This window comes from Actinoallomurus sp. NPDC050550 (assembly GCF_040655075.1).
In the GTDB taxonomy this organism is placed as follows: Bacteria; Actinomycetota; Actinomycetes; order Streptosporangiales; family Streptosporangiaceae; genus Actinoallomurus.
In genome coordinates this window covers 1-57,260 of the sequence record NZ_JBFAJC010000046.1, presented here as the reverse complement: position 1 = coordinate 57,260, position 57,260 = coordinate 1, and the positions used below count along the sequence as shown (strand labels likewise).

Annotated in this window: 48 protein-coding genes and 2 pseudogenes (1 of these 50 running past the window's edge); 22 read left to right on the top strand and 28 right to left on the bottom strand. The window is 69.2% G+C overall.

The window, feature by feature from the left end:
* A protein-coding gene (locus AB0I04_RS41485; protein ID WP_360897811.1) for an alpha/beta hydrolase crosses the window boundary here: on the bottom strand, nt 1–459 show its 5' portion. Its footprint begins 348 nt before the window's first position; the window shows 459 of its 807 coding nt (coding positions 1–459); its start codon is at nt 457–459; the stop codon falls past the left edge of the window.
* A 105-nt stretch (nt 460–564) separates the two neighbouring features.
* Between AB0I04_RS41485 and AB0I04_RS41480 the strand changes: the two genes are divergently transcribed.
* Nucleotides 565–987 carry a MarR family winged helix-turn-helix transcriptional regulator gene (locus tag AB0I04_RS41480; RefSeq protein ID WP_360897809.1) on the top strand — a complete coding sequence of 141 codons (423 nt, stop codon included), beginning with the start codon at nt 565–567 and terminating at the stop codon, nt 985–987.
* A 102-nt stretch (nt 988–1,089) separates the two neighbouring features.
* Here the strand turns inward: AB0I04_RS41480 and AB0I04_RS41475 are convergent, their stop codons facing one another.
* Nucleotides 1,090–1,536, bottom strand: coding sequence for a hypothetical protein (locus tag AB0I04_RS41475; RefSeq protein WP_360897807.1), 447 nt, complete (start codon nt 1,534–1,536; stop codon nt 1,090–1,092).
* 11 nt (nt 1,537–1,547) lie between these two features.
* Entirely contained in the window at nt 1,548–1,868 is a 321-nt protein-coding gene (locus tag AB0I04_RS41470) for a hypothetical protein (protein ID WP_360897805.1), read from the bottom strand.
* Nucleotides 1,869–1,927: 59 nt separating this feature from the next.
* On the opposite strand from AB0I04_RS41470, the gene AB0I04_RS41465 reads away from it, so the two are divergent.
* Together AB0I04_RS41465 and AB0I04_RS41460 are read left to right on the top strand one after the other, a co-directional pair.
* On the top strand, nt 1,928–3,325 hold the full coding sequence (locus AB0I04_RS41465) for a hypothetical protein (protein WP_360897803.1): 1,398 nt from the start codon (nt 1,928–1,930) through the stop codon (nt 3,323–3,325).
* A gap of 252 nt (nt 3,326–3,577) precedes the next feature.
* Nucleotides 3,578–4,147, top strand: a complete 570-nt coding sequence (locus tag AB0I04_RS41460; protein ID WP_360897801.1) for a TetR/AcrR family transcriptional regulator — start codon at nt 3,578–3,580, stop codon at nt 4,145–4,147.
* A gap of 31 nt (nt 4,148–4,178) precedes the next feature.
* Here the strand turns inward: AB0I04_RS41460 and AB0I04_RS41455 are convergent, their stop codons facing one another.
* Entirely contained in the window at nt 4,179–4,475 is a 297-nt protein-coding gene (locus AB0I04_RS41455) for a hypothetical protein (RefSeq protein ID WP_360897799.1), read from the bottom strand.
* Nucleotides 4,476–4,746: 271 nt separating this feature from the next.
* Here AB0I04_RS41455 and AB0I04_RS41450 point away from each other — a divergent pair, with 271 nt between their 5' ends.
* Nucleotides 4,747–5,022, top strand: a complete 276-nt coding sequence (locus AB0I04_RS41450) for a hypothetical protein (RefSeq protein ID WP_360897797.1) — start codon at nt 4,747–4,749, stop codon at nt 5,020–5,022.
* A gap of 158 nt (nt 5,023–5,180) precedes the next feature.
* Here the strand turns inward: AB0I04_RS41450 and AB0I04_RS41445 are convergent, their stop codons facing one another.
* Nucleotides 5,181–6,350 carry an epoxide hydrolase gene (locus AB0I04_RS41445; RefSeq protein WP_360897795.1) on the bottom strand — a complete coding sequence of 390 codons (1,170 nt, stop codon included), beginning with the start codon at nt 6,348–6,350 and terminating at the stop codon, nt 5,181–5,183.
* 102 nt (nt 6,351–6,452) lie between these two features.
* Between AB0I04_RS41445 and AB0I04_RS41440 the strand changes: the two genes are divergently transcribed.
* A complete protein-coding gene (locus AB0I04_RS41440) occupies nt 6,453–7,028 on the top strand; it encodes a CGNR zinc finger domain-containing protein (protein WP_360897793.1) in 576 nt (191 codons plus the stop codon).
* A gap of 133 nt (nt 7,029–7,161) precedes the next feature.
* Here AB0I04_RS41440 and AB0I04_RS41435 read toward each other — a convergent pair whose 3' ends face one another.
* Complete coding sequence (locus AB0I04_RS41435; RefSeq protein ID WP_360897791.1) at nt 7,162–7,818, bottom strand: helix-turn-helix domain-containing protein; 657 nt, start codon at nt 7,816–7,818, stop codon at nt 7,162–7,164.
* 97 nt (nt 7,819–7,915) lie between these two features.
* Here AB0I04_RS41435 and AB0I04_RS41430 point away from each other — a divergent pair, with 97 nt between their 5' ends.
* On the top strand, nt 7,916–8,884 hold the full coding sequence (locus tag AB0I04_RS41430; protein WP_360897789.1) for an NAD(P)-dependent alcohol dehydrogenase: 969 nt from the start codon (nt 7,916–7,918) through the stop codon (nt 8,882–8,884).
* A gap of 387 nt (nt 8,885–9,271) precedes the next feature.
* On the opposite strand, the gene AB0I04_RS41425 is transcribed toward AB0I04_RS41430, so the two are convergent.
* A complete protein-coding gene (locus AB0I04_RS41425; RefSeq protein WP_360897787.1) occupies nt 9,272–9,571 on the bottom strand; it encodes a protein kinase in 300 nt (99 codons plus the stop codon).
* A gap of 165 nt (nt 9,572–9,736) precedes the next feature.
* Here AB0I04_RS41425 and AB0I04_RS41420 point away from each other — a divergent pair, with 165 nt between their 5' ends.
* Both AB0I04_RS41420 and AB0I04_RS41415 read left to right on the top strand, forming a co-directional pair.
* On the top strand, nt 9,737–10,174 hold the full coding sequence (locus AB0I04_RS41420; protein WP_360897865.1) for a helix-turn-helix domain-containing protein: 438 nt from the start codon (nt 9,737–9,739) through the stop codon (nt 10,172–10,174).
* Nucleotides 10,059–10,742, top strand: a complete 684-nt coding sequence (locus AB0I04_RS41415) for an IS630 family transposase (protein ID WP_360897863.1) — start codon at nt 10,059–10,061, stop codon at nt 10,740–10,742. Before AB0I04_RS41420 ends, AB0I04_RS41415 begins: the two co-directional genes overlap by 116 nt.
* 96 nt (nt 10,743–10,838) lie before the next feature.
* On the opposite strand, the gene AB0I04_RS41410 is transcribed toward AB0I04_RS41415, so the two are convergent.
* The 6 genes from AB0I04_RS41410 to AB0I04_RS41385 all read right to left on the bottom strand — a co-directional run bounded on the left by AB0I04_RS41410 (nt 10,839) and on the right by AB0I04_RS41385 (nt 16,867).
* Nucleotides 10,839–11,969 carry a PLP-dependent aminotransferase family protein gene (locus tag AB0I04_RS41410; protein WP_360897785.1) on the bottom strand — a complete coding sequence of 377 codons (1,131 nt, stop codon included), beginning with the start codon at nt 11,967–11,969 and terminating at the stop codon, nt 10,839–10,841.
* A 148-nt stretch (nt 11,970–12,117) separates the two neighbouring features.
* Nucleotides 12,118–13,959 carry a LuxR C-terminal-related transcriptional regulator gene (locus AB0I04_RS41405; protein ID WP_360897783.1) on the bottom strand — a complete coding sequence of 614 codons (1,842 nt, stop codon included), beginning with the start codon at nt 13,957–13,959 and terminating at the stop codon, nt 12,118–12,120.
* Between the two features lie 198 nt (nt 13,960–14,157).
* Nucleotides 14,158–14,676, bottom strand: a complete 519-nt coding sequence (locus tag AB0I04_RS41400) for an ATP-binding protein (RefSeq protein ID WP_360897781.1) — start codon at nt 14,674–14,676, stop codon at nt 14,158–14,160.
* Nucleotides 14,677–14,956: 280 nt separating this feature from the next.
* Nucleotides 14,957–15,568, bottom strand: a complete 612-nt coding sequence (locus tag AB0I04_RS41395) for a HAMP domain-containing sensor histidine kinase (RefSeq protein WP_360897779.1) — start codon at nt 15,566–15,568, stop codon at nt 14,957–14,959.
* 156 nt (nt 15,569–15,724) lie between these two features.
* Entirely contained in the window at nt 15,725–16,054 is a 330-nt protein-coding gene (locus tag AB0I04_RS41390; protein ID WP_360897777.1) for a methyltransferase dimerization domain-containing protein, read from the bottom strand.
* A 93-nt stretch (nt 16,055–16,147) separates the two neighbouring features.
* On the bottom strand, nt 16,148–16,867 hold the full coding sequence (locus tag AB0I04_RS41385) for a GNAT family N-acetyltransferase (protein ID WP_360897775.1): 720 nt from the start codon (nt 16,865–16,867) through the stop codon (nt 16,148–16,150).
* A gap of 596 nt (nt 16,868–17,463) precedes the next feature.
* Between AB0I04_RS41385 and AB0I04_RS41380 the strand changes: the two genes are divergently transcribed.
* From AB0I04_RS41380 to AB0I04_RS41370, 3 genes are all read left to right on the top strand, one after another.
* Nucleotides 17,464–19,356 carry a sialidase family protein gene (locus AB0I04_RS41380; protein ID WP_360897773.1) on the top strand — a complete coding sequence of 631 codons (1,893 nt, stop codon included), beginning with the start codon at nt 17,464–17,466 and terminating at the stop codon, nt 19,354–19,356.
* A 510-nt stretch (nt 19,357–19,866) separates the two neighbouring features.
* Nucleotides 19,867–20,619: a BBE domain-containing protein gene (locus AB0I04_RS41375; protein ID WP_360897771.1), complete on the top strand. Its 753-nt coding sequence runs from the start codon at nt 19,867–19,869 to the stop codon at nt 20,617–20,619.
* A gap of 310 nt (nt 20,620–20,929) precedes the next feature.
* On the top strand, nt 20,930–21,238 hold the full coding sequence (locus tag AB0I04_RS41370; protein ID WP_360897769.1) for a hypothetical protein: 309 nt from the start codon (nt 20,930–20,932) through the stop codon (nt 21,236–21,238).
* A 359-nt stretch (nt 21,239–21,597) separates the two neighbouring features.
* Here AB0I04_RS41370 and AB0I04_RS41365 read toward each other — a convergent pair whose 3' ends face one another.
* On the bottom strand, nt 21,598–22,611 hold the full coding sequence (locus tag AB0I04_RS41365) for an arabinan endo-1,5-alpha-L-arabinosidase (RefSeq protein ID WP_360897767.1): 1,014 nt from the start codon (nt 22,609–22,611) through the stop codon (nt 21,598–21,600).
* Nucleotides 22,612–22,900: 289 nt separating this feature from the next.
* Here AB0I04_RS41365 and AB0I04_RS41360 point away from each other — a divergent pair, with 289 nt between their 5' ends.
* Both AB0I04_RS41360 and AB0I04_RS41355 read left to right on the top strand, forming a co-directional pair.
* Nucleotides 22,901–23,722: an SAM-dependent methyltransferase gene (locus AB0I04_RS41360; protein WP_360897765.1), complete on the top strand. Its 822-nt coding sequence runs from the start codon at nt 22,901–22,903 to the stop codon at nt 23,720–23,722.
* A gap of 157 nt (nt 23,723–23,879) precedes the next feature.
* On the top strand, nt 23,880–24,998 hold the full coding sequence (locus tag AB0I04_RS41355; RefSeq protein ID WP_360897763.1) for a PrpF domain-containing protein: 1,119 nt from the start codon (nt 23,880–23,882) through the stop codon (nt 24,996–24,998).
* A 13-nt stretch (nt 24,999–25,011) separates the two neighbouring features.
* Here AB0I04_RS41355 and AB0I04_RS41350 read toward each other — a convergent pair whose 3' ends face one another.
* Both AB0I04_RS41350 and AB0I04_RS41345 read right to left on the bottom strand, forming a co-directional pair.
* On the bottom strand, nt 25,012–25,443 hold the full coding sequence (locus tag AB0I04_RS41350; RefSeq protein WP_360897761.1) for a cupin domain-containing protein: 432 nt from the start codon (nt 25,441–25,443) through the stop codon (nt 25,012–25,014).
* Between the two features lie 26 nt (nt 25,444–25,469).
* The gene (locus tag AB0I04_RS41345; protein ID WP_360897759.1) at nt 25,470–26,225 is read right to left on the bottom strand and encodes an SDR family oxidoreductase; all 756 of its coding nucleotides are present in this window, start codon (nt 26,223–26,225) and stop codon (nt 25,470–25,472) included.
* A gap of 383 nt (nt 26,226–26,608) precedes the next feature.
* On the opposite strand from AB0I04_RS41345, the gene AB0I04_RS41340 reads away from it, so the two are divergent.
* The 3 genes from AB0I04_RS41340 to AB0I04_RS41330 all read left to right on the top strand — a co-directional run bounded on the left by AB0I04_RS41340 (nt 26,609) and on the right by AB0I04_RS41330 (nt 34,412).
* Nucleotides 26,609–30,748: a beta-galactosidase gene (locus tag AB0I04_RS41340; RefSeq protein WP_360897757.1), complete on the top strand. Its 4,140-nt coding sequence runs from the start codon at nt 26,609–26,611 to the stop codon at nt 30,746–30,748.
* 167 nt (nt 30,749–30,915) lie between these two features.
* On the top strand, nt 30,916–32,565 hold the full coding sequence (locus tag AB0I04_RS41335) for a hypothetical protein (protein ID WP_360897755.1): 1,650 nt from the start codon (nt 30,916–30,918) through the stop codon (nt 32,563–32,565).
* The gene (locus tag AB0I04_RS41330) at nt 32,562–34,412 is read left to right on the top strand and encodes an ATP-binding protein (protein WP_360897753.1); all 1,851 of its coding nucleotides are present in this window, start codon (nt 32,562–32,564) and stop codon (nt 34,410–34,412) included. Before AB0I04_RS41335 ends, AB0I04_RS41330 begins: the two co-directional genes overlap by 4 nt.
* 1 nt (nt 34,413) lies before the next feature.
* On the opposite strand, the gene AB0I04_RS41325 is transcribed toward AB0I04_RS41330, so the two are convergent.
* Together AB0I04_RS41325 and AB0I04_RS41320 are read right to left on the bottom strand one after the other, a co-directional pair.
* Nucleotides 34,414–37,125, bottom strand: a complete 2,712-nt coding sequence (locus tag AB0I04_RS41325) for a hypothetical protein (protein WP_360897751.1) — start codon at nt 37,123–37,125, stop codon at nt 34,414–34,416.
* A 51-nt stretch (nt 37,126–37,176) separates the two neighbouring features.
* On the bottom strand, nt 37,177–37,968 hold the full coding sequence (locus tag AB0I04_RS41320) for a helix-turn-helix domain-containing protein (RefSeq protein WP_360897861.1): 792 nt from the start codon (nt 37,966–37,968) through the stop codon (nt 37,177–37,179).
* A 217-nt stretch (nt 37,969–38,185) separates the two neighbouring features.
* Between AB0I04_RS41320 and AB0I04_RS41315 the strand changes: the two genes are divergently transcribed.
* Entirely contained in the window at nt 38,186–40,180 is a 1,995-nt protein-coding gene (locus AB0I04_RS41315) for a putative Ig domain-containing protein (protein ID WP_360897749.1), read from the top strand.
* Between the two features lie 78 nt (nt 40,181–40,258).
* Here the strand turns inward: AB0I04_RS41315 and AB0I04_RS41310 are convergent, their stop codons facing one another.
* The 5 genes and pseudogenes from AB0I04_RS41310 to AB0I04_RS41290 form a co-directional block, all read right to left on the bottom strand.
* Complete coding sequence (locus tag AB0I04_RS41310; protein ID WP_360897747.1) at nt 40,259–41,050, bottom strand: polysaccharide deacetylase family protein; 792 nt, start codon at nt 41,048–41,050, stop codon at nt 40,259–40,261.
* 166 nt (nt 41,051–41,216) lie between these two features.
* Nucleotides 41,217–42,086 (bottom strand): annotated as a pseudogene (locus tag AB0I04_RS41305) (LLM class F420-dependent oxidoreductase).
* 75 nt (nt 42,087–42,161) lie between these two features.
* A complete protein-coding gene (locus AB0I04_RS41300) occupies nt 42,162–44,006 on the bottom strand; it encodes a glycoside hydrolase family 76 protein (protein WP_360897745.1) in 1,845 nt (614 codons plus the stop codon).
* Between the two features lie 106 nt (nt 44,007–44,112).
* A complete protein-coding gene (locus tag AB0I04_RS41295) occupies nt 44,113–46,044 on the bottom strand; it encodes an arabinofuranosidase catalytic domain-containing protein (protein ID WP_360897743.1) in 1,932 nt (643 codons plus the stop codon).
* 167 nt (nt 46,045–46,211) lie between these two features.
* Entirely contained in the window at nt 46,212–47,063 is an 852-nt protein-coding gene (locus AB0I04_RS41290) for a helix-turn-helix transcriptional regulator (protein WP_360897741.1), read from the bottom strand.
* A 100-nt stretch (nt 47,064–47,163) separates the two neighbouring features.
* Between AB0I04_RS41290 and AB0I04_RS41285 the strand changes: the two genes are divergently transcribed.
* Together AB0I04_RS41285 and AB0I04_RS41280 are read left to right on the top strand one after the other, a co-directional pair.
* Complete coding sequence (locus AB0I04_RS41285; protein ID WP_360897739.1) at nt 47,164–47,928, top strand: SDR family NAD(P)-dependent oxidoreductase; 765 nt, start codon at nt 47,164–47,166, stop codon at nt 47,926–47,928.
* Between the two features lie 126 nt (nt 47,929–48,054).
* The gene (locus tag AB0I04_RS41280) at nt 48,055–49,254 is read left to right on the top strand and encodes a hypothetical protein (RefSeq protein WP_360897737.1); all 1,200 of its coding nucleotides are present in this window, start codon (nt 48,055–48,057) and stop codon (nt 49,252–49,254) included.
* Between the two features lie 53 nt (nt 49,255–49,307).
* On the opposite strand, the gene AB0I04_RS41275 is transcribed toward AB0I04_RS41280, so the two are convergent.
* Entirely contained in the window at nt 49,308–51,551 is a 2,244-nt protein-coding gene (locus AB0I04_RS41275; RefSeq protein WP_360897735.1) for a protein kinase, read from the bottom strand.
* A gap of 274 nt (nt 51,552–51,825) precedes the next feature.
* On the opposite strand from AB0I04_RS41275, the gene AB0I04_RS41270 reads away from it, so the two are divergent.
* Nucleotides 51,826–52,233, top strand: coding sequence for an MmcQ/YjbR family DNA-binding protein (locus tag AB0I04_RS41270; RefSeq protein ID WP_360897733.1), 408 nt, complete (start codon nt 51,826–51,828; stop codon nt 52,231–52,233).
* Nucleotides 52,234–52,265: 32 nt separating this feature from the next.
* Here AB0I04_RS41270 and AB0I04_RS41265 read toward each other — a convergent pair whose 3' ends face one another.
* The 4 genes and pseudogenes from AB0I04_RS41265 to AB0I04_RS41250 all read right to left on the bottom strand — a co-directional run bounded on the left by AB0I04_RS41265 (nt 52,266) and on the right by AB0I04_RS41250 (nt 55,942).
* Nucleotides 52,266–53,120: a hypothetical protein gene (locus tag AB0I04_RS41265; RefSeq protein WP_360897731.1), complete on the bottom strand. Its 855-nt coding sequence runs from the start codon at nt 53,118–53,120 to the stop codon at nt 52,266–52,268.
* A 126-nt stretch (nt 53,121–53,246) separates the two neighbouring features.
* A pseudogene (locus AB0I04_RS41260) lies at nt 53,247–53,657 on the bottom strand (SRPBCC family protein); the annotation flags it as partial.
* Nucleotides 53,658–53,835: 178 nt separating this feature from the next.
* The gene (locus AB0I04_RS41255; protein WP_360897729.1) at nt 53,836–54,522 is read right to left on the bottom strand and encodes a DUF899 family protein; all 687 of its coding nucleotides are present in this window, start codon (nt 54,520–54,522) and stop codon (nt 53,836–53,838) included.
* Nucleotides 54,523–54,889: 367 nt separating this feature from the next.
* Nucleotides 54,890–55,942 (bottom strand): sigma-70 family RNA polymerase sigma factor, encoded by a 1,053-nt coding sequence (locus AB0I04_RS41250; RefSeq protein WP_360897727.1) that lies wholly within the window; start codon nt 55,940–55,942, stop codon nt 54,890–54,892.
* A 75-nt stretch (nt 55,943–56,017) separates the two neighbouring features.
* Here AB0I04_RS41250 and AB0I04_RS41245 point away from each other — a divergent pair, with 75 nt between their 5' ends.
* The gene (locus AB0I04_RS41245; protein WP_360897725.1) at nt 56,018–56,377 is read left to right on the top strand and encodes a VOC family protein; all 360 of its coding nucleotides are present in this window, start codon (nt 56,018–56,020) and stop codon (nt 56,375–56,377) included.
* An 85-nt stretch (nt 56,378–56,462) separates the two neighbouring features.
* Nucleotides 56,463–57,128, top strand: a complete 666-nt coding sequence (locus AB0I04_RS41240) for a maleylpyruvate isomerase family mycothiol-dependent enzyme (RefSeq protein WP_360897723.1) — start codon at nt 56,463–56,465, stop codon at nt 57,126–57,128.
* The last annotated feature ends 132 nt before the right edge of the window (nt 57,129–57,260 follow it).

Below are 57,260 nucleotides of genomic sequence, written 5' to 3'. Positions count from 1 at the left end.
GCCGCTGACGTCGGTCATCGGATGATCCTCGACCTCGATGCCGATCCCATCGATGATCACCGCGCCGCTGACTCGCGGGCTCTCCTGCAGGGCGATCTCGGCGGCGAGCCAGCCGCCGAAGGAGTTGCCGACAACGGTCACGTCGGTGAGGTCGAGCTGCTCCAGCATCGCGACGTAGGCCCGGGCCAGGTCGGTGACGCCGGTCAGCCCCGCGACCTTGGGCGTGCCGCCGAAGCCTGGGTGGGTGGGCAGCAGCACCCGGGAGTGGGTGCGCTCGGAGAGCAGGTCGGCGAATCCGGTCATCGTGCGCACGCCGCCACCGCCATGCAGCAGCAGGAACGGCCGGGTGCGGTCACGGTCCTGGACCGTCACCTCGACCGGGCCGACGGAGTCGACCGGGAGCGTACGGATGTCGGTGCGGATGGGCCGGAGGGTGCCGGCCGCGGTGAGAGTGCTCATGGTTCCTTCTCTCTGTGTGGTGTCCCAACGGGTCAACCTGTATCCCGAACCTTATATAAGGTTCTTGATATAAGCAACCTGAATCGATCGGCTATGATCTCTCGCATGAGCTACCGCCCGGCTGACGTCGCCTTGGCCGTCAAACGCCTGCAGTACCGTCACCACCGTGCGCTGAACCGCGCCCTGGCGCCTCTGGGCCTCTCGCTCGTGCAGTGGGACACGCTGCGTCACCTGCACCGGCAGCCGGACGCATCGCTGCACGACCTGGCGGTGCTGACCTTCCAGACCGACCAGTCCTTCGGTTCACTGGCCGCCCGGATGGCCGACCGCAGCCTGATCGAACGGGTGCCCGGGCCGGGTCGAGCCGTCAAGCACCGGCTCACCGAGAAGGGCGAGCGGCTGCGCGCCGCCGGCCAGGATGCCGTGGACGCGGTCTTCGAGTCCTCGTTCCCGAATCTGTCGGCTGCCCAACTCGACCAGATCGGAGAGTTGCTGGACGCTGCCCTCGGCCCCGACCCGACGGCCTAGGGCCTGTCTCGAAGTCCCCGTCCGTAGCGAGCGGTGTCCAGGTGGTGTGGTCTCCGATGACCTCATCGGCCAGCTCATCCACAACGTCGGGGCCTGGCACGGCTAGCTCGGGCCGTTCGCTTCGGCGACGACGGCGATGGCGAAGCCGAAGTGCGCGACCATCGCCGCGATGCGGATCCAGTCGGTGCGCAACAGCCGTTCGATGCCGCCCCGGTCGGCGGTCTGCCGGATACGCAGTTGGATGGGCATCTGGATGACGGCAGCCGACGCCCACGAGATGATCAATGCGGCCAGACCGGCCCACAGCGCCCACGACGGAATGCCGTCCGGCGTGTCGACGAGCAGAACGATCACCAGGGCGGTCAGCACGAACTTCGGGAGCACGTAGACCACTCCGCTGCCGTGGCCCTGAGCGGTTTGGACGGCCCTGAACTCCTCAGAGCCGACCGCCCTCCAGCCCGAAAAGACGGCGAAATGCTCCATGAGGCAACCGGCCAGGCAGTACGCCGAAAGCATGCCGTACACCAGCAGCCACGTCTCAGTCGACAACGAAGGCCTCCTCAGAACACAGCGACGGTCCGGCCGGCGTACGCCGGACTCTCGACCTCGGTGACCATTGCCGCGGCGACATCAGCACGAGCGACCTTCGGCGGCATGAACCGCCAGGACCGGTCAAGGACGTCCAACGGGACGACCTCGGCCCGGCCCGTCGCCGGCTTGTCGGTGAGCATGACCGGATGAAACAACGTGCTTCGCGAGCCCGCGACCACCTCATCCGCCGCCTCCTTGTCGGCAAAACCGTCACCGAGCACGCGACGCAGAATGACGTCGTACAACAGCCCCGCCCGGCGGCGGGACTCCCCCGCGCCGAACGGCCTCATCGTGGCCTGTCGCCCCGCCGCAGCAGCGGCAGAGCCTCATCGCGGGCCGCATGCTCGCCATGCCCGACGGCAGTCGGTGGCTGTTCGGCGCCTGGGGCCGCTGGTACCGCTGGAGCCCTGCCGACCGTCAGTGGTGCCTCGTCCCGCCGCCGCAGCTGCGCATCACCCGCATGTCCGCGAGCCCGCTGCGCCAGGGCACGCCGATCCCAGCGATGCCTCCGAACGTCGTGCCCACGGGCCTCGACCTCGCGTACGACCCGCCGTCCCCGCTGGCATTCGTCGACGCGGGCATCCGGCCGAAGGTCACCGCCCGCGTACGCGCGGCCGTCGAGTCTGCCGCCGCCCTGCCGACACCGGACTACCCGCACTGGTGGGAGCTCTTCTCCCCGTCGACGCCGAGTACCGTGCCCGTCACCTGGGGCGTCATGCTCTGGTGCGCCACCGCCCCGGTCTTCGACTCGCGCCTCGACGGGCAACTCCTCAGCCTCTGGTCCGCGCACCGCGCACACCCGCTGCCGGATATCGACGGCCCGCGCTGGCTGACCCCGCCGCCGCTGGAGTCGCTGATCGCCCTGTACGCCGGACGGCTCCGCGCGGGCCGCGTCGACGCGGCCGTGGTCATCCTCCGCACGATGTCGGCGATCGCGAGCGCCATCCGTGAGGACGCACGCTTCCAGCCGCGCGCCGACGCGCTGCTCTCGATGCTCGACTCTCCCCTGCGGAACCCCACGGTCGACTACGGCGTGCTCGGGTACGGCGACCAGGCCGTCGTGCAGCAGTGGCTGACCCGCAGCCCACCGGCGCTGTCCCCGTCCCTGCGCGTGGAGGCGTCGGCGGGCGAACACTTCCGCAACGCGTACTACGACCTTGCCACGGCCGTGACCCCGGTCGCGGGCAATCCGTCCTCACGGGGTTACATCGAGCCCCGGCTGATCGCCGCCGCGCTTCTGGCCGCCGATCTGGCGGTTGTACGCCAGGACGTGTCGAGTCAGGTCATCGGCTGGCTGGACCCGCAGGTGAGCGAGGCCATGCGGGCGATGCTGACCCAGCGCGACCATCCGCTGCGCGCACTGTGGCCGGAGGGCGACCGCCTGCCCCGCTCGCTCCGCGAACGCATGGACTCGGTGGAACCGTCCGTACGCGGCACGCTGCTGGCGACGATGTACGGCGCGGACCTGGCATGGTGCCGGCTCGGCGGCGGCATCCCAGCGAGGCCGCGTGGCTTCCCGTCGTCGGTGGCGATCCTGTCCGAGATCATCGGCCCTGGCCGTGCGACGTCCGCGGCGTCGTCGGAGCCGCTGTCGCACTCACTGGGCATCGCGCCGCTCGCCCCGCTCGCCCACCAGCACCCGCCCGACCCGAACCATCCGGGCGGCACCCCGGGCCGGCCGATGGCCCACCAGCCCCCGACCGGCCCACCGGGCCAGGCCCCATCCCGGACCCCGGCCCGACCGTAGCCACCGACTTTGAAATCGCCCCGGGTCCCGGAGGGTGCCACGGGCAGCGTCGCGTCTCCTGGCCTGCTCGTTCATCTGCGCGAGCCGGCCAGGGTTCTGGCCTCGTCGGGTTCGGCCCAGTGGCGCGAGTCGGCCGATCTGTTCACGTTCTCGGCGCATGGGCCGGGAGGTGGGCTTGGCGTCCGGTGCGCCTGATCGCCGACACGGCACCTGTCCAGGCCAGTGAGCCAAGGCGTCTCATACGATCTGACGGTGAGTTACTCGACGGATCCACGGGCGGCGCGCAGCCGGGAGGCGATGCTCACCGCCGCCCGGGAACTACTGGTGGGCGAAGGCCCCGACGCGGTCACTCATCAGCGAGTCGCTCAGCAGGCAGGCGTGGGGCGAGCCACCGTCTACCGGCACTGGCCACGGCCCGAACAACTGCTGCTCGATGTCATGAGCGGAGCCGACCTACCGCTTTTCAAAAATCCCGAGACACCGGTCCGCCCATGGCTGCACCGGCAACTGCGGCAGATGGCCGACGAACTCGCCGTACCAGCTGTCGCCGCCGTCGCGCTCACACTGCATCAATCCGCGATCTGGGACCCGCAGATCGCACACCAGCGCGATGAGTCCATCAAAACGATCACCGAACGGATCCACACCGCCGTCCGGTCAGCCGCCGCCAACGGAGAGATCGAGACCGACCTGGCCCCGGCCGATCTATCCGCGATGCTCATAGGACCGATCGTCTACCGCACGACCATGCAGATGGGTGTCGTCTCCGACGACTTCATCGACCGCCTCATCGACAGCGTGGGGACCTGGCACCGCAAGTGATGCGGGCCCGGCCGGAGCCGACGAGGCCTACCTAGTAGTCGATGCCGGTGATGATGCCTGCTAGTTCGGCAGGCCGGGATGCGTAGGGACTGTGTCCGCTCGCGATCTGGACCCAACGGAACCGATTCTCGGGCGTGAAATCGTCCGCGTCCTTCACCATGATTTCCTGTACGGCCGGTGCGATGGCATTGTCCTTCATGGTCGAGACATAGGTCCGCGGGATGGACCCCCAGCGTTGCGGCGTCACAGAAACAGGCTCTGCCAGGAAACCCAATGGTTGGTCAGGGCAGAGCATGTCGAGGAATGCGGCTGACTCCTCGGGCAACATCTCGCTGTAGAATTTTTTGTGCAGTAGCGCGCGGTACTGTGGGTCCGTCGACCCGAGCAGGTTGCCCGGGCGGCCGACGTATCGCCGGCCGCTGTGTATGCGGTGGCCGGTGGCAAGCAGGGCCTCATGCGGGACTTGGTGCAGATGTGGGCCGACTCACCGATCCTCAAAGGCAAGCCTGGACCAGCTCGAAACGCTGGAGGATCCGCAGCGGATACTCGCCCTGGTCGCACAGTCAAGCCGCGAGATCCGCGAGCAGTACGGCGATGTGATGAAGATCCTTCTGGTGACGGCTCCGCACGATTCCGCCGTGGCAGAACGCCTTGCGTCATCAACCGCACGCTACCGGGGAACCCTGGCTAAGGTCGCCGATCGCCTGCACGAGCTGGGTGCCATCAAGTCGAGTGCCGCCGACGCCGCCGACGTGCTGTGGTTCTACTTCGGTTACACCGGATACTTCACGCTGACGCAGGACAACGGCTGGAGCCTCGACAAGGCGCAAGCATGGTTGCTGGACAACTGTTCCCGCGCGCTCTCGGTGGACTAACCTCGCGCTTCCATCTGGGGCGGGCAGTGTCTGATCATTGACCTGAGAAAAGTAGCGGCCGACCATCAGCGCGGCAAGCAGCTTGCGCAGCGCCGGAGGCGGGCCCAGCGGCGTGTGGCCGCGGCGCACTGCCCGTGACGGCCGGGGCGTGGGGTTCACTAATTGGCGGCCAGCACTGCCGCGAGGCCTTCTTGCAGATCCTTGACGAAATACTCGGGAACCTCCAGCGACGGGAAATGTCCCCCGGCTTCGGGCGACCTCCATCGGACGATCTGTCGGTACCGTTCCTGTGCCCAGGCTCGCGGACACTTCTCGACGTCGCGGGGATACATAGTGAGTGCTGACGGGACGTCGACCCGAAGTCCGGGGTCGAGCGAGTTGTGGCTTTCGTAGTAGATGCGGGCAGACGATGCGCCGGTCCGCGTCAGCCAGTACAGGGTGACGTCGTCAAGAACTCTGTCTCTGGAAATCGTCTCGAACGGGCTATCTTCGGTATCTGTCCACTCGGCGAACTTGTCAAGGATCCAGGCGAGAAGCCCGACCGGTGAGTCGACGAGCGAGTAGCCGATGGTCTGCGGTCGGGTCGCCTGCTGCTTCGCGTACGCCGCGCGGTGGAGCCAGAAATCGCGGGTTTCCTCGGTCCACTTGCGCTCGGCCGCCGTCAGCCCGTCCGTTGTCAACCCGGGAGGTCCCTCCGCGAACGTTGTGTGGATGCCGAGAACGTGCGCCGGGAACCTCCCGCCGAGAACCGTGGTGATATTACCTCCCCAGTCGCCGCCGTGGGCTACGAACTTGCTGTAGCCGAGCCTTCCCATCAGTTCCACCCATGCGGCCGCGATCTTTTCGGTTCCCCACCCGGTGGTGGCCGGCTTGTCGCTGTAACCAAAGCCTGGCAACGACGGGACCACGACGTGGAACGCCGGCGCGTCTGCATCTTTCGGATCTGCCAGCTCGTCTACTACATCGATGAACCGGGCAATGCTGTCTGGCCAACCGTGCGTCAAGATCAGAGGAGTGGCATCTGCGCGCGCGGATCGGCGGTGCAGGAAGTGGATTCCCAGATCATCAATGGTCGTGCGGAACTGGCCGATCCGGTTAAGGCGTTCTTCGAACGACCGCCAGTTGTGCCCGGTGCGCCAGTAGTTCACGACATCGACGAGGTCGGCGAGAGGAACGCCCTGTTCCCATCGGCGAGGGTCGGGCGCGGCGCGATAGACCGTCTCGGCTTCCGGTAGCCGCGCCGCGGCCAGTCGCGCGCGCAGATCGTCGAGCTCAGCGTCGGTTGCGTGGGCTTCAAATGCTTGCACGTCGCCGGTTGGACGGGGCATGAGACCTCCTGGCCATCGCGGAACCGGCTACGACTGCCTCGAACCGGCTAAGACGGTTCTAGCATGCCCTCATGTCAGCGTGCAACCTGCTAAGGTGGTTCCATGCGTGCTGGGTTCCCTGACTTCCGTCTCGGTAAGGTGCTGGCGACCAGCTTCACGGGGACTCTGACGGAGCGTCGCGGCAACGCTGTGGAACGCATTCCCACGCCGCACCGACTCGTCGACTGGCTGGCAGTGAACGGCCTCGCTGTGGAGTCCTGCACCACCGCCCAGCTCGAACGCGCTTGGGAACTGAGGGAATCAATTCACGCCGCCGCGACAGCGGCCGCCATCCAAGACGCTCTCCCTGCGTCTGCCGTCCAAGTCATCAATGACTGCAGCACTCAGGGTCGGGCCGCGGCCGTCCTGACGCCCGAGAGCAATCGGCGATGGCAACTCAGCTCGGCTTCCTGCGTAGAAGATGCCCTAAGCGTGATCGCCGCCGACGCGATCAGCATCATCGCAGGCGAACGAGACGGAAAATTGGCCTTGTGCGCATCGCCGACCTGCCAAGCCGCCTTCTTCGACACCAGCCAAAGTCGCACCCGCAAATGGTGTGACATGAACACGTGCGGGAATCGTCAGAAGAAAGCGCGCTTCAATGCCAACCAGCACAAAAACCCCAGATCAGCAACGTAATCGTCGCAGGGCGTGGTCAAGACTCACGAACAAGTGCGGTCAGTTCCCACGAAAGAAACCACACATCGGACACCACGGTGTCGGAGACGTCGCTGACCTGACCCGTGCACCTGAGCGCCGTCGACCGGGCGCGCTAGATGTGGTGCAGGGTCAGCGGCGGGGCGGGTGGCAGCGGGTCCGCTGAAGCGGCGCGCTCGGTCCGCCACGCCGTGAGCATCGCTGCCACCAGGCGTCGAGAAGCCGCCGTGGCCGCCGTGGCGGGCTGGTCGGCCAGTTCGGCGGCTACTCCGCCGTTGGCCATGAACAACAGCATCAGGTCGGCCATGGTGAAGTCCGCGCGCAGCCGGCCGGCCGCCTGCGCGCGCCGGATCAGCTCGCGCAGCCCTCGTTCAGCATTGCCGCGGGCCCGCTCGAAGTCCACGGCCTCGGGGAACGCGGTCAGAAACGCCCCGGTGAAGCCGCGATCGGCCATCTGCATGCGGCACACCGTCTCCACGGCCACACAGAACCCGCGCCACGGGTCCGGTTCGCCCAGCGCCGTGTCCACCACGGACACGCATCCGGTCAGCTGGTCGGTGAACACCTCGGTGATCAGTACCGTCCTGGTCGGGAAGCGCCGGTAGAGGGTGGCAACGCCGACTCCTGCCCGCCGAGCGATCGCGGCCATCGGTACGTCCAGCCCGCGGGCGGCGAAGACCTCCCGGGCAGCAGCCAGGATGCGCGTGCGATTGTGCCGCGCATCCGCGCGCAGCTTCGCTGCGGGCGGCATCTGAGAGGGATCGGCGGACATCCTTCTCACCTTAGCGTCAAGTGGACGATGCCATCCGGTTATCGCCTTACCGTGATCAGCAGCGGAATTCGACGGTTTCAGCACGGGAGGACGCGAGATGCGCGTAGCACTGTACGACCAGTACGGCGGTCCGGGCGTACTGTACGAGGGGACCTTGCCGAAACCCGTTCCCCGGGCCGGCGAAGTACTGGTCCGCGTGCACGCCGCCAGTGTGAACGGTGGCGAACTGACCGCCCGGGCCGGAAAGGTGCGCTTGGTGACCGCGCTGATGGACCGGGGTTTCCCGAAGCGGACCGGAACCGACTTCGCCGGCGACGTCGCCGCTCTGGGAGCCGGCGTGTCACGATTCCGGATCGGCGACGTGGTGTGGGGAGTGTTGGCCAGGGCCTTCGGCAGCATGGCCGAATTCGTGGTCGTGCCTGCTGATCAGCTGGCGCGCACCCCCGTCGGGCTGGATCTGGTGCGGGCGGCCGCGCTGCCCGCCGTGGGCACGACCGCGATCACCGCACTGCGCGACAAGGCGCGGATCAGGGAAGGGGAACGGCTGCTGGTGCGCGGTGGGGCGGGCGGGGTCGGCAGTGTCGCGGTGCAACTGGGCCGTGCCTACGGCGCCCACGTCACGGCGCTGGCCGGGGCCCGGCACCTGGACTTCGTGCGCGACCTCGGTGCGGACGAAGCACGGGACTATTCCACCACCGCGCCAAGAGACCTCGGCCGGTTCGACGTCGTCCTGGACACCGTGGGCACCGGGATGGCCGACTATCGGCGGCTGCTGACGCCGACGGGCCGGATGGTCTCGATCGCCTTCGACAGTTCCCGCGTCCTGCGCTCGCTGGGCTACCTGGTGGCCTCCACGGCGTTCGGTCCGCGCCGGGTGCGCTTTTTCAGTGGCAATCCCCGCCACGACCTGCTCGCCGAACTGGCCCGGCTGACCGAGTCCGGGGCCATCCGCCCCGTGGTGGCCCGGACCTACCCGCTGGCCGAGATCGCCCATGCCCACCGGGCGCTCCAGGCGGGCGGCATCGGGGGCAAGCTCGTCATCACCGTCGCCGGATCCGCGAATTGATCGGAAAATTCGGAACGTGAGGGGCTGCCTCCGACTCGTAACCCCAGGCTGTCGCCCCGGCGCACCGCGCCTGCCCCGACCTCGCGTGGCACCTGCCCGTCGGCCGCGGCGTGTCCGGCCAGCGCACAGAGCCGCTCGTACTCCGCCCGCCCCAGCCGCAACGCGCGGGCGAGGGCGGTCACCACGCCGACAGACGGGTGACGGCCCCCTGCTCCAACCGCCTGTTAGTCCGCGGACACCCCGGCCAACTCGGCGAGTTCCTCCCGGCGCAGCCCGCGAGCCCGCCGCCGTCCACCTACCGGCAGGCCGACCGCAGCGGGCTCGGTGTGTTCCCGCAGCTGACGCAGCGCCGCTCCGAAATCGTGCTGCCTCAGGACGGCACTGTTTCTACGTGTCGGGCTTGACGTCCCGGTGCAGCACGCCCACCGCGTGCGCGGCGACCAGCGCCTCCGCGACCGGCAGCGCGACCTTCGCCACCTGCTGGGGCGCCAGTAGGCCCTCGTCCATCAGGTCGGCCAGATTCCGGCCATTGATCAGCTCCATGACGATCAACCGCCGCCCGGAATCGGTGACCACGTCGAGGATGTTGACCACGGCCGGGTGCGAGATCTGTGCGGCGGCCCTTGCCTCCCGCTCCAGCCTCGCCACCATGACCTCGCGGCTCTCGCCTCCTAGTGCCGCGTCCAAGATCGTTGTTCGTGTAATTGATCTTTAGCCGGGTACGGGCCAGGCTGCCTTCGAGCACGATCTCGGAGGTGGTTGATGGGGCGTCCCCCGGAAGTGTTCGTCCGGCCGGTCACGATGTCTGAGGGCCAGCGGCTGCAGCGGATCGGGCGTACATCGAAGGATCCGGTGAAGCTGCGGCGGGCGATCGTGGTGCTGATGTCGGCGCAGGGACAGGGCGTCCCGGACATCGCTCACCTGCTGGATTGCTCACCCGAGTACGTCCGCGGCGTGATCCATGACTTCAACGACATGGGGTTCGATGCGTTGAACCCAAAATGGAGCGGGGGCAGACCGAAGACGATCAGTGAGGCGGTCCGCCGCCACATCCGCCTGATCGCCCGGTGCTGCCCCCGCGACCTGGGCCTGCCCTTCAGCACGTGGAGCCTGAGCAAACTCGCCGAGCACCTGGTGGCCACCCAAAGTGGTCGCCTCGATCAGCCGCGAATCGATCCGGCAGATCCCGCGGGCCGGCGGGATCACCTGGCAGGCCACCAAGACCTGGGAGGCCTCAAACGACCCGGACTTCATCACCAAGATGCGCCGTGTCCTGGAGCTTTACGATGATCCGCCGGACGATGGGCGGGTGGTGTGCGCCGATGAGTTCGGGCCGCTGAACCTGCAGCCACGGCCCGGCCACGGCTGGCGGCCGACCGGTCATCCGGCGCGGCTGCGCGCCACCTACAACCGCTACGGCGGGGTGCGGCACATGCTCGCCGCCCTCGACCTGGCCACCGGGAAGATGATCTACCGGATCCGGGAGCGGAAACGCTCCGGTGAGTTCTTGTCCTTCCTCAAAGTGCTGCGCACCCGCTGGCCCGGCGAGAAGCTCTATCTGATCCTGGACAACTTCTCGCCCCACAAGCACCCCGACGTGGCCTCCTGGGCGGCCGGCCACGACATCGAGCTGGTGTTCCTGCCGACGTATTCCTCGTGGTTGAACTGGATCGAAGCCGAGTTCGCCGCCCTGCGCTACTTCGCCCTGTCCGGCACCGACCACCACAGCCACACCGAGCAAGGAGAAGCGATCGCCGCCTACGTCCGCTGGCGCAACGCCCGAGCCGAACCCAAACGCGACTTCGCCCCCGAATCAACCATCCGCACCTGGACCGGTTACATGATCAACGTTGCATGACACGGCACTAGTTCGTCGGCGCTCAGCGAGAAGGTGGCCGTTTTCTCTGCCATGTGCATCCTTTCGTTGTGGGGCGAGACGAAGGACATCTGGGTCTCAGAGGAGTTCTCGCAGCCGTTTCAGACCCGGCTCGATTCGGTCGGCCCGAACGGCCCCATATCCGAACACCAGTCCGTGCACCGAGTCGCGTGGCTCGGTGAAGTCGCCGAGGGAGTACAGCCAGACGCCGGCCCGCCGGGCGGCGCGCACGAACGGCCACATGCCGTCCGGTCCGGACGCGCTGACGTGCAGGCCCGCGACGGAGGGCAGCGGGGTGAGCACGCCGGTGAAGTCACGGTGCAGGATCCGGTTCACCGTGTTCCACCGGTTCAGGTACTCCCGCCGCGCGCTCCGTACGTGCTCGGCGAATCCGCCTTCCGCCATGAAACGTGCCAGCGTCGCCTGCTCGATGGTCGGCGCGTACAGGTCGGTGAGGTACTTCGCCTTCTCCAGCGCCCTCCGCAACCGCGGCGGCGCGACCAGGTAGCCGGGTCGCAAGGCGGGCAGCAGCACCTTCGAGAAGGAGCCGACGTGGATGACGTGCTCGGAGTCCAGGCCGTACAGGGATACGAGCGGGTCGTCGGTGAACCGGAACTCGCTGTCGTAGTCGTCCTCGAGGATCGCCGCGCCGTGCCGTCCGGCCCAGGCGACCAGCTCGCTCCTGCGCCGCGGCGACATGGGCACGCCCAGCGGGAACTGGTGGGCGGGTGTCACGTAGACGAGACGGCAGTCGGGTGGGATCTCGTCCACCACGATGCCCTCGGCGTCCACGCGTACCCCGACCGGTCTCGCGCCCAGCGCGGTGAACAGCCGGCGCGGCGGCGGATACCCCGGCACCTCCATCGCGACCCGGTCCCCGGGCCGGAGCAGGACCCGCGCCGCGATGTCCAGCGCCTGCTGTGACCCGGCGGTGACCAGCACCGCGTCGGCCGGCACCCGGATCCCCCGCGACGGTCCGAGTCGGCGGGCGATCTCGGCCCGCAACGCCGGGTGCCCTCGCGGGTCGTCGTAGGTGAGCGAGTGCGGCGGCAACGCCTGGAGCTGCTCGGTGAGCAGGTCACGCCAGGTGCCGAAGGGAAACAGTTCGACGTCCGGCACACCCGCTCGGAAGTCGTACTCGGGCTTCGCCGTCAGGCGCAGCGGAGGACTCGGTATTCGCGACCAGACATCGAGGGCGTCGAGTGACATCACCACCGACCCGCTAATGCCGTCGTCAGCGTGCTGAGACCACTGTTAGACACGGTCCGATTTTCACTTTTTGCCACTAATGATTGGATCGGCAAAAACAACGACGCCGTATCCGCAAAGATCGCCTAGTCGGCGGCCGTGACCGGCGTCAGTAGGTCATGTCGGTGTCGTGCGGGTCGGCGGGCAGGCGCGCTCGCAGGGCGCGTAGTTGGCTGCGGGAGGTGAGGTTGAGTTTCTTGAAGATGTTGCGCACGTGGGCGTCGATGGTGCGCGGGCTGAGGAAGAGCCGACCGGCCGCCTCCTTGGAGGTGGCGCCGTCGGCGATCAGACGGGCGATCTTCAGTTCCTGCGCGGTCAGGCGATCGAAGGGCGTGGCGGTGGCTTCGGGCGGGCGCTCGCCGCAGGCGGACAGTTCGCGGGCGGCACGTGCGGCGAATCCGGTGGCGCCGATGGTGGTCAGCTCCTGATGGGCGATGCGGAGTTGCAGGCGGGCGTCACCGCGCCTGGATTCGCGGCGCAGCCATTCCCCGTAGACCAGGCGGGCGCGGGCTAGTTGCACCGCGGCCCGGCTGCGTCCGAGCCGATCGATCGCCTCCTTGTACAGGTCTTCTGCCGGTGAGCCCACGCTGAGCAGGGCACGGGAGCGGGCCTCGATGCCCAGCGCCCACTCGGTGCCGGACGTGCAGGTGCGCTCGGTGAGCCGCTCCAGTGCTCGTTCGGCGAGCGTGACGTCTCCCGTACGAGTGGCGGCCTCGATCAGTTCTGGGAGGACGAACGCGGTGAGGCCCGGCTCGTCGTGTTCATCCGCCGCGCGGGCGGTCTGGGCCGCGACCTGGTAGCGGCCGGTGGCGTTGTGCAGCACCGCGGTCGCGTAGTCGACCGCCGAGAGCACCCAGCCCTGACCGCGCTCGCGTGCCAGGATCGCGATCGTCTCCGACAGCGCGGCCGTCCGTTCCCGATCGCCGCGCCAGGCCGCGAGCGCCATGTCGGCCCAGGACGGGCCGTGGGTGCCATTCGCCTCCGCGAGCTCATGCGCCACCGCGATCAGCGACGCCGCGTCGCCGAACTCACCGGTGTGGATGCGGTACAGCGCCAGGCAGCGCAAGGCGACCGGCAACTCGATGAGCGTCCCGGACTCACGTACCGACCGTACGTAGCGCTCGGCGAGCGTACTCCAGGCCTGCTCGTCCCACAGGTCGGGCGCGGCCCCGCAGGCAGGCCGAAGCCAGCGGCCGTCGGAGAGCTGCGCGGAATCGGCCGGGACCAGGGCGTCGATCGCCTTTCTCAACAGTGGGGCCGCGACGGTGTAACCGTCGATCAGCTGGGCGGTCAGCGCGTCGAGGAGCAACTGGATCGGGTGCCCAGGCGCTGTGGGATCCGCCGTGGCGAACTCGGCGCGTGCCTTACGCGCGTCCTGGGCGAGCCGGTCGCGTTCGCCGAGGCGACCGGCTCCGATCGCGGCCGAAAGCGCTTGCAGGTAGGTCATCTCGGCCCAGAACCCGTCGTGCGGCTCCAGCCCCCTGGCCGCATCGAGCAACCGATCCGCGGCCCCGCCGTGGCCGCCCATCTCGAGCTGAACGCGAAGCAGTCCGGCGAGCGCGTGGCGCCGCGCGTCCAGCGGCCCGGCCTGGGCGGTGGTCAGGAGCCTGAACGCGGCCTCGGTGGCGCCCGCTTGATGCTTGAACCGAGCCGCCGCCAGGGCGCGGCCCGCCCGCCGGCCCGGATCGGGGCTCAAGGCCGCGGCGCGTTCGAGGAACCCGGCCGCCGCAGCCGCGCCGCCGCGCGCGTGGGCGCGGTCCGCCGACCGTTCCAGCTCCCCGGCGATGGACTCATCCGGGAGCAGGACCGACTGCGAACGGTGCCAGGCACGGCGGTCCGCGTCCCGACGCGGTTCGGTCACCTGCGCGAGCGCCTGATGTACGGCGCGGCGCTCTTCCGGCGCCGCCGCACGATAGACCACGGACCGTACCAGCGGGTGGGGGAACCGCACGTCGACACGGCACCCGCAACGCCTCCGGCAGACCGAAGCCACCGGCGAGTTCCGGCATCCCGATGCCGCGCACCAGTTCGATCAATGCCAGCGGATTGCCGCGCGACTCCGCCAGGATTTGATCACGGATCCGCTCATCCAGCGGCGCGTGGATCCGCGAAGAAAGCAACGCCAGCGCGTCCTCGGTTCCAAGACCGGTCACCGTCTGCACCGGCAACCCGCAAAGCGCCCGGACGCCACCGGCCCGCGAAGCGCGAACAGCAACGCCACCGGGCTGTCGCCGACGCGGCGGGCGACGAACGCCAGCACCTGCGCCGAGGCATCATCGATCCAGTCCGTGTCGTCGACCACACAGACGATCGGCCGTTCACGCGCCGCACCGGTCAGCAGGCCCAGCACCGCCAGGCCGACCCGGAATCGATCGGGCGCCGCACCCTCGCGGACCGCGAAAGCCACCTCCAGCGCCGCGCGCTGCGGGCCCGGCAGGCTGTCCAACCCGTCCAGCAGCGGAACACACAACTCATGCAACGCCGTGAACGGAAGCTCGGTCTCGAACTCGCGGCCCGCCGCATCCAGGCGACGCGCCTGCGGTATCGCTTCGAGCGCCTGCTCCAACAGCGCGGTCTTCCCGATAGCGGCCTCACCGCAGACGACCATCGCCCCGCCCTGCCCGGCGCCCACTGCCCGCAAAAGATCCTCGACGGCCGAGAGCTCCACCTCCCGCGGCCGGAAGCGCTGCCACCGAGACCGGCTCCGAGCGCTTGCCCTCATGGGAGAGGTCCTGGCCGCGGACGGGCAGGCGCCAAGATCGGATTGTGAAGCTTGTCGGCCTTGAGCGCGGGAACGACGGTTATCACCTAATTACCGTGAAGTGGGGGCAACTGTTTCAGCACAACACGACCGCGGCGAGAGATCATCAGCCGAATAGGTTGTGGTCCAGGACGCGTCGCTTGGCCTGCCCGTTCATCTGCGCCGGCCGGGGTTTCGGCCCCGGGGCTCAGGGTTGCGTGCGGGGCAGCAGGATCCGGAACGTGGCCCCCTCACCGGGCGCGGTATCGACCTCCACGCGGCCGCCATGCGCCGTCACCAGGGAGTCGACGATGGCCAGGCCCAGGCCCGCCCCGCCTCCCTCGGCCCGGGTGCGGGCGCCGTCGGCGCGGTAGAAGCGCTCGAAGACCTGGTCGGCCTGGGCTCTGGTCATCCCGGGCCCGTCGTCGTGGAGTTCGAGGACGGCGGGCCCGTTCTCGGTGCCGACGCCGATGCGGACCGGGGTGCCCGGCGGGGTGTGGGCGACGGCGTTGCCGACGAGGTTGGTGGTGACCTGCCGGAGTCTGGCCTCGTCACCGAGGACGGGAGCGTCGCCGGGCGGTCCGCCGCTGGGGCCGGTGAGGGTGACGGGGCGATGCGGGTCGAGGGCGCGCAGGTCGTGGAGGGCGTCGGCGGCCAGCGTGCGCAGATCCATGGGGGTGAGGTACAGGGGGAGGTCCGTGGTGGCGCCGTGCTCGTCGAGGTGGGCGAGGAGCAGCAGGTCCTCCACCAGATCGACCAGCCTGGCGGCCTCGCGTTCGATCCTGCCCATCGAGGCGTCGACGTCCTCCCGTTCGGGCATGCCGCCCATCCGGTAGAGCTCGGTGAACCCCTTGCCAGCAGCCGTCCGCGGAGCGAGAGCCGCCGGAGCCTGCGCCCGATGCCCGCGCCCCTCACGGCCGTGGCCTGCGCAGTACGTAGCCGGTACCCCGCACCGTCTGGATCAGCTTCGGCTCGGCTAGGTCCACCTTGCGAGCGCGGCGTACCGTAGCGAGCCGGGGCGGTCGTCGGCCAGGGTCGCGCCCAGCTCCGTGATCTCGACCTGGTCACCGTCGGTGCGGAACACGCCGAGCGTGGCGAGGAAACGAATGATCCGCCCCAGCGCATCGGCGTTGGCGTTCGTCTCGGCGGCGAGCTGATCGATCGTCTGCGGGCCGTTGCCCAGGATGGTGGCGAGGTCGAGCTTGGCCGCCACGTAAAGGGCCTGCGAGACCTGGAATCCCGCCATCAATTGCAGCATCTGAATCGGCGCGGGAATCTGCGGCGGCGTGTTATCGGTGGTGTTCATGAGATGGTCTCCGGTCGCTGGCGCGGTAAGAACGAAGCCGCCCGAGGACAGCACGATCGCGGTGGGCGATCATCAGGCGAAAGAGTTTCGGTGTCACAGTTCTTTGTGGTAGATGATGAAATCGCAGGGAGTCGCCAGCTGCGGCGCCAGATCGGGATACTGCTCTTCGAAGGCCCCCTTCCGGACGACCTTGTAGCCCGCCCGGCTGTTCCAGCCGGCCATGACCTTCTTGGAAGCCTGATCCCAGTCGCGGGGGACGAGGAGCTCGATCTGCAACGTGGCGATTCCCTGGCTGCGCAGCAGGTCGGCGACGAACCGCCGGAGTTCCCGGGCGATTCCCAGGTTGCGGTACTCGGGATCGACGGCGAGCATGCCCGTCTCGCCGGTCCGGGAGTCGAGGTGCCGCACGCGGATGGCGCCGACCACGGCACCGTCGACCCGTGCGACGACGATCTGCCCCGCCTGGGCGAGTTCGGTGATCTCCTCGGTGCTGGTGCGCGTCGCGCCGGGAAGCCACTGCCCCTTCTCGGCGGCGGCGTACACCCGATTGATCAGGTCAGCGAGGTGCCGCATGGTGTCGGCGTCCTCACTCACTTCTTCAGGGAGCACCTGGATATCGAGAGACGGCGAGGAGGCCGCCGATACTCCCTTCTCCTTGACGGGCGCCGCGGGCCCCTCGCCGACCTCGAGGCCTGGCTCACGACGGGTCGGACAGTCGTTCGCGCACTGCCACTTCGCCTCGAACCAATTCCACCAGCAGCGTTTCGCGTGCCGCCGGTCCTCGAGTCGCCAGGGACGGGGTGTAAGACTCACGGTCAGTTGAATCCTCTCGTTTCGGCTTGAGGTGAAGCAGCCGCCGGTGCAGGGGGCACGCCGGGAGGAGCGTCGAACTGGGCTCCGGGCCGCTCGTAAGGCGTCTTGTGCAGGCCGGGGACCCATAAAGTATTGGATCGTCTGCCACAGGTCCCCGGTAGCCATGAAAAGGTTCTCCTGCGAAGTCATCGCTGTCGAAACGGGCCATACACCACAGATGGTCCAGCGTGCCCGGCCGGTCGCCCAGGTGGGCATCATCGATGACGTCCGCCGCAGAGTGGGGTGTCCAACCGCGGGTCCGTGGGCAGGATCGTGCAGCCGCGCGGCGGCATGCGGTGTCCAGCCATGACGGTTTGTCCCCCGGTAACGTCAAAGTGGCGTGAAGCCGTACTAGGACAGCACGACCACAGCCGGCGATCATCAGCCGAAAAGGTTGCGATCCGGTTTCCGGAGGATCGCGGGGCGAGTCGTGTTCCCTTTGACCGCTGCTGGCCATTTGGGAACTTTGGGATTGTCCGTCCCTCCTTGCAGATCTACGTTCCGGCCGGGCGCGGGTCTCGCGCCCTTCAGGCGACGGAGCCTGATCGGAGGTAGGGATGCGGAAACGTGGTGCCCTGAGCCTGGTCGCCGTCGGCGGCCTGCTCATCGGCGGGCTGACCTTGCTCACGCCGGGCGCGAATGCCGAGCCGTTCGGCTACGCCAAGCTCAGCGCGGTGCAGAAACGACATGTCTCGGGAGCGTTGGCCGAGGCCCTCGGCCCCCAGCGGTTGAGTAAGAACGCGGTCACCGCCCCGAAGGCGACGGCCGAGTCCGGCTGTTACGGGAACCGCGGCGGCAACGTCAAGGTGAACCAGAACTGCTCGAACGTCTCCGACCCCGAACTGGCCGGACGAGGACAGGCGCAGAACGAGACGTGGGTCGCGGTCAACCCGAACAACCCGAAACAGCTCATCTCGACGTACAACGACTATCGGCGCGGAGATGGGACCTGCGGCGTCTCGTACTCACGCGACGGCGGCCGAGTGTGGACGGACGCGACCACGCCGAACGGGTTCGTCCGTGGCACGGCCTTCGGCGGCAAACCGCGCGAGTACTTCCAGTCCAGCGGAGACACCTCGGTGGCCTGGGACACGCGCGGGAACGCCTACCTGTCGTGCCAGGAGTTCAAGCGCGGCAACGCCGTCTCACCGGACGCGGACCAGTCCAGCGGCTTCTACGTCTACCGTTCGACCGGATCCGGTGGGGCGTCGTTCAACTTCGCCGGCCGCCCGGTGGCCGAGCACGATGACACCGCCGGCGCGGGGAACTTCCTGCTCGACAAGCAGCTCATCACCGTCGACGACCACGTCCGCAGCCCGTACCGGGATCGCGTCTACGTCACCTGGACGACCTATCCCGAGGACGGCACCGCCTACATCTATGAGGCCTACTCCAGCGACTACGGCGAGCACTTCAGCGCGCCCGTCCTGGTCAGTTCCGACTCGGCGCTGTGCCCGCAGGGTTACGGCATCCCCACACCGCACGGGCGCTGCAATGACAACCAGTTCTCCCAGCCGGTGACCGCCGCGGACGGGAGCCTGTACGTCGCGTGGGCGAACTACAACACCACGAACCCAGGCAAGGACAATCGCTTCCAGGTCCTGCTCGCCCGCTCGGTCGATGGCGGCAAGACCTTCTCCGCCCCCGTCAAGGCCACCGACTACTACGACCTGCCCGACTGCGACACCTACCAGGGCGACGGCAAGGACCCCGGCCGTGACTGCGTACCGGAAAAGGGAGCCGGGACCAACTCGGTGTTCCGCGCCACCAACTATCCCAACGTCACGGTCGACCCGGCCGACCCCAAGCGCGTGGTCGTCACCACCGGCTCGTACATCAACCGCGATTCCAACGAGGCAGGCGGCTGCACACCCGCCGGACTCACCCCTGCCGCAGAGGGGCTGGGCAGCCTGTACGACGGCGTCAAGACCGGCGGATGCAACAACGGCATCGTGATCTCCAGCTCCACCAACGGTGGCGCCTCGTTCACCGGCACCGCCACCGACGTACGGAAAATGCCCGTCATCGGCGACAACACGGCACAAGGCCGCAGCGACCAGTACTGGCAGGGCACCGTCTTCAGCCCCCGCGGCACGCTCGTGACCGCCTACTACGACCGGCAGTACGGCTCGGACGAGTCCACCGGCTTCTCCGACATCACCGTGACCACGTCCACGGATCTGACCCACTTCGCCAGCAGGCGGGTGACGTCCTCCAGCATGCCGCCGCCGAGCCAGTTCAACGGCCAGTTCTACGGCGACTACATCATGGTCGACGCCACCGCCACGACCGCCTACCCGGTCTGGTCCGACACCCGCAACGCCGCCCTGTTCCTGTGCCCCGGCACCGGCACCACCGGCACCCCGCCACAGCTGTGCAACGCCTCGGCGGCCAACGCCTCCATCGCCAACGACGAAGACATCTACGCCGCCGCAGTCCCGATCCACTGACCACGCAGCCGGGCGGGGCCACGCGTCCCGCCCGGGGCTGTGGTCACCACACGTCCTGAACGGGGCCTCTTACCAAATCGCGGGAGAGAAGCGAGCCAGCCGCCGGATCCTTGGGCAGCGGCTCCATCCCCGGCGGAACCTGTCCCAGCGTCGGGGCGGGTGGACACGTCTGCGGCGGCGGATACGGCGCGCTGTGCCGTATGTACGGCCTGACCGTCGACCACCTGTACGCGGTCGAGGTGGTAGTGGTGGACCGGTCGGGCAAGGCCAGAAGCGTGGTCGCCACCCGGGAACCGTCAGATCCCAACCGGGACCTGTGGTGGGCGCACACCGGAGGCGGGGGCGGCGACTTCGGGATCGTCACCCGCTACTGGTTCCGCTCCCCCGACGCCCAGGGCACCGACCCCGGCCGGCTTCTGCCCCGGCCGCCTTCCACCGTCCTGAGCTACTCCCTGGACTGGCCATGGGCGGAGCTCGACCAGGACTCGTTCGTCAGACTGATGCGCAACTATGGGGAATGGGGCGAGCGCAACTCGGCGCCCGGCTCCCCCCGCGGCCGCCCTCTACGGCGAGTTCGCCCTCTCCGGCAAGGCCAGCGAGACCATCGGCATCTCCGGTCAAGTAGCCGCCGACAGCGGTGCGGAGCGGCTACTCGACGGCCTGGTGAGCACGCTCGGCCGCGGCGTAGGCGCACGGCCGGTGCGGCAGTCGTCCACCCTGCCCTGGCTCGCCTCGGCGACGCAGGCGATCAACGACCCCACACCCTTCGACCGCCGCCTCAAGCTGAAGTCGGGGTATCGACGCCGCCGCTTCACCGACCAGCAGATCGCCACCGCCTACCGCTACCTCACCGGGGCCGAGCACAACGATCCGTCCGGTCACTTGTTCATCAACACGTACGGCGGGCGCGTCAACGCCGTCTCCCCCGGCACGACCGCGATGCCGCACCGCGACTCGATCTTCCTGATCGGCTTCCTCGCCGGCTGGCAGGACGCGGCCGAGGACTCCCGGCACCTGACGTGGATCCGAGAGCTCTACCACGACTTCTACGCCGCCGACGGCGGTGTTCCGGCCGGCGAGGACGACGACGGCGCGTTCATCAACTATGCGGACGCGGACCTGGCCGATCCTCGGTACAACACGTCGGCCCCTCCATGGCACGCCCTCTATTACAAGGGCGATTACGTACGGCTCCAGCAGGTCAAGCGCCGCTGGGATCCACGCGACGTGTTCCGCCACGCGCTATCGATCCGCCCCACCTGAACACCACGGCAGAGCGCATTTGGCAGGTCGTGGGTCGATCATGAGCCGATTGCCGGACGGCGCACGGGTGATTCCCCAGATCAGGCCATACGTCCGATCGAAGCGAGATCAATTAATCAATTGCTCCCCACCCCGGCCGACTCGGGAAGACGCCGACCGTTGCAGATCGCACGACATCGAGCGAGAGGCCCCAGAGCAACGACCACGGCCGCGACACCTTCGGGCTGTATCGCTTGGCACACTTCCGAGCAGAGAAGGTCCCGACCGCATGGTGCTTGTTTTGTCAGTGGTGCGGGGAATCATCAGTGGTATGTGCAAGGACGACCGGTCCGCATTGAGATGCCCGAGCTGTCACGCGTCGCTCGTGCTCGCCGCCGCCGACGGCGGTCCCCCGCCGGTGCTGGTTCCCCGGGAGCCGCCGCATCCGCCACCGGTGCAGGAGGTGCTGGCCCAGTACGCGGGCCGGGTCGTCGATCCGGCGACCGCCCGCAGCGGTGCCGCCCAGGTTCGCGCCGGCTTGGCCGCGGCCCGCAGCGCGGCGGCCGAGCGTCGCGCTCGACAGGCCGAGGCCCGGCGTGCCGCGCCCGGCGTCCGAGGCGTTCCGCACCGGGCGGCGTGACGATGCCGCCGTGAGGGGCCGGCGTCGCGTGGACGTACGTCCGCGGCCTTGCCCGCCTTGATCGTCCTGCGGGGCAAGCCTCATCGGGCGTCCCCGCGGGACGGCGAGTCTCGATCCAGGTAGTCGATGAGGGGTTTCTCCCGGTTTCAGGTAGCCGCACCCTCGGCACGCTGGATGGTGACGGGAGCCAAGCCTGCCCTCCTCCCCCGGCCCCCCTTTGATCGGGGCCCGGCGTTCCCCCTGCACGCCGGGCCCCGATGGGCGCGGGCGTCCGCGTTCCCAGCCCGGTGCACCCGTCGGCCGGCCGCCTGCGCATCGTCCACGTGGAACCTCCTCAGTACGGGCGTGCCGGGACCGGGTCAGTAGGCGTACGGCCAGCCCGCCGAGTCGAAGCCGAGGTAGTTGATGCCGAGCTTTGAAGCGCCGCCCGCGTTGGCGTCGTAGTAGTGGTAGACGAGCAGGTCGTGGTCGGTGTCGTGGTAGACCATCTGGCCGCCCGGGCCGATATAGCTCCCGTGCGAGGCGAGCACCGCGGTCCCGCCACCGCTCATCAGCGACGTCCCGTTCCGGTCGTAGTACGGGCCGGTGATGCCGGTCGAGCGGCCGACCGCGATCCAGTACGTGCTGTTCACGCCGCGGCAGCACAGGCCGCGCGAGGTGAACAGGTAGTAGTAGCCGCCGTGGTAGAAGACGTTGGAACCTTCGATGCCGCCCGAGGCGCTGGCCAGGCTGTACCGCGTGGTGTTCCAGGACGCCTGCTTGCCGGTGCTCGGGTCGATCTGAATGAGCTTGATCCCGGTCCACCAGGAGCCGAACGCCAGCCACCAGTTGCCGGAGGCGTCCACCGTGAGGTCGGGGTCGATGGCGTTGTAGTCGCTGCTACTGGAGGACGAATAGACCTTGCCGTAGTCGGTGTACGTGCCCGGGGCACCCGAAGTGCTCCCGGCCAGGCCGATCGCGGAGGTGTTCGAGCCGAAGGTGGAGGCGGCGTAGTACAGCAGATACTTACCGCCGTGGTAGGAGACGTCGGGCGCCCACAGCGCGGCCGGGTCGCCGCCGGTGTAGGCGGCGGCCCAGGAGGCACCGCTGGGCAGTGCCGTCCCGGCGTTGGAGAAGGCGGTCCGGTCGGTCGAGGTGGTCACCGGTAGCCCGGCGCCGGTGGAGAACACGTAGTACCGGCCGGCCGAGGTCCTGGTCAGCGACGGATCGTGCACTCCGGTCACGCCGGTGACCGTACCCGGGTCGGGGTAGGCGAGCGCGGTTCCGGTCATGGTGGTGAAGGCGGCGACGGCGGCCGCCACGGCCAGTCCGGCACGCCGGAGGCGCGTGGTTCGCACCGCGGCGGGCCGGCGGGGGAAGCGGCCTCTGTGCATCGTCGCCCTCCGCGAAGCCACTCGTTCGATATCTCGAACAATGATCGAGACACTGCATCCGCGAAGCTAAGTCGACTCATGAGTCCGGTCAACGGCGCTTTCATCGACTTTCATGCTCGACGTGGTTTCGACGCCGCTCGACACGATCGGTTATCTAAATCGGAAAAAGATGTCATATCCGTACGAAGTGGCACGGCATGGCGATGTGAGTACAGGAGGGCACTCGCCCGACCCAGTAGGGTGTGCGGTCAGGGGACGTATCGGACCGATGCTGATAGAAGAGGCTGCAATGGGAGAAGAGGATTTCACCCACGGCCGGAAGCTGTCGGCCAACATCAACGTCAGCGTCCCGCACCCGTCGCGGGTCTGGAACTACCTGCTGGGCGGCAAGGACAACTTCGCCGTCGACCGCGAGGTGGCCGACCAGATTCGCGTGCTTCTCCCCAGTATCATCGCGTTGGCGCAGGCCGACGAGGCGTTCCGCGGCAGGGCCGTCCAGTACCTCGTCGGCGAGGCCGGCATGCGTCAGTTCCTCGACATCGGCAGCGGCCTGCCCGCTTCCAACAACACGCACCGGATCGCGCAGGCGGTCGCCCCGGAGTCACGCATCGTCTACGGGGACAACGATCACATGGTGCTGACCCACGCCCGCGCCCTGATGACCGGTGGCGCCCCCGGAGTCACCGACTACATCTACGCCGACCTCCACGAACCAGACGAGATCCTGCGTTCCATCGACGGCACGCTCGACCTCAGCCGGCCTGTCGCGCTCATGCTGATGGGCAGATCCCTGATCTTCCTGGACGACGACGCGGCGTTCACCGCGGTCAAGCGGCTGCTGGACGCGGTTCCCGCCGGCAGCCATCTGGTGCTCACCCACTCCACCAACGAGGGCAGCGGCGAGGCGATGAACAACGCCGTACGCCATTGGAACGAGATCGGTGCGAGTGAGGTCACGATGCGCTCCCCACAGCGGCTCGCCGAGTTCTTCGACGGTCTGGACCTCGTGCCGCCGGGCGTCGTGGCGTGCAGCCGCTGGCGTCCCCTTCTCGGCGAGGTTCCTCCGTCGAGCGACCGTGACCAGTTCTGTGGAGTCGGGCGCAAGCCCTGACGAGCCAGAACCCTCGCTCGAAGCCGCCGGCGTGCCGGCCACGGGCGGGCTTTAACGTCGGTTTGACGCCCCTGCAGATTTCCGGGACCTCACAGCAGGTAACCCATTGTGGAACGCACCCCCCAACGGAGGCCGCCGGTTCCACGAGGAGTCAGCTGTGTTGCGTCTGCAGGGGGAGATGGTCCGCGGAGGAACCAGCAAGTGCTGGATCTTCGAACACCAGGATGTCGTGGCGACCGGTGTGGACATCGACACGCTGCTGCTCGCCGCCTTCAACGCCGCCGACCCCCGGCAGATCGACGGCGTCGGCGGTGCCTCCTCCACCACGTCCAAGGCCGCGGTCGTACGGGCGTCCGCCGAGCCCGGCGTCGACGTCGAGTACGCCTTCGCCCAGGTCGGCGTCGGCGACGAGCGCGTGGAGTGGGCCGGCAACTGCGGTAACTGCGCCACCGCCGTGGCGCTCTACGCCCTCCACCGGGGCCTCGTATCGATCACCTCGGACACCACCACCGTCCGCATGATCAACACCAACACCGGGGCCCGGCTCACCGGGACGATCCCCACTCCGGGCCTCGTGCCTCCTGACGAGGGCACGGCGGTGGTTCCCGGTGCGTCCGCGCTCGGTGTTCCGGTGCTGCTCGGGTTCCAGGATCCGGCGGGCTCGGCCACCGGCCATGCCCTGCCCACCGGCCGCCCCCTGGACACCCTGCCCGGACGGGACGGTCCCGTCGAGGCATCGCTCATCGACTCGGGCGCTCCCGTCGCGCTCTTCGACGCCAAGGCGTTCGGTCTCGACGGCAACGAATCCGTCGCCGAATTCGCCGCCGTGGTACCCACGCTCACCGCGCTGCGCCGTGAGGCCGCCCTCGCGATGGGGCTGGCCGGGCCGGACGACCCGGTCAGCCACGCCGTGCCGAAGGTCGGCATCGTCGGTCGCCCGGCCGCGTTCCGCACCACGTGCGGCATGCCGGTCGACCAGGACGAGTACGACCTGGCCGTTCGCATGGTCTCCATGCACGCGCCGCACCCGGCGATCGGCCTCACCTCCGCCATCGCCCTGGCCACCGCGGCCGTGGTCCCCGGCACCCTCGCCCACCGCGTCGCCCGCCCGACCGCCGACGGCACGCTGCGTCTGGGGACTCCCGCAGGCGTGATCACCGCCCGAGCCGTCCCCGCACCGGATGGCGCGTCCCCCACGGTGCTGTTGCATCGCGCCGCTCGGCGCATCGTACGGGCCGAACTCCTCGTTCCCGTTCCGGACGGACGTTCCGAATGAGCCGCAACGGCGCCTACGGGCGTCCTGCCGGCCGAGGGGCGCGGCGGTCCGCGCGCTGGGCGAGTTCGTCCTCGTCGACCAGGGCGAGCATCGGCTTCCCCGGCTCACACAGCATCGTGACGGTGAAGCGGAGCCGGACGTCGTCGCGGTTGTTGCCGTCCTGGTAGTGGATGACGTCGCCGCCCGGTTCCCAGAACGCCTCGCCCGCGCGTACGACCCGCTCCGGCTCGCCTTCGAGCTCGAACCGCATCTCGCCCTCCACCACGTACCCGAAAGCCGGGCCGGCGTGGCGGTGCGGCGGTGCGCCGGGATCGCCGGGCGGGTACTCGATGACCAGGGTCATCGCGTGCGCTCCGTCGGGGATGAACGGCGGCTCTGCCTCCTGCAGCGTGGTGAACGCCGTCTGCCACACGGTCGACCTGGTCTGCTGTGTTCTGTCCGACATGAGAGGTACCCCCTGCGGGATGGTCGTTACTTGGTGGCGGGGATGCGGCCGGGCCAGTCGCTGTAGTGGATCTCGCCGAGGATCGCGTCGTCGCCCGGCACCAGGGATCGCTCGCTCAGTTCGGTGCCGAAGTACCGCGCGTGGGGGTCGGTGACGACCTCGCGCGGGTCGTTCCAGGCTGCCAGGGCGTTCCGGAAGAACTCGTCCATCCGGGACCGATCGGGCCCGCCGGTCTCCACCCGGCCGTTGAGCGGTGCTCCTGCCGCGACGTTGGCGACCACGCGGGCCACGTCGTCGCTCGCCATGGGCTGGAAGGACACCGGGGCTATCCGGACGCTCTCGCCGTCGGTGGCGCCGTCGGCGATGCCGCGGACGAACTCGAAGAACTGCGTGGCGTGCACGATCGAGAACGGGATCGACGAGTCCTCGATCAGCTTTTCCTGCACGAGCTTCGCCCGCATGTAGCCGCTGTCGGGCAGTCGTTCGGTCCCCACGACCGACAGCGCGACGTGGTGCCCGACACCCGCGGCGGCCTCGGCGGCCATCAGGTTGCCGGTGGAGGTCTGGAAGAACGCCAGCACCGGGGCGTCCTCGAAGGAGGGCGAGTTCGACACGTCGACCACCACGGACGCGCCGGTCAGGACCTCGGCCAGGCCTTCGCCGGTGAGGGTGTTGACGCCGGTGCTCGGCGCCGCCGCCACCGCCTCATGACCCTGCTCGCGCAGATTCGCCGCGACCTTGGACCCGATCAGGCCGGTACCGCCGATGACAACGATCTTCATGACATGCCTTCCTGTCCGCCGGGGCATCGCTTGGCACCCGGTCCGCCAGCTAAGACCGGACAGCCCCGCCACCTGTGACAGCCCCCGCGAAAATCCTTCCCTGTGAAATCGAGCAGATCCCAGTCACCTCGAAACGAACATTTTTCAACATCGAAGGGTGTCGATTTCGCGCCTGCCTCAAGGCGGCGGTGCTCGCCAGGTCAGGACGGACCACATCGATGGCGCCACCACCTTGGTGCAGGGGTGTCCGTTCGTCCCCATGGACGCCAAAAGCGGCACGAACCGGCCCTTGACGGCTCTTTTCGCAGGCCTCACACTGCACACACGAAACAGCGCGTTTACACAGCTTTAAACGCGTCCCGCCGGTAAGCGAGGCCCCGAACATGCTCCCTGGCATCCTGCGACTCCTGGCCCGCTCGCGCGCGGCCGTGGCCGCGATCCTGACCCTGACGTTGCTCGGATCAGGCGTCGTCACCGTTTCGGTGGCGAACGCCGCGCCCGTCCCGGCGGCGGCCCCCGCCTCCGCCGCCGGGACGGCGCACTCGGTGACGTACGACGGCTACTCGTTCAAGATCGACGGCAAGCGTACGTACCTGTGGTCGGGCGAGTTCCACTACTTCCGGCTGCCCAACCAGGACCTGTGGCGAGACGTGCTGCAGAAGATGAAGGCTGCCGGCTTCAACGCGGTCTCCCTCTACTTCGACTGGGGCTACCACTCCCCTGCGCCCGGCGTCTACGACTTCACCGGCGTACGCGACGTGGACAAGCTGCTCGACATCGCCGACCAGGTGGGCCTGTACGTGATCGCGCGCCCCGGCCCGTACATCAACGCCGAGGTCGACGGCGGCGGCTTCCCCGGCTGGCTCTCCACCAAGGCCGGCAACACCCGCACCGGCGACCCGAAGTATCTGAAGTACAGCGACGAGTGGCAGACGCGGATCGACCGCATCCTGGCCCGCCACCAGTTCACCGACGGCACCGGACCGGTGATCGAGTACCAAGTGGAGAACGAGTACTACAACGGCAGCGCGGCCGGCCGGGCGTACATGAAGCACCTGGAGAACCAGGCGACGGCCGACGGCATCAAGGTCCCGCTGGTCGGCAACAACAACGGCACGTTCAACGCCGGTGACGCCGCTCTCGACGTGGACGCCGCCGATTCGTACCCGCAGGGCTTCAACTGCTCCAACCCCACCAAGTGGCGCGGCGTGCCGGACATCAGCTACGACCATGTCGCGGGCAAGCCGCTGGCGACCGCGGAGTTCCAGGGCGGCGCCTTCGACCCGTGGGGCGGCCCCGGCTACGACAAGTGCGCCCAGCTGATCAACGACCAGTTCGCCGACGTGTTCTACAAGCAGAACATCGCGGTCGGCGCGACCTCGCAGAGCTTCTACATGACCTACGGCGGCACCAACTGGGGCTGGCTGGGAATGCCGCAGAACTACACCTCCTACGACTACGGCGCCGCGATCCGCGAGACCCGCCAGCTCGATCCCAAGTACGACCAGGACAAGCTGATCGGCTACTTCACCCAGGCCGTCGCGCCCCTCACCAAGACCGACGCGATCGCCGCGACCACCGACAACGCCAAGGTCACCGACACCGCCCGGATGAACACCGACACCGGGACCCAGTTCCACGTCCTGCGGCACACCGACTCCACCGCCACCACCACCGACTCCGCCCACGTGACGCTCGACTTCGGCGCCCACCCCGGATACACCTACGACGACCCCGACGCGGCCGTCCACTACACCGGCACGTGGTCGCACGTCGGCGCCGAGCAGAACTACACCGGCGGCGACTACAAGCACACCGAGTCCTTCTCCAGCACCCAGGGCGACAGCGCCTCGGTCGACTTCACCGGCACCGGCGTGAGGTGGATCAGCAACCTCGACGGCAACCACGGCATCGCCGACGTCTACCTCGACGGCACGAAGGTCAAGACCGTCGACCTGTACGGGGCCGCCAAGCAGAACCAGTCCGTCGCCTACCAGGCCACCGGCCTCACCAACGGACCGCACACGCTCAAGATCGTCGTGACCGGCGACAAGAACGCGGCGGCGTCCGGCACGTTCGTGACGATCGACGCGATCGACGTGCTCACCGGCTCCTCGTCGACGGCGCCGGTGTACACGATCCCGCAGCAGGCGGGCACCGCCCTCACCCTCGCCGGCCGGGAGTCCACGATCATCGTCGCGGGGTACGACCTGGGCGGTAACCAGCTGCGGTACTCCACCTCTCAGGTCATGACCAACGCCACCATCGGCGGCCGGGACATCGCCGTGCTCTACGGCGGCCACGGCTCGAACGGCGAAACCGTCCTGCACTACGCGGCCAAGCCCACCGTGACGGCCACCGGCGGCACCGTCGACTCCACCTGGGACCCGGCAACCGGCGACCTGCGGCTGAACTACCAGCACACCGGCCTGACCCGGGTGCGCATCACCGGCGGCGCCCACCCGCTGCTCCTGCTGCTCGCGGACACCGCCACCGCCAAGACCTTCTGGCGGCGGGACACCGCGGCCGGCCCGGTGCTGGTCCGCGGCACCCACCTGCTACGCGGCGCGGCCACCGACGCCTCCAGGCTCGACCTGACCGGCGACACCGGCACCGACGGCGCCGTCGAGATCTTCTCCACCGCGGGCTCCCTGACCTGGAACGGCCGGCCGGTCACGACCCGGCGAGGCGACGGCGGCAGCCTCACCGGCACCCTGCCCACCGCCGCCCCCATCACCCTGCCCGCGCTGACCGACTGGCGGCACGCCAAGGAGTCGCCCGAGTCCCAGCCCGGGTTCGACGACTCCACCTGGCAGACCGCCGACAAGACCACCACCAACAGCACCACCTCCCCGGGCTCGCTCCCGGTGCTGTTCGCCGACGACTACGGCTTCCACACCGGAAGCACCTGGTACCGCGGCCGGTTCGCCGGCACCGGTAAGGAGACCGGTATCACCCTGAGCAGCCAGAGCGGCGGCGGAGCCGCGGCCTCCTCGGCGTGGCTCAACGGCACCTTCCTCGGCAGCTCGACCACCGACGGTCAGAAGACCTACACCTTCCCGGCCGGAACAGTGCACACCGGAGGCGACAACGTCCTGTCCGTCCTCACCGTGAACATGGGCCACGAGGAGGACTACAACGAGTCCAACGGCAACAAGGCCGCCCGCGGCCTGACCGGCGCCACCCTCACCGGCGACCCGCTGAACACCGTCACCTGGCGGCTGCAGGGTGTACGCGGCGGCGAAACCCCCGTCGACACCGTGCGCGGCCCGCTGGCCACCGGCGGCCTGTACGGCGAGCGGGCCGGCTGGATGCTGCCCGGCTACCCCACCGACACGTGGTCCCCCGTGCGGCTTCCCGCCACCGACACGACCCCCGGCGTCTCCTGGTACACCACCGACGTCGGCCTGAACCTGCCCAAGGGACAGGACACCTCGCTCGGCCTGGCCTTCACCGACAACCCGTCCCGCAAGTACCGCGCCGAGATCTACGTCAACGGCTGGAACATGGGCACCTACGTCAACTACCTCGGGCCCCAGCACAGCTTCCCAATCCCGAACGGCGTACTGAACCCGCACGGGAGCAACCGCATCGCCATCGCCGTGTGGAACCTCGACGGCTCCACCGGCGGCCTCGGCACGGTCGCCCTGACCAACTACGGCAGCTACGCCTCCTCGCTGGCCGTTGCGCAGAACGACAGCCCCCGGTACAGCGGGGCGCGCTACGCCATGCCCGCCGCGCCCGGCGCGCAGGTCGCCCTGCGGGTGCCCGGATCGGCCGGCGCCGGGCAGCACTTCACCGCGACCGCGACGGTCTCCGTACCGGGCGACCAGCCCACGGCCTTCGGTGTGACGGCCAAGCTCGCCGCACCGGACGGCTGGACGATCAGCCCGCAGCCGGCCCCGTCCGGCGCGAAGCGGATCGAACCCGGCGCGTCGGCGACCTTCAGCTGGGACGTCACGGCGCCCGCGACCGTGGACAAGGTCAGCGCGTTCACGGCCACCGCGACCATGGTCCAGCGCGGCCGGTCCGCCACCGTCACCGACGAACGGGTCATCACCGCCGTGCCGCCCGCCCCGCCGACGGGGAAGGACCAGGTCAGCGACCTGCCGTTCATGTCGGCCAGCAACGGATGGGGGCCGGTGGAACGCGACCAGAGCGTCGGCAACACCGCGGCGGGCGACGGCACCCCGCTCAAGCTCGGCGGCACGGTGTACGCCAAGGGCCTGGGCACCAACTCACCCAGCGACGTCCAGGTGTACCTCGCCGGTCAGTGCAGCCGATTCACCGCCACCGTGGGCGTGGACAACGGCGACCCGGGCACGGTCACCTTCTCCGTCATCCTCGACGGCAAGGTGCTCACCACCACTCCGGTGCTGGGCGGGAAATCGACGCCCGTCGACATCGACGTCCCCGTCACCGGCGGCCAGGTCCTCGACCTGTCCGTGGGCGACGGCGGTGACGGCAACGGCAACGACCACGGGGACTGGGTGAACCCGATACTGACCTGCGGCGGCGCCTGACCACCACGGGTGATCCGTTCCCTTCGTGCCCCGCTCTGTCGACTTCGGCGACAGAGCGGGGCACTTCCGTCTTGGCTCTTGCCGGTACCGCTGAGCTCGACGTCGATCGACGGCGTCTTTTGTCTCATCAGCCCGCTATCGTGCCTGCGAGCGGGACAAGATTGATCATGATGGAAGCGGACCGCCTGCGGGGAAGCGGCATGCCCGACGGGCTCACCCCGGCCAATGGGAATCTGGAGGCATCGGTGCCGTTGCTCCGTGAGCCCCGCCTGTCAGACCTGCGTCGGCTGATGGCGGAAGAGCCGGGCGACCCGGAGGTGGTCGAGGAGGCCCGGCGACGCAAGGAGTCCGCACTGCTGGACTTCGGAGTCGGACAGAGCGTGGTGGCGTCCTGGCTGTACGCGAAGTGCCATCACCACATTCCCACCGTCGCGATCCCCACCGCCGCGGTGGTGGCCACCGGCGACGGCAGCTGCGCTCTGCTCTACAACCCGTACTTCTTCCTGGAGCTGGGCTACGACGGGGTCAAGTTCGTGCTGTTCCACGAGGCCCGGCATCTGATGCACCGGCACCTCCATGTGGACGAGGATCTGCGTACCGACCCGACGTTCACGCTGGCCGCCGAAGTCGCCATCAACCACGTCGCCCTGCGCCGGTTGCAACGGGACGACCTGCCCACGATTCCGGCACGCGCCCGGTCCGGTGGCCGGGACGCCGATCCGGCCGGCGGCGGTGGAGCCGGCGCCGGGCCGCGAGAGCCGGTCGGCGTCGACCCGGAGCTGGTCTACCAGGCGTACCGGGAGGACCTGCGGCGGCAAGGGCTGTCCCCGCTGCCGTACGACGAGTTCAGTTACACCGACCTCACGGTGTACGGCGAGCTGCGCCGGATGAAGACGCTCCACGAGCCCGGGCCGACGTACTGCATCCGCCTGGAGGGTGACCCGGGCGATGGCGCCGGCGGCTCCGGCGACGAGACCGACGGGGACGACGGCGACGGCGGCCATGAGCGGAACGGTGACCGGAGCAGCGGCCTCGGGCGGGGAGGCGGCCGGGCCGGTCGGTGGGGTGTCCCGATGGACGCCGAGACCGTGGAGCACGTGGGCGACGAGGTCCTGCGCGAGGTGATGCAGGCCGCGCTGCGCGGTAATCCTGCGGCGCGCGGCGAGTTGCTCGACCTGGCCGACCGCACCGCCGACGGCGGGGAGCGACTGGACCGGCTGTGGGGCGGCCTGGGCCTGGACAAGCTGCGCGGCACCACTCCGAAGACCCGCCGGATCGACTGGTGGCAGCAGTGGTTGACCGACGTGCTCACCTCGAAACTGGACGAGAGCGACCGGCTGATCTACCCGAAGAAGCACGGCGCGATCATGCTGGCGCTGGGCCACGACCCGATGCTGACCCGGCGCGGACCGGAGCGGCTGAAGGTCGTGCTCATCGCGTTCGACACGTCGGGCTCGATGCCCGACTCCGTGGTCGAGTGGCTGACCACCCTGGTCGGGCGGACCGACGGAGTGGAGAGCCACTGGCTCAGCTTCGACGGCGTCGTGGTGCCGTTCGTCCCCGGGGAACGGGTGTCGGGCGGAGGCGGTACCGATTTCCAGAACGTCGTCGACTACGCCGAGGGGCGGCTCGCGGTGAACGGCAAGCGGTTCGAGGCCGAACCCGACGCGATCATCATGGTGACCGACGGGTACGCGCCCCACGTCACCCCCGCCGATCCCGACCGGTGGATCTGGCTCATCACCGACAACGGCGATGACTGGCCGGAACGCCATCATCGCCCGATGGCCTGCCATCGGGTCACATCCGGACGATGACCGAGGAGAACGCCGTAGTGCCCGATCGGAAGACCACCGCCACCTACCCGGACGCGCCCGGCCCCACGGCGAAGCTCGAGAAGTTCATCGACGCGATGATCGCCACCGGCCAGACCGGGCAGATCTTCGGCGAGCACGGCATCGGTAAGACGTCCACGTTCGTGTCGTACGTCCCGAAGCGGTTCCCCGGCACCACCCTGGTGGTCCTGCCCGCGGCCAACCTCGCCCCGGACGACCTGCTGGTCAACGCCCCGGTACGCGACGATCGCAGTGGAGAGCTGGTGCTCCGCCAGCTCATCATGCGGCAGCTCGTCCCGGGCAAGCCGTTCGTCCTGCTCATCGACGACGCGCTGCAGGCCGGCAACACCGTGCAGTCGCAGCTCATGCAGCTCGCCTGCAACTGGACCCTTGGCGAGTACGACCTGCGCGAGCTGGGCTGTGTCGGGGTGTTCCTCACCGACAACGAGTCGCTGGCCGAGACCAGCGTACGCCGCTCCGACCTGGCGATTCTCGACCGGATGGTCACCCTCCGGCTGACGGCGAACGACACCGCGTGGCGACAGGCTCTGGCCGAGCGGTATCCCGACTGGGATCTGCGCGAGGTGTTCCGGCAGTGGGCGGCGCTCAGCCCCCACCTGCGTCATCTGTTCTCGCCCCGCACTCTGCAGCACGTCCTCGACTGCGCCCGCGCCGGGTTCCCGCTGGCCTGGGGACTGCCGTTGCTGAACGGCCACCGGCTGGCGCTGACCGAGGAGAGGACGGACGGTAAGCCGGGCCGGGACCGCACCGCAGAAGTGCTCGACGGCATCGCCGCGGCGGTCGGTGCGCGCAACCCGGCCACCGTGGCCGACCCGGTCCGTCGCATCCTCCGGGCCGCGATGACCCACCGCTGGGCGGTCCTGCTGCAAGGTCCGCCCGGTTGCGGCAAGACGGAGATCACCAAGCAGATCGCCCGGGAGGAGACCGGTCGGGAACCGGTCTACTTCTCGCTGCCGGTGACCAACGTCGAGGACCTGTGCGTGCCGGTGCCCACCCGGGACGGGTCGCTGGACGCCATGCTCGCCCGGTCGCTGCTCGACCCGAAGCCCAAGGTGCTGGTCTGGGACGAGTACAACCGGCCGAAGGACAAGGCGACCTTCGCCAAGCTGATGGAGATCACCCAGGAGTGGACGCTCGCCGGACGCCCGATCCCGAACCTGCGGGCGCAGGTGGCGTTGCAGAACCCGCCGTACCACCTGGGTCGCAAGCTGCTCGTGGCGAGCAACAACGTGGCCCAGGCCAGCCGGTTCACCATCAGCTACGAGGTGCTCCCAGAGGACATCCCGGCCAACGAGTGGCTGATATCGACGTACGGCGAGACGGCTGAGACGGTCCTGGAGTGGTGGAAGAACGACATCGACGACGAGGGCCGGGACTGGATCACCAAGCGCACCCTGGAGCGGCTGATCAAGCTGCATCAGGCGGACATGCCGTTGCAGTCGGGCCTGATCTACCTCGGCGACGGCGAGTACGCCCCGGTGCCGTTGTCCGGGCTGGAGGCCCGCCTGGCCGACCGACCCCAGATCGGCCTGGCGGAGCTCGCCGGCAACTGCCCGAGCTGGGTGGCCCGGCTGTCGAGCGCGGCCGAGACGACCGAGGAGGGCACCGACGACACCGACCTGGTCCACCAGGTGTTCTCCAACGCCGAGGTGTCCCAGCTGGAGAAGCATCTCGACGTCGTGGCCCGGCTGCTCCCCTACCTGCCGCCGAAGCTGCGGGCCACCTACCTGGTCGGGCAGACCCCGGAACGGCAGCGCTTCTGGATGGCCGCGCTGGCCCGGATGGGCGAACTGTCCGCGCTCGGCTGAGTCAGTTCGCCTGGGCCGTCAACGTCGACGCCGCCTCCGGCGCACCGGAGGCGGAATCCTCGTCCTCGTCCTCGTCCTCGTCGTCCTCCCACTCCTCGTCGTCGTAGTCCCCCCAGTCGTCCTCATCGATGTCGGAGTCCTCGAACGGGCGGATCATCGGGACGGACACGGTGGACTGCTCGTGATTCACCATCCATGAGTTACGGAAGAAGTCGAACGTCAGGTGATAGCAGTCGGCGGACTCGGCGAACAGGATCGGCGGGACGAGGAAGTGCGCCACGTCGACGGTGGCCGCAGTGGTGATGAAGATCTCGGCCGACGGAAAGACTGGACCGCCCTGGCAGGCGGCGAAGTTCACCGGCGTCAGCGACTCCTTGCCGAGAACGTGGATGCGGTTGCCCTCGACGACGAACATGTCCGGATCAAGAACTACGTCCTCGCCGAGCATCAGAATCGGCGCCGGCATGATGTCCGCCTTCGCGGAGTCCTGCGCGCGCGTGTAGTGCTCGATGACGTCGGCGTTGCGCGTGGTGTCGAGATTAGGGCCGATCATGCCTCCGCTGCAGATCCCACAAGCACAGTCGGGCAGCTCGCGGGTGTTGGGCTTCTCCGGCTCGGGGAACAGCATGGACTTGTCGAACGGCACGACCGGCGACTCGCCGCGCTCGTCCTTGAGGACGCGCTTGTCCTCGAGGAAGGCCGGGATCCAGTCCGTGCCGTCGGCCTCGATCACCTCTGAGTCGCACAGGGAACGGAACGCGGCGTCGCCGACCTTGCAGTTGAAATAGTCGAGCAGCGTGATCGCGGCGCACTCGGCCGGCGAGAGTTCGTCGCTCTTGGCGAACCAGAAGTCATAGCCGTTCGCGACGAACTGCACGCCGCGGAACCGCTTGTGGACGAAAGGCTCGCGGGTGGCACCGGCAGCGAGGCCGTTCCAGTGGGCCTCGGCGACCTGGTTGTAGTAGGCGTCGGCGTGGCGGGCGAGCTCGGGAGCGAAGACGCTCTCGCCGGTCAGATAGCACGCCTTGCTGAACAGCGCGCCGATCTCGGGATCGTGCGTGACGTCCGGATCGGTGAAGACGAGTTCGGTCCGCAGGAATACCTTGCGGCCATCGCGGTACGGCGCGCCCTCGTGCTCGTACCGCTGGTCGAAGACCACACAGGTGAAGGGCTCGATCTCCGCGAGCGCGCCGCCCTCGATGAGGTCGAGGGCGGGCGCGCCCGACCCGCCGGTGAGGTAGAGCAGGACCGTGTAGCGGGAGACGTGCCGGCGCGCGGCGTCGTAGTACGGCGTGTCGCGGTGGCGGTGGAAGTTGGCGTCGCCCGGCTCGAAGCGGTTGCAGCGGAACACGGGGTTCACGTGCGAGAAGCCGTCGAGCAAGGACTGCGGCATCGCCTTGGCCACCGCCGCGGTGAGCGCCTCGGCGAGCAGCGCCGAATGGAAGATGAAGCGGTCGCCGCCGCGTGAGGCGGCGTTGAGCGGCGGGACGTAGAGGTCGAGCGAGTCGAGGTGCTCAAGGCGGGCGCGGGCGGCGGCCGGGAGCCGCAGTGAGAACGAGTACGCGTCCTTCGCGAACTCCGCGCGCTCGGTGAGCTCGATGAGCTCCAGGTCCGGCCCGGCGTCCGCGAACAGGCGGTCGAGCGGAAGGATGTTCTCGAACGTGCGGAACGACAGCTCGTGCGGATCGACGAAGACGGCGGCCAGGTACGGCGCGGTCTCACTGGGCCGGGCGAACAGGTCGCGCACGCCGGCGTCGATGCGCTCGGCGTCGACGAAGCGCACCGCCTTGAACCGTGCCGTCGGGTGCCAGCAGATCGCCAGCCCGTCAAGCGTCGCGGTGGGCTCGGTGTCGGTCGCGTCCACCTCGGCGCGGTACCGGGCGACCTCTTCGGCGGGGGCCCGGCCGGTCGACAGAGCGAAGAACCGATCGCGGAGCTCGATGCTCATGCACTCCTCCAGTAGCTGCGCAGCGCGGGCGGGAGTCCGGGGGCGGACGCGAGCATCTTCGCGCCGGCGTCTCCGACGTCGGCGCGGTACAGCAGCAGCCGCCTGAGCGAGCCGATGAACGGCGCCTCGAGCAGGGCCGGCGTCGCCGATGCGGGAGTACCGCAGGTCGAGCGCCTCGAGCCGCCCCATCACGGTCGAGGCGGCGCCGGACGCCTCCAGGCGGAAGTACGTCGAGACGGCGAGGGCCTCGGCGCCGAGCGCGCCGAGGCGAAAGTAGGAGAGATCGAGTTCGGCGAGCCGGCCGATGTTGAGCGTCGCGAGGGCGCCGGTGTCGAGGTCCGGAGACGGGGTCGGCTCAGGTTCCTCGTCGAAGTCCTCGTCCCAGTACTCCTCTTGCTCATCGGCGGCCGGTGCGATCCGCAGCGCGGTCACGAAGGGGGCCCGTATGACCTGCTCGATCAGCACGGGTGCGCTGTCGGACCATTCGACGGCGACCTTCGTGGCGAATCCGTGCCGGCGCGCCAGGACGGTCGCCCCCGGCGGCAGCGCCGCGTCCCAGCTCTGCTGGTGCTCCTTCACGAGCGTGTCCATCTCGTGTTCCAGGGCATCGCGATCGGTGGGGCGGGCCTGCGCGTGGCGCTGCGCAAGCTTGATCAGCTCGCCGCGGGCGTCGCCCTGTTCGAGGAACCGGTCCGCATAGACACGCCACGAGACGAGATCGTCAGGGTGATCGCGCAGCGTCTGTTCGAGAGCTGCAGCCTTCATCGGGGGATGGTAACACCAGATGATCATCCACTGGCCGGACCGTCATCGCGCTCAGATGACCGGGTCGGCGCCGGTCCAGATCGTCTCGAAGGCGTACGTGAGGCACTGTGCCAGGGAGGCGTGCTCGATCACGATGTTGGTGGTGGAGCCGGACCCCGCCACCGGGTCGCGCAGCGACATCACCACCCGGACGCCGTCCACGATCCACATGCGCATGGGCAGGTGGGCGGCCACCCGCGCCTCCTCTCCCGCGGCGGTGTAGCGCCGGATGTCGGCGAGGAGAGCCGGATCGTCGAGGGCGGCGCGTTCGTAGACGCACCGGACGCGTCCGCCTGATCGCGTCAGTCGCCGGATCGTGGCGGCGCCGGCGGTGTTGTCGTCGAGCAGATACGGGAGTTTGGCGACCGCGAGGATCTCCTGTCGCGCGTCGGCCTGGATCTCCCCGATTCGTTCGCCCAGCACCTCACGGCCGCGCAGCACCTCGACGTAGTCCAGAGGGTCGCTCTCCTGCCTGCCACGGGACCAGACGGGCGCCAGCGACTCGACGAGCAGTGCCGTGGCCTGCTCCAGACGATCGATCTCCGCCCGCCGGGCGGCCATGAGACGTTCGACGGCCGAGGCCGGCTCGACCGCGGTATAGCGGGTGGTGCCTCCCGGCAGCACCCGGACCAGTCCGCGCTCGGTCAGCGCCGCCAGCACGTCGTAGATGCGCTGGCGGGGCACTCCCGATTCGCGCGCGAGTTGCGCCGCCGTGTAGCGGTCTCGGGCGAGAAGCGCGAGATAGGCACGCGCTTCATATCCGGTCAGCCCCAAGTCGATGAATTGCTGGGACAGATCTCCCATCTCCGCCACGCCTCCCACGCTACCGGGCGTGTCCGCGCCACCCCGTTCAGTCCCAAAAAGTCCGGAACCGGACACTATGGGTCAAAAGAAAGTAAAGGAACATTGACCGCCTTATATCCGGATCCTACGTTGCGCGCAACACCACTAGCCGTGGTGTCAACGGCCGGAGAACGGTCGACCCCGCCGTATCCGGCCTCCCGCCAGAAAGGGAGCAAGGATGTCACCCCCATCCACCCGCGCTCGTCTGCGGCGCCTCGGCCTCGCCCTCATGGCCGCACTCGCCCTGCCCGCCGCCCTGCTCACCACCACCACACCGGCGCACGCCGCAACGGCCCCCTCCGCCGCCCGGCCCGCCGCCGCCGCACCGCACCTGTCCGCGCCGGTCAAGCGGGCGTGTGCGACTCCGACCCGTCACGGCCAGATGGCCTGCCTGTCGCTCGTACGCACCGACGTGACCGCGCGCCGGGGGATCCAGCCGAACCTCGCGCCCTCCGGGCTCGGCGCCTCCGACCTGCAGAGCGCGTACGCCCTGCCGTCCTCATCCGCCGGATCGGGCCAGACCGTCGCCATCGTCGACGCCTACGACGATCCCAACGCCGAGTCCGACCTGGCCACCTACCGTTCCCAGTACGGTCTGTCCGCCTGCACGACCGCGAACGGCTGCTTCAAGAAGGTCAACGAGACCGGCGGCAGCACCCCGCCCACCGCCGACTCCGGCTGGGGCGAAGAGGAGTCCCTCGACCTCGACATGGTCTCCGCGGCCTGCCCGAACTGCCACATCCTGCTCGTCGAAGCCACCCAGCCGTCCACCGACGACCTTGGCACGGCGGTCAACACCGCGGTCTCGCTGGGCGCCAAGTACGTGTCGAACAGCTACGGCGGCTCGGAGGACTCCAGCGACACGACCACCGACTCCACGTACTTCAACCACCCGGGTGTCGCGATCACCGTGTCCTCCGGTGACAGCGGGTACGGGGTCGAGTATCCGGCGGCGTCGCAGTACGTCACCGCGGTCGGCGGGACCTCGCTGTCCAAGGCCTCGAACTCCCGCGGCTGGAGCGAGTCGGCCTGGTCCGGTGCGGGATCCGGCTGCTCCTCCTACGACCCGAAGCCGTCCTGGCAGAAGGACTCGGGCTGCTCCAAGCGGTCGGTGGCCGACGTCTCCGCCGTCGCCGACCCGAACACCGGCCTCGCGGTCTACGACACCTACGGGACGGGCGGATGGCTGGTCGTCGGCGGCACCAGCGCGTCGTCGCCGCTCATCGCCGGCGTGTACGCCCTGGCGGGCCCGCCCGCGTCCGGGGCCTACCCGGCGTCCTACCCGTACGCTCACACCGGCTCGCTCAACGACGTCACCTCCGGCAGCAACGGGTCGTGCAGCCCCTCGTACCTGTGCACGGCCGGTTCCGGCTACGACGGCCCGACCGGGCTCGGTACCCCGAACGGGGTGACGGCGTTCGGCAGCGGCTCCAGCGGCGGTAACACCGTCACGGTGACCAACCCGGGCAGCCAGACCAGCACGGTCGGCACGGCGGTCAGCCTGCAGATCAACGCGACGGACTCCGCCTCGGGTCAGACGCTGACCTACAGCGCGACGGGCCTGCCCGCCGGGCTGTCGATCAACTCCTCCACCGGCCTGATCTCCGGCACGCCCACCACCGCGGGCACCTCGAACGTCACCGTCAGCGTCAAGGACTCCACGGGAGCCTCCGGGTCGGCGCCGTTCACGTGGACCGTGAACTCGGTCGGCGGCGGCTGCTCCTCGCCGGGTAACAAGGTGAGCAACGGTGGCTTCGAGTCCGGCACCACGCCGTGGACGACGACCTCCGGCGTCGTCTCCTCCAACGGCAACGGCGAGACCGCCCACTCCGGCACCTACTTCGCCTGGCTGGACGGATACGGCACCACCCACACCGACAGCGCCACCCAATCCGTCACCATCCCGTCCGGATGCAAGGCCTCGCTCAGCTTCTACCTGCACATCGACACCGCCGAATCCGGCAGCACCGTCTACGACAAACTGACCGTCAAGATCGGCAGCACCACCCTGGCGACGTACAGCAACGCCAACGCCGCCAGCGGATACGTGAACAAGACCTTCGACGTGTCGTCCTTCGCCGGACAGACGGTGACGCTATCGTTCAGCGGCACCGAGGACTCGGCACTGCAAACGAGCTTCGTGATCGACGACGTCGCCATCAACGCATCCTGACCGTGATCCATCGGGGCCCCGCGCGTCCAACGCGCGGGGCCCTCTCCATCTGCCGCGGTGACCGGACCGGCCGCGCGGTCACAGGGCGACGAAGGTGAGGCCGCGCTGCTTCAGCGCGGGGATGACCGTCCGGAGCGCGCGGATGGTCTCAGACCGGTCGCCGCCGCCGTCGTGGCAGAGCAGGATGTCGCCCGCCTGCGCGCGCAGCAGCTGGTCCGTGATCCTCATGGTGCCGGGGCGGGCCCAGTCACGCGGGTCGACCTGCCAGTCGATGCAGATCATCGAGTGTTCGGCGGCGATGTCGATGATCTGCTGCGACCATGCGCCGCCCGGAGAGCGGAAGAACTTGGGTGCCACACCGGTGGTCTGCGCGATCCTGTCGTGCGCGCCGCCGATCTCCTCCCGGATCCGGGACGCCGAGAGCCTGGGCAGGTTCAACGGGTGCGTCACCGTGTGGTCGGACACCTGGTGCCCACTCGCGACGAGCCGCTGGACCAACCGCGGTTCTTCGGTGACCTGCGTCCCGATGAGCGAGAACGTCGCCGGAACTTCGAACTCGGCCAGCAGATCCAGCATCTTCGGGGTCCACACCGGATGCGGGCCGTCGTCGATGGTCAACGCCACCGCGTTCGGCGGCGCCGCCGGTTGGAGGTCGTGCAGGTTGTGGATCGGGCGGCGCAGCGCCTGCAGTGGCCGTCCGTGCGCGTAGCCGGGATCGGGCCGAGCGGTGTGGGCCGCCTTGCGTACGTGTCGCGACGGCGTCGTCGTCGCGTCGGTGCCGCGGAGGAATTCGGGCACCACCCCGGCCGCCAAGCCGACACCGGCAGCACCGATCGACAGCAACGCCTGACGCCGGTCCAGCTTCCGCATCTCATCCCCAACCGTCGATATGACCGTGATCCGTCAGCTACGACTCCCCGGCCCGTCGAGATGTTCGGAACGTGCGGAACGTATGGCGTACGGTAACGGACGGTTCGACCGCACGCTGAGCACCGAGGTGAGCGGATGAGCACGCTCGCTTCGATCGAGTGCCCGCTTACGGGCCGGGAGTGATCCAGTGGTCGGCGAGGTCGGCGACCCAACGGGTGGCCGCGTCCGGTGTCGCCGGCGGTGCCGCGACGACGACCAGTTCGGTCACGCCGATCTCGGCCAGGCCGCGCAGCAGGTCGGGGCTGCCGTCGCTCAGCGCGACGGCGATGGTCAGCTCCGCCGGCGAGCGGCCCTGACGCGCACATTCCGCCACGAGAGCGGTGACGCGCTCCTCGACGGCGGCGGCCGGGAGGTTGAACCCGTACCAGCCGTCGCCGAGCGCGGCGACCCGGCGTAGTGCCGCATCGCTGTTCCCACCCACCACGACCCGCATCCGCCGGCCGTACGCCGGCTTGGGATTGACCCGGACCGCGTCGAAGCGAACGAACTCCCCGTCGAACGAGGCCACGTCGTTCGACCACAGGGTGCGCATCGCGGCGACGTACTCCACCGTGCGCCGGCCACGGTCGGCGAAGGGGACGCCGAGCGCGGCGAACTCCTCGGCCGACCAGCCGACACCGACTCCGAGCGTGAGCCTCCCGCCGGAGAGCACGTCCAGCGTCGCGGCCTACTTGGCCACCACGACCGGGTTGTGCTCGGGCAGCAGCAGCACGCCCGTGGCCAGCCCGATCGTGGTGGTCACGGCCGCCGCGAAACTCAGGGTGAGGAACGGGTCCAGCCAGTCCGCGTCGGCGGGGACGGCGATCCGTCCGTCGGCGGAGTAGGGGTAGCGGGACGCCGGGGCGTCGACCAGTACCACGTGCTCACCCGACCACAACCTCGCGAAGCCGTGAGCCTCGGCGGCCTCCGCCACCGCCCGTACGATCTCCGGACGGGCGCCGTCCCCGATGCCCAGCGCGTGCAACCCCACCTGCATGTCCGAGACGGTGGCCGACCGCCGGGCGAAACTCAAGGACCCGGCGGTCGGCGCGCCCCATCCGGCGGGGTCGGCTCATCGGCTCGCAGCGTCGAGCGCGCCGAGGCCGCCGGCCTGGGTGCGCCAGTCGAACACGTTGGGGCTGCCGCCCGCCCAGCGCTGGCCGAGCTGGTTGAGCGCGTCGCGGTCGTGGGCCCAGATCGAGTCCGCCTGCCGCTGGGCGAAGGACCGGTACGCGGGCGCTCCGGTGGCCGCCGCGAGGTCGGCGAGGAAGCGGCTGAAGATGCCCTTGAACTGCTTCTGGTTGTCATCACACGTGCTCTGGCCGACGTCGCACGACTCGGTCAGTATCCCGTCGCGCGTGAGACCCGTGATCGCCGCGTCCCCGAGCCGTCGTGCCGCGTCGAGCAGTGTGGCGTCGCCGGTGGCGCGCCACGCCTCGACCAGGCCTCCGATGGCGAGGCCCTGGTTGTACGTCCAGACCGTCTGGCCGTTGTTGCGGCAGTCCTGGGTGAGGCCATCGTTGACCAGGTTCGCGGAGTTGATCAAGCCGCTGTTCAGGTACCAGGTCGCGGCCGTTCGGGTGCGCTGCAGCCAGACCGTGTCGCCCGGGGTCCGACGGTGGATCGACGCGGCGAGCCGCAGGTACAGGCCGCTCGTCACCGCGTTCTTGTACGTGCGCTCGCGGTCCCACCACACTCCGCCGCCGCAGGTGCTCGGGTCCCAGTACTGCTGCACGTAGTCCGCGATCGTGGTGGCCATCTTCAGGTACCGCTGGTCGCCGGTGTGGTCGTAGGCCGCGACCCACGCGAGGCCCCACCAGGCGCTGTCGTCGATGGCGCGGCTGATGAAGTTCCCCTCGATCGGGTCGGAGCTGCGCTGCCCGGCCGGGAACGCGCCCTTGTTCTGGTCGAACGTGCGGGCGATGACCCAGTCGTACTGGCGGTCGCCGTGGTCGATGAGCGCGGTGAGCGTGGCCGCCGAGTTCCACCAGCTGCTGGGCCACCAGCCGGTGTAGGGGTCGTAGGAGTACATCAGCGCGTCGGCGGCCGCCGACGCTCGGGACGGTGCGGGCCGGGCCCATGCGGTGCAGCTGCCGTTCTGCCCGGTCACCGCCCGGCCGCAGGCCCGGACGGCTCCTCCGTAGATGCGGCCACGCGGGTCGCGGGTGGCGACCATCGTCGTACGGGTGGCGGTCGCGCCGCCCGGGACCGAGACGCGGCCGAGCGAGGAGCCGTCGGGCCACGTGGCGCCGCCGTCCCACGAGCGGTCGAGCCACACCTCGTCGCCCGCGGCACCCGCCTCGATGCCGGCCCACGCCATCCCGTTCTGGTCGGCGTGCAGGCGGATCACGCGGCCGGAGAGCGTGGTCGCCGGGACGGGCTCGGTGTCGCCGTTCGCCTGGCCGGCGTCGGTACCGTCGCACCGGACGTCGCAGACCGTCGGGTAGACCCAGTCCGTGCACGTGACCGCGTTGGCGTCACCGCAGGCCCGGATGAGGCCGCGGCGGTGGTTCCGCGGGTCGGAGATGTTGTACATGAGCGTCCGCGTACCGGTCCACGTGCTCGGGATGCTCGCCTTGCCGAGCAGGCCGTCCCACGTGTGTCCGCCGTCCCAGGACCGGTCGAGCCACACGGCGTCGCCGGTGGTGCCGTTGTCGATGCTGCCCCACGCCATGCCGTCCGCGTCGGAGACGTGGAGCACGAGCTTGCGGCCGTTGATGTTCTTTTCCGGAACGGGGAACGTCTCCTGCCCGGCCTTCGACGGGTCGAGCGTGTCGCAGGACAGGAAGCACACCGCCGCCTGGGGTGCGGTGTCCGCCGATGCGACGCCTGTTCTCGGCGCGACACCGAGCAGGACGAGTCCGGCGATGGCGGCGGCAGCGGTACGGGCGGGGAGGATACGTCGCTGTACTCGCATGGGGGAGCTCCAGTTGGAGAGGGGACCTCGATGCCGTGGGGGTGCTGCGGGACGAGCGGGTGGCGAGGCCCGCCGGATCGGCGGGCCTCGCCGGGGGGTGAGTCGCCTAGCTCAGGGTGAACTTCTGCGCCGGGGAGCCGTTGCAGTCGTAGATCTGCAGCCGCGTACCGTTCGCGGTCGCCCCGCTCGGCGAATCCAGGCAACGCCCGGACTGCGGATTGCGCAACGAACCGTCGGACTGCTGCTGCCAGACCTGAGCACCCCCACCATTGCAGTCCCACAACTGCACCTGCGTACCGTTCGCCGTGCCATTGCCGGTGACGTCCAGGCAGCGGCCGAGAGTGCGCAGGGCGCCGTTGGACAGGTGTACCCAGTGCTGGTCCACGGCGTAGGACTGACAGTCCCAGAGATTGACCGCGGCGCTGTTGACGCCCGTGTCATCACCGAGAACGTCGACGCATTTCCCGCCGGGGCCGAGGGTCACGCCACCGCCGTTGACCGCGAATTTCTGCGCCGGGGATCCGTTGCAGTCATAGATCTGCAGCCGCGTACCGTTCGCGGTCGCCCCGCTCGGCGAATCCAGGCAACGCCCGGACTGCGGATTGCGCAACGAACCGTCGGACTGCTGCTGCCAGACCTGAGCACCCCCACCGTTGCAGTCCCACAACTGCACCTGCGTGCCATTCGCCGTACCGTTGCCGGTGACGTCCAGGCAGCGGCCGAGAGTGCGCAGCGAGTCGTCGGCGAAGTGTTCCCAGTGCTGGTCCTCGGCATAGGGCTGGCAGTCCCAGAGGTTGACGGCGGCGTTGTTGACGCCGGTGTCATCGCCGATGACGTCGACGCATTTGCCGCCCGGACCGGTGATCGTGTCCTGCGGGCCGTTCGGCACGTTGGTCTGCCCGGAGTAGCCGACCGAGACGATATCGGCCTGCACGGCGTTGTCGGCGGCGTCGGTCGGGTAGCCGGACGTCATCACGCCTTCGAAGAAGGTGCCCATGTTCCAGTTGCTGTTGTCCCCGCCCGTACCCAGGATGATCGAGCCCTCCTGGTGCATCGGGATGTAGCCGCCGCGGTTCGGCAGCGCGCCGTTCCACCACGTCGACAGGCCGCCGGTCTGCGCGTTGCCGCCTTTGAGGGCGTAGGTGGTCTGGCCGTTGTTCTTCAGCAGCGCCGTGACGTAGGTGCTGTTGTTGCCCTGGTTCGCGGTGTTGGAGCCGTTGGCGCCCTGGAACATGCCGTTCTCCAGGTCCGCCTCCACCCATGGTCCCGAGCCCGTACACGGCGTGAAATAGCAGGTGGTCGCGATGCTCACGGCGTCCATGTGGCCGTTGCCGGTATCGGACGGGACCGCCTCGGCGTTGCCGTAGTCGAAGCAGCACGCGGATCCGACGTGCGTGCCGCTCGCGACCATGTACATGCCCTCGGGCTGCCCGTTCTGTGCGACGCCGGACCCGACGGCGTGCCGGTAACCGTGCTGCGGGGAGATCCAGACGCCGTACGCCTTGTGCCCGCCGGCGGTGACGGCGATCTCGCTCGCGTCCGCAGGGTAGTCGGCGCCGGTGCCGGCCGTGCCCGACGGGGACGGCGTCAGATCGTTGTGCCGGGACGACTGGTCGTAGATCTTCGTGATGCCGCACGTCGTGCCGTTGCAGAACGCGTCGTGGTCGGCCGCGTCGGCGTAGCCGCCCGCCGAGAGCACGCCCACGTCATGAGTGGCGTGGTCGGACGCACGGGTCAACTGGTAAAGAGGCCCCGCGTACGCGCCGAACAGGGCTCGTACGGTGCTGTGCGCGGCGACGCAGGGCGTACCCGCGGCGCCGTAGATGTCGCACGGCAGAGAGTCGGCGGCCTGCGCCGTACCGGTCAGGCCGAGAAGGCCGAGGATGAGGGCCGCGATCGCGCCGATGACGGACGCCGCGCGCCGGATGGGCCGGACCCTGGCGGTGGGTGCGTACGGCTCATCCTCGAGCGGCGCTGTCGGTGGTGCGGCCCGGCGGGCGGCGGCAGTCACGCGTAGGGCGGGGCGATGTCTGCGCATGGCGATGGCTCCAGGGGCGGAGGAACGCTGAATCGTCTGCGGTGGCCGGCGCGCGCAGACGTGATGGCGGGTTGACATCGCGATGTTGAAATGACAGTAAACAGTCTTATCGGTTAGCGTCAATACGCTCGCGAACTTGTTGGAATCGGCGAGCTGCGGTGTTCGTTTTAGTTGGTTTCGGCGTTGGTGAAACGCTGTCGCCCCAGCACCGCGAGCAGTTGCAGCTTCTCGTGGCCCTCGGTGTTCGGAGCGGCGGTGAGCACGAGCAGCGCCTGCGACTGGTCCTCGGTGAACAGCACCTGGCAGTCCACCTCGATCGCGCCGAGTTCGGGGTGGATGAGCGTCTTGTGGTCCTCGTAGCGCTTCGCCACCTCGTGCCGCTCCCACAACTCGGCGAACTCCGCGCTCGCCTTCTGCAGCGCCCGTACGAGCTCGCCCGCGCGCGACTGCGGGCCCATCGGCCCGTAGGCGGCCCGGAGGTTCGCGACCTGGGCGCGGCTCTGCCGGTCGCGGTCGTCCTCGGGATAGCGCAACCGCTCGGAAGGGTCGGTGAACCACCGGTAGATCCCGCTGCGGGCGAGGCCCGTGTGGCCCGACTCGTCGCCGAACAGTGCCGCGGCCATCCGGTTCTGCACGAGCGTCTCGCCCAGGTCGGACAGGATGAGCGCCGGGGTGTCCTCGAGGCGGTCCAGCACTCGCAGCAGCGCGGGGGCGACATGCGGCGTGGTCGACACCGACGTCGGGATGCCCCGCCCGGCCACCCGGAACAGGTAGGAGCGCTCGTCGTCCGTCAGCCGGAGCGCCCGGGCCAGCGACGCGAGCATCTGCTCGCTCGGCTGCGGGCCGCGCTGCTGCTCGAGCCGCGTGTAATAGTCGGTCGACATCACGGCGAGGGCCGCGACCTCCTCACGCCTCAGCCCCGGGGCGCGGCGGCGCGCGCCCGGAGGCAGCCCGACGTCCTCGGGCCGCAGCGCCTCCCGGCGGCGGCGCAGGAAGTCCGCAAGTGATGCACGATCCATATGCCCATTATCGGCCGGTGCCCCGAGCGAGCCAGGGATCGCCGATCCCCCGACAACGGGTCTCTGCACCTCGTCGCGGGCGAGCGTTCAGACTCGAAGCATGAACATCTCCGGAAACACCGTCTTCATCCCCGGCGCCACCAGCGGCATCGGGCTCGCCCTTGCCCTGGAGCTACAGGCCAGGGGGAACACCGTCATCGTCGGCGGCCGGCGCGTCGAGTTGCTCGAGCGGATCGCCGCGGAGCACCCCGGCATCGACACGGTGCGGATCGACACGGCGGATGCCGCGAGCATCGACTCCGCCGCGAAAGAGGTGCTGGCGAGACATCCGGACCTCAACGTCCTGGTCACGATGGCCGGCATCATGCAGATCGAGGACTGGCACCGGCCCGAGTCGTTCCTGGCCTCCGCCGAGTCCGTCGTGACCACCAACGTGCTCGGCCCGATCCGGCTCATCGCCGCATTCATCGAGCACCTGCGGACGCGGCCGGACGCCACGATCATGACCGTCTCCTCGGGCCTCGCGTTCGCGCCGCTCAAGGTGACCCCGAGCTACAACGCCTCGAAGGCCGCGATCCACATGCTCAGTGAGTCGCTACGGCTGCAGCTCGCCGACACGACGGTGAAGATCGTGGAGCTCGAGCCGCCCGCCGTCCGCACCTCACTGCTGCCCGGCCAGGAGGAGAGCGAGTTCGCGATGCCGCTCGACGAGTTCGTGGCAGAGGTCATCGCGCTGATCGAGACCCAGCCCGACGCGAAGGAGATCCAGGTCGAACGGGTGAAGTTCCTGCGCTACGGCGAGGCGCGCGGCGACTACGACCAGGTCGTCGAGACGCTCAACGCCTCCGACCCCCACGGCGAATAGCCGAACCCGCACCGCCGACGCCCGACGTTCACCTCGTCGTTCCATCGCCCTCGCCGACCGTTGGCGATGGGACGGTAAAAAGACTGGTTCCGTTCACTCCAGACACACCGAGGCACCGAGACGGCAGTGAGAGTCAGCCGCATATTCGATCGTTCCGTCACCATCCTCTCCTGCTCGGGGCTGCTCGTCTTCGCCGGGCTGGCGGCGCGCACCGCCGACCATTACGCGCGCGGCGCCGTGATGTCCACCGCCCGCATCGCGCACCTGTCCAGCGCGGAGACCGCCGACATCCTGACGAAGGCGAAGATCGCTTCGCCGGTCCAGACCGGCGTCGACGCCTATCGCGTGCTCTACCGGACGGTCAACACGCGGGGCAATTCGACGCCCGCGAGCGGGCTCCTCGTCCTGCCCGCCGGCAGCACACACCGGCTGCGGCTGGTCGCGTACGAGCACGGCAGGCTGACGACCCGGCGAAACGCCCCGTCCGTGGACGCCACGCAGCCGGACCGCGCGCGGGCGATCATGTTCGCGAGTGCCGGCTACGCCGTGGTGGCGCCCGACTACCTGGGCCTCGGCAAGGGCGTCGGCCGTCATGCGTACGAGCATGTGTCCTCCGAGCTCAACGCGTCGGTGGACCTGCTGCGCGCGGCGCGTACGGTCGTGGGCCGGCAGCATCGTGAGTTCGATCCGAAGGTGCTCGTCACCGGCTTCGCGCAGGGCGGGCCGGCCGCGATGGCGCTGGGCGAGAAGCTGCAGGACGGTAAGGTGCAGCACTTCGGGCCGGCCGCGGTGGCACCGGTTAGCGGGCCGTTCGATCTGGAGCACGTCCAGGTGCCGGCCGAGCTCGACGGGCGGCTCTCCCCGCGCCCGGCGGTCCTCGACCTCGCCTACTGGCTGGTGTCGACGCGCCGGGTCTACCACCTGTACCGGCGGCCGGCCGAGGCGTTCCAGGAGCCGTACGCCTCTTCGGTGACGCGGCTGTTCGACGGCCATCACGACGAGGCGACGATCACCGCGTCCCTGCCGTCGACCCCGGAGCGGCTGCTGACGCCGGCCTTCGCCGACCGGCTCCGGCATCCGGACGGAGGCCTGCTGCGCGCGATGCAGTCGAGCGATGACACCTGCGCGTGGAAACCCCGGGTGCCGGTACGGATCTACGCGGCGACCGGCGACCGGCGCGTGCCCATCGCCAACGCCCGGGCCTGTCAGGCGACGTCGGGAAGCGGTCTCGTCGACCTCGGGGCGCGGATCGACCACGACGGCTCCGCCCGGCTCGCGCTGCCGCAGATCCTCGCCTGGTTCCGGCAGCTCGCTCCGCCGAGCTGAGCCGGTCTCCCGACGGTCGCCGTGGGCCGGCGGTTCGCCGCAGGATGAAACCTTTACCAGAGCCTCCACATGCGCACCGTGCCGTCGGCGCTTCCCGCCACCACGGCCGGGACGCCGTCGACGGTGTCGGTCATCACCCAGATCACCGAGCGCGTTGGCCCGGTGAGCGGGGGGACGATCTCTCGCCGGGCCGCCAGGTCCCACACGTGCACGGTGTCGCCCTCTCCGGTGAGCACCACGACACGTCCGTTCACGTTCGCCGTGGCCATCGCGGTGACCGCGCTGGGCCGGTCCGGGAACGCGGGACCCTTCGCCTGCCAGGTGACGAGATCCGACACCCGCATGGTCCGGTCGGCGTCGGCCGAGACGACGACGAGCCTGCCGTTCAGCGGGGCGGCGGCCACCGAGGTCAGCGCTGCGGTGTGGCCCATGAAGCCCATGCCGATCTCCGCGCCTGAGGCGATGTGCCAGGCACGGACCATCTTGCCCGCACAGCCCGCCACGACGACGGGTTCACCGTTCAGCATGGTGGTGGTGACCGACGTGACCGGGCTCTTGTGGCCGAGGATCGGCGGCCCGATCTGCCGGCCGGTGGCCATGTCCCAGCGGCGCACGGACCAGTCCGCGCTTCCGGAGACGACCACCGAGCGACCGCCCACGGTCGCGGTGGCCAGGGAGGTGATCGTGTCCGTGTCGCCGGTGAAGGGGGCGCCGACCTCACGGCCCGCGGCGAGGTCCCACACCCTGATCGTGTGGTCGGCGCCGCCCGAGACGACGACCGGCCCGGCGTTCAGCGTGCCGACCGCGAGCGCGGTGACCTTGCCCTTGTGGCCGGTGAGCGGCGCGCCGATCTGCCGGCCGGTCGACCGGTCGAACACACGCAGGTCTCCGTCCTGTCCGCCGGCGACGAGAACCGGCTTGCCGTTCAGGGTCGACTCCGCGACGGCGGAAACGGATCCGGCCGCACCGACGCTCAGCGGCCGTCCCAGCGGAGCGCCGACGGCGGGAACGTCCCTCGGGTGTCCGGGACTCGGCGCGGTCCGGGTGTGCTGAGCCGTGTCCATCGCCCGCTCGGACGGCCACAGGACGAAGAGGAGCCCGGCCGCGATCGCCAGTACGGCGCCGGACGCCGCGATGCCCAACGGAAGTGCCCGGCGCCGCGGTCGCCGGATCCACGCCTCCTCGCCCGGTACGGGTCTGCCGAGGTCGGGCAGGCCGGCGGACGCGGGGCGATCCGGCGTGGTCGCAGCGGGCGCGGGACGATCCGTCGCGGCCCCAGCAGGCGCGGGGCGCTCCGTCGCGGTCGCGGCGGGTGCGGGGCGCTCCGTCGCGGTCGCGGCGGGTGCGGAGCGGTCCGTCGCGACCTCGCCGGCGGGCCCGGTGCGGGCGGGCGCCGCCGCCACGGGCCGCTGGGGCCGTACGGCCCCGGTCGGCGGTGCGACGCCGTCACGTGCCGGCCGATCGTCGGTCGCCCCGATGCGGGCGGAGGTGGCCCGTCCCATCAGCGCGGATTCCAGTTCGGCGGCACTCGGCCGCTGGTCGGGGTACTTGTCCAGGCAGGCGGAAAGCAGCGGCACGAGCTGGTCGGGCACGCCGGACAGAACCGGCTCGGCGTTGGTGATACGCCAGAGCATCCCGGGCACGTGGTAGTCCCCGAACGCCGGTCGCCCGGTGACGGCGAACACCATGGTCCCCGCCCAGGCGAACACGTCGGAGGCAGGACCCGCATCCTGACCGGCGAGCCGCTCCGGCGCCACGTAGGCGGGCGTGCCGAGGACGACGCCGGAGCCCGTTACCGAGGCCCCGAGAGCGCGGGCAAGGCCGAAATCGACCACGCGGGGACCATCGCCGGCGAGCAGCACATTGTGCGGCTTGAAATCACCGTGCACGACGTCCGCCCGGTGGATCGCGGCCAGGCCGGCCGCGGTGCCGGACGCGAGACGGATGATCGCGTCGATGTCCCGGGGACCGTCCCGGCCTACCACCGTGTGCAACGACTCCCCGGGTACGTACTCGCTCACGATGTAGGGGAGGTCGAGGTCGAGTCCCACGTCGAGGACGCGAACGGTGCGGGATTCGGTCACCCGGCGCGCGATGCTCATCTCCTCGACGAACCGCCGCCGCGCCGCGTTGTCCCCGACCAGCCGGCGATGCAGGACCTTCACCGCGACGGTCCGCCCGGACGGGTTCGTGCCGCGGTAGACGGCTCCGTGGCCGCCCCCGCCGAGGTAGCCCGTGAGCCGGTACGAGCCCATCCGTTTAGGCTCGTCCTCCCGGAGTGGGCGCGGATCCGGCATGACGCTCCCTCACACGGTCGCGCACCACTCACCGCGGTGCGGCACCTTATGGACATTTGACCGTACGTAAGGAAGGTCGGGAAGGGTTCAGTCGTGGGTTGACGATTTGGATCCGATCCGCCGCATCATGAAGCGGATGAGATATTCGGTGGGCACGGCGATGCCGTGTGCCGGGCTGCTCGTAGCGGTGATCCACATTCCAGAGGCATCGACTCGCTGCGACGGTTCCAGCAACCTTGGCCCCATTCGCGGCCTATAGGCCGATAGCCTGCACATGTGCAGAAAGCGGTGTCCGGGAGCGACCACGATGGCTGACGCCGATGACGTCCGCCGGTTGGCGCTCGCGCTACCTCACGTGGTCGAGATCGACAGCGACGGCTTCGATTTCCGGGTCGCCGACAAAGGGTTCGTCTGGTCGTACCCCGAGCGCAGACCGGGGAAGCCGCGTGTCATCCGGACCGACATCGCCGTACTGTACGTCGGCGACGAGGCGGAGAAGCAGGCGTTGCTGCTCGGTGAGCCGGAACGCTTCTTCACCACGCCCGGCTACGGCGGGATGCCTCTGGTCATGCTGTGGCTGGAGAAAGTGGACCTTGACCGTCTGGAAGAGCTCGTCACCGACGCCTGGCGCATGCGTGCGCCGGATACGCTCGTCGGCGACCTTGACGCCGCGGCCGATTAGCCCAGCCCAGGTCCAGGCTGAATCGACGATCGTCAGGTGCACACCTGCAATGGGTTCAGCACAGTGGCAACCTCAGCGCGAGCACCGCTCAGCCCGGCGGCGAACACGTGCAAGCGGAGCCAGCCCGCGCAGTAATACGCGCCGCCGGCGATCGCATCGAAGCCCACACTGAATCGCCGGGACTGGCCCCGCCACTCCTGGATGCCGATGTAGTGCTGGTCGGTCAGGGTCAAACCGAAGCCGCCGTGGTCGACCCACCCGTTCTCGCGCGCTCCCCAGACCGAGCCGAACATGCCGATGGACGCATAGCCATAGCCCGCCAGCAGGGTGAAAACATCGCACCCGGCATTGAAGATCCACTCGACGTTGAGTGTCACTCGTCCCGAGACACCGACCTGGAACCAGCACCCGGCTCCCATGATCTGTTCCTGCTCCCCGTCCACTGCGACGACGACCCGTGGGTGCAGCACCCGAGGTGTGGTCGTACTGATCGCCTCCGGAGTACGCCAATGCTGCAGCTCTCGCGGATCCCAGGTGTGACCCCACTGGTTGTACGGCCCGTTACTGGTCACGCAGCTGTTCGCCCGCGGCACGACGGCAAGAGGTACGCCCTCGATCAGGGTCTCCGACGACGGTGGGCTGAGCGCTGCGGCGCCGGCGATCGACTTTTCGATCTGCTCCCGTGCGGAGGCGCCGGATTCCGCGGAGATGAGTTGGCCGGTCAGATCGACCGCGAGCTTGGCGCGGTCCCGCAGCCGCTCGAGCTTGGACGTATCGGCCGCCGCGATGTCCGCACACCGATCGCCGATGGCCTCGCCCAGTGTCTCGGCCATCTCGGGACCCCAGAGTTTCGTCGGGTCCAGCATGGGCTCCCAGATGTTGTCCACGCAGCACTCCTTGGCATGCCGATGCCGATCACGACGCATCGTCACACATCGCCCGAGACCATGTCAGTCGCAGATTCAGCCGAAAACTGGCCGGTTCAGGCCGCCCGCCAAGAGCAGGGAGAGAGCTCAGTGCTCGACGGCGTGCGCCAGCGCGTCCAGCGTCCGTTCCATCGTCCATCGATTGCGAACTGAGCGCCGACCCAGGCCGGTAGTGACCACCGAGGTCACCTTGTAGAGCAAGTTGCGCTGATCGAAGGTCCGCTCGGTGACCTCGCACCCGCCGTCGCGCGGGGCGATCTCAAACTCCCACGTCGCGACCGGCCGACCAGCCGCCTTGGCGGTGAACGCGAAACGCTTTCCAGGGTCGGCCACGGTGACCGTACAGATCGTGCTCCACTTCACCCAAGGACGCCGGTTGTCCCCACGGAACGTCGATCCGACCGCGCCCGGCTCGCCACTCAGCCATTCGGCTCCAGTCGACTCAGGGCTCCACTCGCCCATTCGGGTGACGTCGACGATCAGTTCGTACACATCCTGGGGATCAGCCGGTCAGGCCTCGCGGCGTGGGCGGTGCCCCGGCCCATCCCCCGTTGGATCCTCATCGCGGCATGAGCGTGCATTCGCCCGCCGCCTTATCGCGTGGCCGCCTGCGCGAATGGGTGCAGTGGCGGTCGGTGCTGACCAACGCCAGGGTCTTGTACGGAAGAGGGGCTCCTTACGCGTCCGGGCCGTAGACGGCGGCGATGTCCTTTGAGCCGGGCCATCGGGTGTAGGTCGGCGACTGCGGCCAGCCTTCGGGTGAGTCCTGCCATTCCTCCTGCCGTCCGTACGGCAGCAGATCGATCAGTGCGAAGGTGTGAGTGAGCTGTTCGGTGCCGCGGCCGTTGGTGTGCCAGGTGCGATAGACGGTGTCGCCGTCGCGGAGGAATACGTTGACGGCGAATCCACCGCCGGGCGGTGCGCCGACGTCAGTGCCGAAGGGACTGTTCGCCGTGGAGTACCAGGTCATATTGTTCCCGACCCGCCGCTTGTACGCGAGCGCTTCGTCGATAGGGCCCTGGGTGACGATGACGAACCGGGCGTCATAGTTGTCCAGGAACTCCAACCGGGTGAACTGTGAGGTGAACCCGGTGCAGCCCGGACACTGCCATTGCTCGCCGGGAAACCACATGTGGTTGTAGACGATCAGCTGCGTTCTACCGTCGAAGACGTCCGCGAGCCGGACCGGCCCCTCCTCACCCTCCAGGGTGTAGTCGGGCATCTCGACCATCGGCAGACGGCGGCGCTGCGCGGCGATCGCGTCGAGTTCCCGGGTCGCGGCCTTCTCCCGGGCGCGCAGCGCGTCGAGCCGGCGCTGCCAGGTATCGGCGTCGACGACGGGCGGTAGCGCCTTGGTGGTCATGACTTCCTCCGAGGTGTGTTCGTGTCCCCAGCATGCGGTCTGCAGATATAGACGCCGGCCGGTCGATGAACTCATCGGTGGCTGGACCGAAGTCGTGAACGGATGCCGATCGACAATCATCCATGCTCGAACACTGGCTCGGGCAGCGGTCGGCGAGATTCCCGATCGTGGCCATGGCTCCGCTGCCTCGGTTGTCGTGGTGTGTAGTTACGCGTGGGGGTGACGGCGTTCAGGTCAGCGGTAGCGGAAACCACCGAGGAAGCGGCGGAAGACGCTGCCCGCGCGCCAGGGGCTTGCGGCTCGGCGGCGCGGTGGGTCGTTGCCGGCGCAACCGGCTGGTCCCGGTCGGGTCTGGATCTCGTCTGGGTCAGGGCAGTGAGGCGGGCAGCCCGAAAGGCGCGAAGTGGTCGGGGCCGAGGAATGAGGTCATCTCGGCGATGTGCTCGCCGCGCAGGGCGAGCACCGTGATCGACCATGCGAGGTGTGGGCCGGAGTCGTCGGTTCCGACGTAGAACGCCGCGGCTGGCTGGCCGTTTGCGCTGGTCAGGAGGTGGCGCCAGCTTGGGCAACGGGTCATGGGCACCTGCATGGCGAAGTCGGTGACCGCCTCGATGCCGTGGTACCAGTGCGGCAGCGGCGGCATCGACCAGGTGACGTCTTCGGTGAGTAGCGCGACCAAGGCGTCGGCGTCGCCCCGTTCAAGGGCGGTGGCGTACCGGGTGACGATCTCCCGCACCCGGGCGTCGCCGATCTGGCGCAGCGTCTGCTGCTGGGTATGGGCAGGGACCTTCTCCGCAACGATCTTGCGGGCTCGCGCCAGTGCGGAGTTCACCGAAGTGGTCGAGGTGTCCATCATCGAGGCGATCTCGGCGGCGGAGAAACCAAGGACCTCGAACAGCAACAGCGCGGCCCGCTGGTTGCCCGGCAGGTGCTGTAGAGCGGCGACGAAGGCGAGCTCGACGGCTTCGCGTTGCTCATAGCGCGCGTCCGGGCTGGCCGGGCCGCCGGGGAGGCCGTCATCGGGATAGGGGCCCAGCCAGGCGACGTCGGCCAGCGGAGCGTTGCCGTCGAGCACGGCGCGGTCACTGGACGGGCCGAGGTCGACAGGCAGGGCCCGCTTGCCACGGGCTTCGACGATATCCAGGCAAGTGCGGGTGGCCACGGTGTACAGCCACGTGCGCAGAGCGCCGCGCCCCTCGAAGCGCGCGAGCCCTCGCCACGCCCGCAGCAGCGCGTCCTGCAGCGCGTCGTCGGCATCGTGTGTCGAGCCGAGCACGCGGTAGCAGTGGGCGTGCAGTTCGCGGCGCAGCGGCCCCACAAGACGGCCGAACGCGGTGTCGTCCCCGGCGCGCGCCCGGGCCAGGTCGGCATCCTCGCCGCCCTCCGTTGCCGCGAACCGTCCGGAAAAAACTTCGCCCACGAGCGACGATTCTGCCTCATTGCAGGAGTCCCACCTCCGATGGAGCACGACCGCCCCTGCCAAGAAGGAGTTCTCATGACGTCGACCGGACACCGCCATGCGCCCGAGTGGTTCGATATCTCCACCCCGGACGCCCCGCGAGCGCGACGCTTCTACCAGGAGATGTTCGGCTGGCCGGTGAACGTTCTCGATGAGACCTACGCGCTCGTCGGCGACGAGGACGGCCAGCCGACGGGTGGGATCGGCCAGGCCGGTCCCGACAGTCCCTACACCGGGATCGTCGTCTATTTCCGAGTCGACGACGTCGACACTGCGCTCGCCCGTGCGGAACGGCTCGGCGGCACCCGCGTCATGGAGCCAACTGACACGCCCTTCAGCCGGATCGCCACCTTCGCCGACCCCGACGGCAACCTCATCGGACTGCTGAGCCGCTGACAACCGAGAACGCCTGGACACCCACGACGACCCTGCTGCTCAGCCAGCAGCGAAGGCCACCCCTATGAAAGGAGACCAGCCAGACGTGACCGGAACAGAACCGAAACCAGATCTCCACCGCGCAACCGGCATCTGGCCGCTGGTGCACGCCGAACGGGCAGCCCTGGCGGCAGACCTTGCGAACCTGACCGACGAGCAGTGGGCGACGCCGTCGCTGTGCACCGGGTTGACAGTGCGCGAGGTGCTCGCACACCTCACCGCCGGGGCGGGCCTTAACCCCGTGCGCTGGCTGGCGGGCGTGATCCGCTGCCGGTTCGACTTCGACAAGCAGGTGACCATGCGCCTGACCCAGCAGTTGGGCGCAACCGCCTCCGAGACGCTCGAAAGGTTCCACCGCATCATCACGAGCACCACCAAACCGCCCCTCCCCGCCGTGGCGATGCTCGGCGAATCGATCGTGCATGGGGAGGACATCCGGCGGCCGTTGGGCATCCGCCGCGACTACCCGATCCAGACGGTCACGCGGGTGGCCGAGTACTACCGGGGCTCCGATCTCGTCGTCCTAGCCAAAGGGCGGATCGCCGGCCTTCGGCTCGTCGCAACCGACGGAAACTTCACCGCCGGCTCCGGGCCACTCGTGTCCGGCACCACGCTGGCGCTGACAATGGCAATGACCGGGCGCGCCAGCTACTGCGACGAACTCGACGGCGATGGTGCCACGACCCTGCGCGAACGCTGCGAGACCGCATGACCCAGCGCACGAACGACATGAACACTCGCGTGTCATCCGCTCATCGGCTACTTGTTCACTTGAGTCACGGCTGATCCGGCAGGGTTGGTCGAGGTGCTCGGCGGGACGCTCTCTCATCGGCTGCCCACCCTG

Excerpts from the sequence above, each read along its gene's own strand:
- AB0I04_RS41285 (WP_360897739.1), top strand. The coding sequence starts at position 47,164 with ATGAACATCTCCGGAAACACCGTCTTCATCCCCGGCGCCACCAGCGGC.
- AB0I04_RS41325 (WP_360897751.1), bottom strand. The coding sequence starts at position 37,125 with ATGAAGGCTGCAGCTCTCGAACAGACGCTGCGCGATCACCCTGACGAT.
- AB0I04_RS41315 (WP_360897749.1), top strand. The coding sequence starts at position 38,186 with ATGTCACCCCCATCCACCCGCGCTCGTCTGCGGCGCCTCGGCCTCGCC.
- AB0I04_RS41270 (WP_360897733.1), top strand. The coding sequence starts at position 51,826 with ATGTGCAGAAAGCGGTGTCCGGGAGCGACCACGATGGCTGACGCCGAT.
- AB0I04_RS41340 (WP_360897757.1), top strand. The coding sequence starts at position 26,609 with ATGCTCCCTGGCATCCTGCGACTCCTGGCCCGCTCGCGCGCGGCCGTG.
- AB0I04_RS41295 (WP_360897743.1), bottom strand. The coding sequence starts at position 46,044 with ATGCGCAGACATCGCCCCGCCCTACGCGTGACTGCCGCCGCCCGCCGG.
- AB0I04_RS41330 (WP_360897753.1), top strand. The coding sequence starts at position 32,562 with ATGACCGAGGAGAACGCCGTAGTGCCCGATCGGAAGACCACCGCCACC.
- AB0I04_RS41255 (WP_360897729.1), bottom strand. The coding sequence starts at position 54,522 with ATGACCACCAAGGCGCTACCGCCCGTCGTCGACGCCGATACCTGGCAG.
- AB0I04_RS41410 (WP_360897785.1), bottom strand. The coding sequence starts at position 11,969 with ATGTCACTCGACGCCCTCGATGTCTGGTCGCGAATACCGAGTCCTCCG.
- AB0I04_RS41430 (WP_360897789.1), top strand. The coding sequence starts at position 7,916 with ATGCGCGTAGCACTGTACGACCAGTACGGCGGTCCGGGCGTACTGTAC.
- AB0I04_RS41380 (WP_360897773.1), top strand. The coding sequence starts at position 17,464 with ATGCGGAAACGTGGTGCCCTGAGCCTGGTCGCCGTCGGCGGCCTGCTC.
- AB0I04_RS41370 (WP_360897769.1), top strand. The coding sequence starts at position 20,930 with ATGTGCAAGGACGACCGGTCCGCATTGAGATGCCCGAGCTGTCACGCG.
- AB0I04_RS41435 (WP_360897791.1), bottom strand. The coding sequence starts at position 7,818 with ATGTCCGCCGATCCCTCTCAGATGCCGCCCGCAGCGAAGCTGCGCGCG.
- AB0I04_RS41390 (WP_360897777.1), bottom strand. The coding sequence starts at position 16,054 with ATGAACACCACCGATAACACGCCGCCGCAGATTCCCGCGCCGATTCAG.
- AB0I04_RS41450 (WP_360897797.1), top strand. The coding sequence starts at position 4,747 with ATGAAGATCCTTCTGGTGACGGCTCCGCACGATTCCGCCGTGGCAGAA.
- AB0I04_RS41445 (WP_360897795.1), bottom strand. The coding sequence starts at position 6,350 with ATGCCCCGTCCAACCGGCGACGTGCAAGCATTTGAAGCCCACGCAACC.
- AB0I04_RS41350 (WP_360897761.1), bottom strand. The coding sequence starts at position 25,443 with ATGTCGGACAGAACACAGCAGACCAGGTCGACCGTGTGGCAGACGGCG.
- AB0I04_RS41335 (WP_360897755.1), top strand. The coding sequence starts at position 30,916 with ATGATGGAAGCGGACCGCCTGCGGGGAAGCGGCATGCCCGACGGGCTC.
- AB0I04_RS41345 (WP_360897759.1), bottom strand. The coding sequence starts at position 26,225 with ATGAAGATCGTTGTCATCGGCGGTACCGGCCTGATCGGGTCCAAGGTC.
- AB0I04_RS41365 (WP_360897767.1), bottom strand. The coding sequence starts at position 22,611 with ATGCACAGAGGCCGCTTCCCCCGCCGGCCCGCCGCGGTGCGAACCACG.
- AB0I04_RS41320 (WP_360897861.1), bottom strand. The coding sequence starts at position 37,968 with ATGGGAGATCTGTCCCAGCAATTCATCGACTTGGGGCTGACCGGATAT.
- AB0I04_RS41245 (WP_360897725.1), top strand. The coding sequence starts at position 56,018 with ATGACGTCGACCGGACACCGCCATGCGCCCGAGTGGTTCGATATCTCC.
- AB0I04_RS41300 (WP_360897745.1), bottom strand. The coding sequence starts at position 44,006 with ATGCGAGTACAGCGACGTATCCTCCCCGCCCGTACCGCTGCCGCCGCC.
- AB0I04_RS41375 (WP_360897771.1), top strand. The coding sequence starts at position 19,867 with ATGGGGAATGGGGCGAGCGCAACTCGGCGCCCGGCTCCCCCCGCGGCC.
- AB0I04_RS41465 (WP_360897803.1), top strand. The coding sequence starts at position 1,928 with ATGCCCGACGGCAGTCGGTGGCTGTTCGGCGCCTGGGGCCGCTGGTAC.
- AB0I04_RS41395 (WP_360897779.1), bottom strand. The coding sequence starts at position 15,568 with ATGCCCGAACGGGAGGACGTCGACGCCTCGATGGGCAGGATCGAACGC.
- AB0I04_RS41480 (WP_360897809.1), top strand. The coding sequence starts at position 565 with ATGAGCTACCGCCCGGCTGACGTCGCCTTGGCCGTCAAACGCCTGCAG.
- AB0I04_RS41455 (WP_360897799.1), bottom strand. The coding sequence starts at position 4,475 with ATGTTGCCCGAGGAGTCAGCCGCATTCCTCGACATGCTCTGCCCTGAC.
- AB0I04_RS41440 (WP_360897793.1), top strand. The coding sequence starts at position 6,453 with ATGCGTGCTGGGTTCCCTGACTTCCGTCTCGGTAAGGTGCTGGCGACC.
- AB0I04_RS41470 (WP_360897805.1), bottom strand. The coding sequence starts at position 1,868 with ATGAGGCCGTTCGGCGCGGGGGAGTCCCGCCGCCGGGCGGGGCTGTTG.
- AB0I04_RS41290 (WP_360897741.1), bottom strand. The coding sequence starts at position 47,063 with ATGGATCGTGCATCACTTGCGGACTTCCTGCGCCGCCGCCGGGAGGCG.
- AB0I04_RS41360 (WP_360897765.1), top strand. The coding sequence starts at position 22,901 with ATGGGAGAAGAGGATTTCACCCACGGCCGGAAGCTGTCGGCCAACATC.
- AB0I04_RS41310 (WP_360897747.1), bottom strand. The coding sequence starts at position 41,050 with ATGCGGAAGCTGGACCGGCGTCAGGCGTTGCTGTCGATCGGTGCTGCC.
- AB0I04_RS41275 (WP_360897735.1), bottom strand. The coding sequence starts at position 51,551 with ATGCCGGATCCGCGCCCACTCCGGGAGGACGAGCCTAAACGGATGGGC.